Here is a 56,152-nt window from a genome sequence, read left to right as displayed (position 1 = left end):
CGGCGACAGCACCTGGGCGGACAGCGCTTCCCAGCAGCCCATGTCGGGAGCGGGGACCGGGTCATGCAGCACGACCCAGTCGAGAGCCTGGTGGCCCAGGGCGTGAACGAGCTGGCCGGCCAGCCGACAGCTGCGTTCGTCCGCGGTGGTGGCCACGAGGGCGGCACGGCCGTGGTGACGGGCCAGCAGCCAGTCCTGGCCGAAGCGATGAACCAGCAGCACCTGATCGCTCCACAGCAGCCCCGCATGCACCAGGACCACGGCCGCAAGCATCGCCAGCGCCCCGGGTCGCCAGCGCCGGAAGCCCTCCAGAAGCCAGGGGATCAGAGCCATCACGAGCAACCCGACCAGCAGCGATGCAGGACGGCCCGTGTGCAGCTGTGCGGCCGGCAGCGCGGCCAGCCCCGACACCAGGTGGCGCAGCAGAGCGGCTCCCCAGAGCACAGGCGTGGCCAGTGGCCCCAGCAGGGGGGGAACGACCAGCGCCACCAGCGCCAGACCGGCGGCCGCAATCGTGAGCGGGGCCAGGAGGGGTGTGACCAGAAGATTGGCCGGAATGGCATAGAGCGGGGTGGTGCCGAAATGCCAGAGCTGCAGGGGCAGCGTCCAGAGGGAGGCGGCCACCGGCACAGCCACCGCCGGTGCGAGCCAGCGCCGCCAGGCGGAGGGCTGATCTCCTGCCAGAACGCGCTGCAGTGGGCCCGCACTGCAGATCAGGCCCGCTGTGGCCGCTGCACTGAGCTGAAAACCGGCCGTGCGCAGCCAGGGCGGGTGAACCAGGGCCATCAGGAGCAGCGTCAGCATCAGCACGCCGATGGGCCGGGTCCGCCGGGAGGCCTCCATCGCCAGCAGCGCCGCCCCGCCCATCAGCACGGCCCGCACCACCGAGGGCTGGGGACCGGCCAGCATCAGGAAGAGCAGCAGTGTTCCGGCTGCGGTCAGCCGTCGTGGGAGCACCGGCAGGTGGCGGCCAAGGGCCATGGCGGCGCCGAGGAGCACCGAAAGGTGGAAGCCGCTGGCAGCCAGCGCATGCGAGAGCCCGGCCGCCCGGAACGCGGTGGTGAGGCCCTCGGGCAGGGGCACCACGGCCCCGCCCAGCACCAGCGCCGCCAGCAGGCCACCCGAGGCCTCTCCACCACGGCCGATCAGTGCCGAGGCGATGCGCAGCCGCAGAGCGGCCAGGGGAGCCGGCCGCTGCCCGAGTCCTTCGATCCGCTGCGGGGTCATGCGGGTCCAGATCCCCTGGCCGGACAGTCGATCCGCCGGATCATCCAGCAGGGGATGGGCCGCCGGCAGCGGCCGGCGCAGCTCACCGGTCACGCGGAGGCGGGAGCCGGCGCGAAGGTCGGGCGGGCAGGGCTTGAGGCTGAGGGCCGTGCGCCCGCCACGGACCGCCAGAACGGCGCTGCACCCCTCTCCGCTCCGCCAGGGGCGGGGAGTCTCCGCAACGGAACCCACCAGGCTGAGCGCTGCACTGCGCTCCTGCCCAGCGGGAATGCGATGGACGGGGTCCAGCAGCGACGGGCGGGGCTGCAGCCAGAGCGACCAGGCCATGAGCGCGGGCATCACCAGGGCGGCCAGAAAGCGGCGCGGACGGCCTACCCCGCCTTCGATGCACCGCCAGCCCGCCATCGCGAGCAGCCCGGCGGCAGCCAGACGGAGCCAGACGGGGATCGACACCGCACCCAGGCTCAGAGCGGCAAGGGCGATCCCGACGAAGGCAAGCAGCACCGGAATCCCCTGGAGGTTGCTCCAGGGGATTCCCCGAACCGGCTCAGGGCGCGACCGGGACAGGCTTCAGCAGTGGAAAACCGAGCGCTTCGCGTTCGCTCAGCCAGGCTTCGGCCACCTGCCTGGCCAGGGTGCGAATGCGGGCGATCGTGGCGGTGCGTTCGGTGACCGAGATCACCCCCCGGGCCTCGAGCAGGTTGAAGGTGTGGCTGCACTTGAGCACAAAATCCAGCGCCGGCACCGGCAGCTCACGGCCGATCAGATCGGTGGCCTCCTCCTCGTAGAGCGCGAACAGACGCTTCAGGCGCTCCGGATTGGAGGCCTCGAAGTTGTAGCGGCACTGGCCCTTCTCGAACGGCAGCCAGATATCGCCGTAGCGGCAGCTGCCGTTCCAGCTGAGATCCCAGATGCTCTCCACGTTCTGGAGGTACATGGCCAGGCGTTCCAGGCCATAGGTGATCTCGATCGACACGGGCCGGCAATCCATGCCGCCGCACTGCTGGAAGTAGGTGAACTGCGTGACCTCCATGCCGTCGAGCCACACCTCCCAGCCCACACCCCAGGCTCCGAGAGTGGGTGACTCCCAGTTGTCCTCCACGAAGCGGATGTCGTGCTCGGCCGCATGAATGCCGAGCGCTTCCAGGGAGGCGAGATAGGTCTCCTGGATGCCCTCAGGCGACGGCTTGATCAGCACCTGGTACTGGAAGTAGTGCTGGGCCCGGTTGGGGTTGTCCCCGTAGCGCCCATCGGTGGGTCGGCGGCAGGGCTCGGGATAGGCCACGGCCCAGGGCTCGGGGCCCAGGGCCCGCAGGACGGTGTGGGGACTCATCGTTCCCGCCCCCTTCTCCGTGTCGTACGGCTGCAGGAGCAGGCATCCCCGCTCCGCCCAGAAGCTGTTGAGGGTGGCGATCAGGTTCTGGAAATGCATGGCGGGGCTGAGCCGGAGAGAGCGGCCAGCCCCGATGATCCCAGAAGACAGTGGTGAGCCGCGGGCCGCTCAGACGCTGATGGCCATGGGGTCGGGCCGGAAGGTGATGGCCTGATCCTGAAGCGCCATCGACTCGAACTGCTCCGGCGGCAAGGCCTTGCTCCACAGCCAGCCCTGGCCCTGATTAATCCCGAGGCGGCGGAGGAAGGCGAGTTCCGATTCAGTCTCCACCCCCTCAGCACAGACATCGGCACCAATGGAATGGCAGCCGGCCACGAGCCAGCGGAGGAAACGCTGCCGGTAGGAATCGGCATCGATGCCGCTGATCACGGAACGATCCACTTTCACTTTGCCGAAATCGAGCTTCAGCATGTGAGACAGCGGACCGTCGCCGATGCCGAAGTCATCCACCGCCAGCGTGTGCAGCTGGGCCAGTTCATTGATGAAGGCCGACTCCTCGTGGCCGGCAATCCCCTTTTCGGTGATTTCGATCAGCAGGCGCCGGCCCACGCGTCGGCGCATGGTGTCGAGATCCGGCACCATGCGGGAGATGGGACGGAAGAACCCCATTCCCGACCCCACATAGCGGCAGGAGAGATTCACGGCCAGCCAGACACCACCCTGGGGACGCTCGAGCTGGCGGAGAGCGAAGACGAACGCTTGCTGGGTGATGGTTGTGTTGAGGACCGGGTCCTCCTCCAGTGCGGCCTGCTGCTCGGGAGAGGGAGGTGCGCCATCGGGCCTCCAGAGGACCTCACCACCGCAGACGCGATTCGAGGCAAGATCGATCACCGGCTGGATGTGGAAGTTCTCCAAGGCAGGAGCACGCGGTCGCAACGCCAACGTATGCAAGACCCGTACCGACTGACTTGCTCCCTGTGCCAGGTCGCTTCCGGGCCTTGTGGGGCCTCAGTGTTCACAGCGAACGTGAGCGCTTCAGATCCACTCCGGGCAAGGCTGTCTAAAACTGTGCAAACACGATCTGAGAATGGTTCTTTGATGTGTGAGTTGCGTGAGATTCCTCACGTCCAGGTGCGGCCGATCCAGCGGGGTTCAGACACGCAGCTCCAGCAGGCCCATCAGCCCCCCGCAAGCGGGCGATGACGCACATGGCGGAAGCCGGAATCCACAGCGAGCCGCTCCAGATCGTGCGGCGAGGGGAAGCGGGCAATGCTCGGCTCCAGGTAGGCGTAGTGATCGGAGAGTCCGGCCCAGCCACTGAGTGGCACCACCACCCGGCGCAGCATCTGGCGCTGCAGACCGGCAGTGGCGGCGGCCTGCCAGCGCGGAAGCCCCGGTGGGAGCTGGTCGGGCCGGAGATGACTGAAATCGAGAACCGCCGCCCGGCCGCCCGGCCGCAGCAGCCGGTGCATCTCCCGCAACCCCAGGCCCGCATCGCTGAGGTTGCGCAGGCCGTAGGCCATCACGGCGGCATCGGCAGCCGCTGTGGGCAACCCCGTCGCCAGAGCATCCCCGCACTGCCAGCGCACGGGCAGCCAGGGCATCGCGGCGGAGCGTCGTGCCGCCAGAGCGAGGGGACCCTCCGCAGCATCGATGCCGATCACCTCCCCGCCGGGCCGCAGCTTCGCCGCGATCACCAGGGCCAGATCGCCGGTTCCGCAGCACAGGTCGATGACGCGCTGCCCCGGCGCGGGAGCCAGCCAGGCCACGGCACGTCGTTTCCAAAGCCGATGCAACCCCAGGCTGAAGGCGTCGTTGAGACGGTTGTAGGAAGGACTGAGGCTGTTGAAGAGCGAAGAGACCGACGCCGGATCGGCAGCACCGGCACTCACAGGTCCGCGGTCCACTCGGGCAGGGAGATGGCGTCCAGGCTGACGCCTGCGACGTCCTGGGCATCCACGACGGAACGACCCAGGCCAAGCTGCTGCTGCAGCGGTGTGTTGTGGGAGAAGGTGATCAGCATCACGGTGGCCAGGCCCACCGCCGCCGAACACACCATGCAGCCGGCCAGCATCAGGGAGAACTCGCGCCGGTCGATGGCCGACTGCATCAGCTGCAGGGCCCAGCCCACGAGAGTGATCACCGCCACCACCATCAGCAGGGCAGCGGCGGTGATCAGCGGGTGATCCATCGAAAGGACCAGGCCAGGCATGGACAACGAGTCAGGCGGTGCGAGATGAGACCAATGTAACGAGTTCTTTACAGGACTTCATGGTTCCGGCGGGACGAATTCAAGAGCCGGATCCTCGATCGGGCGCACAGGCAGCCCGCGTCCGATCAGCTCCCGCTTGATCTCGGCCACGCTGAGCACGCCGTCATGCAGCAGCGAGGCGAGCAGCGCTGCTGAGGCGCCTCCCTGCTCCAGCGCGTCCGCGATGTGAGCGATGCATCCGGCCCCTCCGGAGGCGATCACGGGAACGTTCACCGCAGCGGCCACGGCGGCAGTGAGGTCCAGGTCGTAGCCCGCCTGGGTTCCATCGGCATCCATCGAGGTGAGCAGCAGCTCGCCTGCCCCGAGCTCAACCACCCGCCGGGCCCAGGCCACCGCATCCAGACCGGTGTTCTCCCGCCCGCCCTTCACGAACACATCCCAGCCCGGCTCGCCACGGCGGCGGCGGGCATCGATGGCCACAACGATGCACTGACAACCGAAGCGCTCGGCCCCCCGGCTCACCAGCTCCGGATCGCGCACCGCCGCCGAATTCAGGCTCACCTTGTCGGCACCGGCCCGCAGCAGCGTGGTGACGCCGGCAATCGTGGCGATGCCGCCCCCCACCGTGAAGGGGATCCGCACCGACTCCGCCGTGCGCTCCACCATCTCCACCAGCGTGTCCCGGCCCTGGTGGCTGGCCGCGATGTCGAGAAACACCAGCTCGTCGGCGCCGCCGTCGCTGTAGCGGCAGGCGAGCTCCACCGGGTCGCCGGCATCCCGCAAACCGACGAAATTGACCCCCTTCACCACCCGTCCATCGGCGACGTCGAGACAGGGAATGATGCGCCTGGCCACCATCGGGCTGCCTCCGGAGACGACTGTTAGGGTTGCTTCATCTTTCATGATCGTTGCTTCCATGGCCCAGGCGAGCAACGGGATCTCGATCGGCTCCCGCGTTCGCGTCACACGGGTCCGGGACCGCATCCCGGCCGCGCTCGTGACCGCCCTCCAGGGGGATCCCACCGGAACCGTCACCGACTTCAAGATGACTGACGGGACCGGTGTGGGGGTGGTGGTGACCCTGGCCGATGGCAGAAGCTGCTGGTTCTTCGAGGATGAGATCACTGAGGCCTGACGCCGATCAGCCGGGTTCTGGCGACCCCTTGGCGTCAGCAGACAGCCCCGACCGTTCCTCGGCCGCACGTCAGCTCCTGGGGATGAAGGGTGCCTCCGGCACCACATCGCTCTGGAAGCTGCGGCTGCAGCTGATGAAGCCGGTGACCTGGATCCCCCTGATCTGGGGTGTGCTCTGTGGTGCCGCCGCCTCCGGCTCCTTCACCTGGACTCCGGCGAATGTGGCCGCGGCCATGGCCTGCATGGTGATGAGCGGTCCGCTGCTGGCCGGCTACACCCAGACGATCAACGACTACTACGACCGGGAGATCGACGCGATCAACGAGCCCTACCGGCCGATCCCCTCCGGGGCGATCTCGCTCAATCAGGCCCGGGCGCAGATCCTGCTGCTGCTCCTGGCAGGTCTGGCCGTGGCCTACGGACTCGATCTCTGGGCCGGCCACGACCGTCCGGTGCTGCTGCTTCTCGCTCTTGGGGGCTCCCTGGTGAGCTACGTCTATTCCGCGCCTCCGCTGAAACTCAAGCAGAACGGCTGGCTGGGCAACTACGCCCTCGGAGCCAGCTACATCGCCCTGCCCTGGTGGGCCGGCCAGGCCCTGTTCGGCCAGCTCACCTGGACCACGGCCCTGCTCACCCTCGCCTACAGCCTGGCCGGACTCGGCATCGCCGTTGTCAACGACTTCAAGAGCGTGGAGGGCGACAGGGCTCTCGGCCTGCAATCGCTTCCCGTGGTGTTCGGTGTCGAGCGGGCCAGCTGGATCAGCGCCGGCATGATCGATCTGTTCCAGCTGGCAATGGTGGGGGTGCTGATCGCCATCGGCCAGCACCTGGCTGCCGTGCTGCTGATCCTCCTGGTGGTGCCCCAGATCACCTTCCAGGACATCTGGCTGCTGCGGGACCCCGTGGCCTTCGACGTGAAGTATCAGGCCAGCGCCCAGCCCTTCCTGGTGCTCGGGATGCTGGTCACCGCCCTGGCCATCGGCCACAGCTCACTGGTGACCCTCTCGTGAGACCGGGGACCAAGCGGCTGGCCCTGGCGGTGGCCGCTCTCGCTGTGGGCGGCAGCATCGCCATGGCCCAGGACGCCCTCACGCGTCAGTTCGACGCCCTGCTGCCCGAGGCCGGCCAGGTCAGCAACTTCAACCGGCCCGGCACCCTCACCATCCTCGCCTCGGATGGCACGGTGCTGCAGAAGCTGGGCCCGGCCACCCGTGAAAAGCTGAGTCCCGAGACCATGCCCCTGCTGGTGAAGCAGGCGTTCGTGGCGGCGGAGGACCGGCGCTTCTACGAGCACAACGGCGTGGACGCCCGCGGCATCATGCGCGCCCTGGCCCGCAATGTGCGCAGCGGCGAAGTGCGGGAAGGGGCCAGCACCATCACGCAGCAGCTGGCCCGCACGGTCTTTCTCAGTCAGGACCGCACGGTGGCCCGCAAGCTGCGCGAAGCCGCCCTCGCGTACAAGATCGAGCGGCAGCTGAGCAAGGAGGAGATCCTCACTCAGTACCTGAATTACGTGTATCTGGGCGCGAGTGCCTATGGCGTCGCCGATGCAGCCTGGGTGTACTACAGCAAGAGCGTCGATCAGCTGACCCTGCCGGAGGCGGCCCTGATCGCCGGACTGCCCCCCGCTCCCTCCGTCTATTCACCGCTGGTGAATGCCGATCTGGCGAGAGAGCGCCGCAACCTGGTGCTCGAGCGCATGGAGCAGGCCGGATTCATCAGCGAGGACCAGCGCGCGGCAGCGAGCGCGGCCCCGCTGGATCTCAATCCCGCCACCCCCAAATACTTCAACAGCCGCGCGCCCTACTTCACAAGCTGGGTGGCGCAGGAACTGCCCGGGGTGCTGAGCCTGGAGCAGCTGGAAACCGGCGGCATCACCATCCGCACCAGCCTGAACCTGGACTGGCAGAAGCGGGGTCTTGAGGTGATCCGCAAGAACGCCGGCGGCAGCATGCAGGGCGCTCTCGTCTCCATGGAACCTGGCACGGGCCTGGTGCGGGCCATGGTCGGTGGCAAGGATTTCAACGCCAGCCAGTTCAACCGGGCCAGCCAGGCCCTGCGCTCGCCTGGGTCCACCTTCAAGCTCTTCGCCTACACGGCCGCCATCGGCGCCGGACTCAAGCCGGAGGACACCTTCAGCAACGCCCAGCGCTGTTACCCGGCCGAGAAGTTCTGCATCAAGGGCAAGGGCGGCAAAACGACCATGGTGAATGGCTTCGCCCGCTCCCTCAACGCCTTCGCGGTGGATGTGGCCGAGAAGGTGGGCTACGACGACGTGATCGAGACGGCCCGCGACCTCGGGTTGACCGAGGATGTGGGGGCCTATCCCGCCATGGTGCTCGGCGCCAATGAACAGACGGTGGTGGACATGACCGCCGCCTACGCCGGCGTCGTCAACCGGGGCCTGTTCGTGCCCCCCACCCCGTTCGAGGAGATCCGCGGCCCCGAGGACGAGATCCTCTGGAGCCGCCGGGTCGACGGTGAGGCCGGCCGCCGCGCGGTGGAAACGCCCCATGCCGACGCCATGGTGTGGATGATGCAGCAGGTGGTGACCAGCGGCACGGGGCGTGGCGCCGCCCTTCCCGATCGGCAGGTGGCCGGCAAGACCGGCACATCGGAGGGGGCCCGCGACCTCTGGTTCATCGGCTCGGTTCCCCAGCTCACCACCTCGGTCTGGCTCGGGTACGACAACAACCGCAAGACCGGCAGCAGCAGCGGTGCCGCCGCCTGGGCCTGGCAGCAGTACATGAAGCAGATCACCGAGGACATGCCGGTGCAGACCTTCCCCCCCAAGCCGGCGCTCACCGGCAGCTTCAAGCCACGCCAGAAACGTCAGGGCGAGTCCCGCGACAGCAGCGGCGGCAGCTCCTTCGGCTGGGACACCCTGCCGGAGGATGGCGAGACGCCCGCCCCTTCCGCCTCCGACCCGGCTCCCGGGGTCCAGACACCCTGGACACCCTCGCCGGGGGCCGGCAACGCCGGTGGCCCGCCGGTGAACGAGAACTTCGAGCCACCGCCGCTGCGCCCGCTCTGAGCCCGGGCCTCCTCAGCCTGGAGCCAGCAGGGCGGCGTAGAAGCCATCGCCCCCGCTGGGCTCGGGCCAGACCTGCTGGTCCTGCAGGCAGCGCCAGGCCGGCTGGGCACTGAGAAAGGCCGCCGCCGTCTCCCGGTTTTCCGCCGGGTGAATGGTGCAGGTGGCGTACAGCAAGCGGCCTCCCGGGGCGAGCAGCGGCACCATCGCCTCCAGGAGCCGCCGCTGCAGGCTCACCAGGGGCGGGATGGCCTCTGGGGTGAGCCTCCAGCGGGCATCGGCATGGCGGGCCAGGGTGCCCAGGCCCGAACAGGGGGCATCGAGGAGAATCCGATCGAACCTCCCGATCCAGTCCGGCCGCTCGCTGGCCAGGGTCAGGGCATCGGCAGCCAGAGGTTGGATCGACTGCAGACCGAGACGCTCGGCATTCGCCCTCAGGCGCCGCAGGCGGCGGTCCGAGCGATCCACCGCCCAGATGGTGCCGTGGTCCTGCATCAGCTCCGCCAGATGGGTGGCCTTGCCCCCCGGGGCGGCGCAGGCATCGAGAACCCACTGGCCCGGCTGCGGCTCCAGCAGGGGGGTGAGGGCCTGGGCATGGCGGTCCTGCACCGACCACCAGCCCTCGCCATAGCCCGGCAGCCGGCGCAGGTCACCGCCATGGGCCGGCAGGGTGAGGGCCGCGGAGAGCCCCGCGATCGGCTCCGCCGGCACTCCGGCCTGCTGCAGGGCGTCATGAAGCAGCCCGGGCCGGCAGCGAAGCGGGTTCACGCGCAGATCGATCGGTGGCACCGCGTTGCAGGCGGCGGCCACCGATCGGGCCTGTTCAGGCGGGAGCCAGCGCAGCAGATCCGCCGCCAGCCAGTCCGGCAGGGAGTGCTCCTGCCCCAGACGGGCGACGGGCTCCTCAGGCAGCGGCGGTTGATCGGCCGCATCGCGGGCCCGCAGCGCCGAGCGCAGGATGCCGTTCACCACCGGCGCGAGGCGGCCGAGGCCATGGCGCTTGGCCAGCTCCACGCTGGTGTTCACCACGGCCGACGGCGGCAGGCGTGACATGGCCAGCAACTGCTGCAGACCGATGTGCAGCAGCCAGCGCAGGGGTGGGGGCTGCCGCTGCGCCGGCACCCGGCCGAGCCAGTCGATACAGCTGTCCAGGCGGCGGCGCTGGCGAATGGCGCCGTAGGCCAGTTCGGTGGCCAGGGCCCGGTCGCGGGGCGGCAGGTCGGAACGGCTGAGCTGCCGCTCCAGAGCACGATCGGCGTAGGCACCGGCGGCCACGGCCTGCAGCACCTGCCAGGCGATCCACCGCGGCAAGAGTCCGGTGGTTGCAGCGGAACCGGGGTCGCTCACGCCGGGGAGGGCTCAGTGGGTCCGGGAGCGCCGGCCTCCAGCAGCCGGACAACCTCGCTCGGATCCGGCGTCCAGAGATGGCGGCGCAGGTTCAGCCGTCCCTCCCCGTCGACGGCGATGCCTTCATCGATCAACAGCTGACGCTGCAGCCAGTCGCTGCCTTCCCGGCTCTCCGAGAGGCTGATGCAGCCGCGGGCATTCACCACCCGGTGCCAGGGGATGACGGTGTCGAGATCGGGCAGACGCCGCAGGGCCCAGCCCACCTGCCGGGCCGCCCCGAAGTGGCCGGCCAGTTCAGCCACGCGTCCATAGGTGAGCAGGCGTCCGAAGGGGATCAGCCGCGTCACCGCGTAGAACCTCTGGGTCGCCGTGCCTGCCGGGAGACCATGCCCCTGCTTCCCCGCCGTTTCCACCGTCTGCGGGCCGTGCTCGACCGACGCATGGCCGACCTCACCGTGGTACTGGAGCATGTGGAGAAGCCCCACAACCTCTCGGCCATCCTGCGCAGCTGCGATGCGGTGGGAGTGCTGGAGGCCCATGTGGTGAGTCTGAAGGGACGCCCGCCCACCTTCAACAGCACGGCCCAGGGCAGTCAGAAATGGGTGCGTCTGAGGGATCACCCCGAGCCGGGGGCGGCGCTCCGCAACCTGCGGGAGCAGGGATTCCAGCTCTACGGCACCCACCTGGGGCGGGATGCCGTGGACTACCGCCAGTGCGACTTCACCGGCCCCACAGCGTTTCTGCTGGGGGCCGAGAAGTGGGGGCTGAGCGAGGAAGCGGCCGGACTGGTGGACCGGCAGCTGTTCATCCCGATGCGGGGGATGGTGCAGTCGCTGAATGTGTCGGTGGCCGCCGCCACGCTGCTGTTCGAGGCCCTGCGGCAGCGGGAACTGGCGGGTGTTGCGCCCTCTCGCGGCGAGGGTCTGGCGGCGGAACGGCACCGGCAGGTGCTGTTCGAGTGGGCCTATCCCGAGGTGGCGGCCTGGTGTCGCGAGCAGGGCAGGGGCTATCCCGACCTGAGCGCAGAGGGCGAGATCCTGGAGGACCTGCCGCGTCAGCTCAGGCTGCGCTGCTGAACGGGACGGGACCCCGGATTCAGAAGGGAATCAGCACGTCTCTGCGGCCCTGCATCGGCCGGGTCACCGGCACCGAGGCTGCCGTGCGGGCCCGCGGCAGTCGCAGGGCGATCACGAGCGCCGTGAGCTCCAGCGGCAGCTGGTGGCCGAAGAAGATCACCACGAGCAGCAGCGCGATGGCGATCATCTGCTCCAGCAGACCGATCACGTCGTCGCGATTGGCGGAGCCGAGGCTCCAGAGCACCGCGGCTGAGGACAACAGCGTGAAGGTGACCCACCAGGGCATGGCTGATGCGGCGCGGCAGGGGGCAGGGGGCATGAGCCCTGGCTTCAGTGTGCCCCAGACGACATGGCGCTGCAGGGGCTGCGGCCTTGGTCGTTCTGCGGGGGAGGGTGTGGGGGCTGACCTCAGCGGGCGGCCCGGCTGGCCTGGGCGCTGCCGCTCAGCCAGGCCTCCAGGCCTTCCCCGAGAAAGGAGAGACCGAGCACCAGCACGAACATGGCAACGCCGGGATAGAGGGCGGTCCACCAGATGCCGGTGGGCAGCGCCGTGAGGGCCTGATGGAGATCACTACCCCATTCCGGCACCGATTCCGGCAGGCCGAGGCCGAGAAATCCCAGGCCACCAAGAACAAGCACGGCGTCCGCGGCGTTGAGGGTGAGCAGCACCGGAACGGAGGTGATCACGTTGCGCAGCAGGTAGCGGCGCAGAATCCACACGGGCCCGGCCCCAAGGGAGCGGGCGGCCTCCACATAGAGCTCCGCCTTCACCTGGGCGGTCTGATTGCGAACAACGCGGAAGTACTGGGGGATGTACACTACGCACAGGGCGGCGGCGGCATTGGGGAGTCCGCGACCCAGCAGGAACGCCAGCACCACGGACAGCAACAGCACCGGCAACGTGTACAGCGTGTCCATCAGCAGCACCAGCAAGCGGTCGGCCGCGCCACCGAGATAGCCGCTCACCATGCCCAGGGGCACCCCCACGACGAGAGCGGAGACGAGGGCAAGCAGCACCACCTGAAGGGCCACGCCAGCGCCGGCGATGGTGCGCTGACACACATCACGACCAAGCCGATCCGTACCGCACCAGTGATCCAGGGAAGGGGGGGCGTAAACGGGCTGATCGAGCGGGCTGGCCAGCTGGGGGAGCAGGCCCAACCGATCGGTCAGATCAAACGCAACGGAAGCCAGGGTGTAGAGAAGCACGATGGCCAGGCCCCAACGGGCCATCCGGGCCGACAGGTTGTGGGCTCGGCGACGATCTAGGCCGGTCAAGACTGGGCTGGACTGAGCACGCGATAAGTATGGCTGACCGATGTCAGTGAACCTGACATCGAATCGCTGGAGAGCGACCGCTCAACGATGAATTCTGAAGCGGCATGCTCTCAATTCGAGAGCTTGTCAGGGTTATCGAGGCCAGCGCCCAAACCCTTATGGGCGACTTGGCGTGTGACTCTATGGACTCTATGCCAGCATAATTGATCAATCGGCATTACACTCGACGCCATCCAATAGCAAGCAAACGGGCACAGACCGAAGAATGCCGACGAGGCATCTACACACCCGGCTCATGAGAGCCTGGCAGGCCATCCCCTTAGATGCATGTAGGTTCATCGGGAGCAACGACCTACCACGGCGCTCCTTACCAACACTTCATCACTTTAGCTGCTGAGCGCGAAAGAGCCGAAGCGGGATACCAAGGAGGACTGGAAGATCCCTTGATGCATCACTGAACAACCAGCATCGAACCGAGAGCATCACGCCAATGGATCATTCCCAGCACAGCCCCCAACTCAACAAAGGCCGAGGGGAACGAGAAGCCCATGATGATGAATTACTGCAATCAATAGAAAAGGGCGGCCAGCAAGCCGCCCCACAGTATTAGAGGACCAACAAGAAGCAAAGATTAGTTCGCACAAGTAATGGCACCATCGGCACTAACCGAAATCGTCGCCGATGTTCCGGTGATATCTGCATCCATGCAGGTCACATTGTCAGCCGCATCAAGCGTTGCAGACCATGTTGGCGTGAAGGTTGCAGCTGTTCCATTGGGGCCGCCACAATCGGTCCCACTGACTGATGTCACAGGCTCACGGCCGACGTTGAGCGCGGCACACTCCTTCGCCAAGCCCATGGACTCGCCAATGTTGGCCTTGGCCTCCGCGCGGTCACGGACACCGAGGAACTGAGGAATCGCGACAGCGGAGAGAACGCCAATAATGGCAACAACGATGATGAGCTCAACCAGGGTGAACGCCGAGTTGGCACTTGAGCGACTGGCTGCTCGCTGAAGCAGCACGCGCCGAAGGGTCGTGACTGAAGACATGACTGAAATAGACGGTGACGAAATCAAGCTAGCCGCGCTTAACGGTAGTGGCAATTGGCTCGGCTCATATGACGGACCACAGATGAGAGCCCATGTCCATTGCTGCAGACCGCAGAGTCGCACCTTGCGACGCAGGCACTTTTAAGTTATTCAGGGTTCCAGCGTAACTTTTGTCTACATTCTTCATGGCACCGCTTCGTCTTTGCAACGGGCAGGACGATCGACACATGGAGCACCACAGGGCTGCCGAGACCATTGGCACCACGACCGGGGAAGCTCCGCATCTTGCCCGTGGTGAGGTCCCCGGCGGATGAGACGATCATGGCTGTGATCAGCACAAGCCGAACCCCGTCGACTCAACCAGGGGGAGGTTGGTCGTCCCAACAACCACTGCCCGCACCCCTCCGATAACCCTGGCAGCTTCTGGGACCAGCTGCTCAGAGTCCGCCACCCCTGCCTGCTGAGCGAAAGCAGATCAGTGGTCAAGGGCAATGCGGCGGTGTCCAGCTCAGCGGCGCGTCTCTGGCCGGCGGTAGAGCGGCCACAGGAGCCGAGCACACCCACAGCCTCACGGCCTTGATGCCCCACGCGCTGAGCTTGGCCGCAAGTCCGGCGCATGCGAAATGACGTGAGCGGAGGGGGGGGGCCACGCAGTACCGGTCCTTTCGACGGTCGCCTTGGCGTGGAGGAGAGCTTTCTTCCCCAGCAATCTGCCGAGAGCGAGGCCCGTAGATCAATTCCGCTCAGCCATCCTCAGCAATCACTGATTGAGCTTCAACACCGCCATGAACGCCTCCTGCGGCACCTCCACGCGCCCCATCGCCTTCATCCGCTTCTTGCCCTTGGCCTGCTTCTTCAGCAGTTTCTTCTTGCGGGAGATATCACCGCCGTAGCACTTAGCCAGCACATCCTTGCGCATGGCGCTGATGCTCTCACTGGCGATCACGCGGCTGCCGATGGCAGCCTGCAGGGGGATCTTGAACTGTTGGCGCGGAATCAGCTCCTTCAGCTTCTCCACGAGGCTCTTGCCCACGCCGTAGGCCTTGTCGCGGTGAACGATGGTGGTGAGCGGGTCGGCCTTCTCGCCGTTGATCAGCACATCCATTCGCACCAGATCATTGCGGCGATAGCCGATCAGATGATACTCCATTGAGGCATAGCCCTTGGTGCGACTCTTCATCTGGTCGAAGAAGTCGGTCACCACCTCAGCCAGGGGCAGCTCATAGATCAGAGTCACCCGCTCAGTGGTGATGTACTTCATGTCCACAAAGTCGCCGCGCCGTTCCTGGCACAGCTCCATCAACGTGCCGTTGTAGCTGTTGGGTGCATAGATCTCCATGCGCACGTAGGGCTCTTCGATCGACTCCCGTTTCTGCGGGTCCGGCAGCGTCGCCGGGTTGTCGACCATCACCATCTCACCGCCAAGCAGATTCACCTGGTAGATCACCGACGGCGCGGTGACGATCAGATCCAGGTCATATTCCCGTTCCAGCCGCTCCTGCACGATCTCCATGTGCAGGAGCCCCAGGAAGCCGCAGCGGAAGCCCAGTCCCATGGCACTGCTGGTTTCGGGTTCGAACTGAAGGGCCGCATCGGAGAGCTGGAGCTTGTCGAGGGCCTCGCGAAGGTCGCCGTACTGATCGGCGTCGGTGGGGAAGAGGCCGCAGAACACCATCGGCTTGGCCTCCGTGTAGCCGGGCAAAGGAGCCTCCGCCGGCGCATTCATCAGCGTGATTGTGTCGCCCACCCGGGCATCGGCCACCGCCTTGATCGAGGCCGCCAGATAACCGACTTCACCGGCATGGAGTGAGTCGACCTGGCGCTGGTCCGGGGCCATCACTCCGATCTCATCAAGTTCATAGCTCTTGCCGCTGGCCATCAGCAGCACCTTGTCCCTGGCGCGGATGCTGCCGCTCATCACGCGGAAGTAGACGATCACACCCCGGTAGGGGTCGTAATACGAGTCGAAGATCAGCGCCTGGGTCGGCTGCTCCACCGTGTCCTCCGGTGGCGGGATGCGATCGACAACCGCCTGGAGGATGTCGGGCACGCCGAGGCCGGTCTTGGCGGAGCACTCAATCGCCGTGGAGGTGTCCAGACCGATGATGGCCTCAATCTCCGCCTTGATCCGCTCCGGATCGGCTCCGGGCAGATCAATCTTGTTGAGCACCGGAATGATCTCCAGATCGTTCTCGAGCGCCAGATAGACATTGGCCAGAGTCTGGGCTTCCACCCCCTGACTGGCATCCACCACCAGCAGGGCCCCTTCACAGGCCTGCAGGGAGCGGCTCACCTCATAGGAAAAATCCACATGGCCGGGGGTGTCGATCAGGTTGAGCACATAGTGCTCGCCATCCGCGGCCCGGTAATCCATGCGGGCTGCCTGAAGCTTGATCGTGATGCCCCGTTCCCGCTCCAGCTCCATGTTGTCGAGGAACTGCTCCTGCATGTCCCGATCGGCCACGGTGCCGGTGTCCTGCAGCAATCGATCGGCCAGGGTGGATTTGCCATGGTCGATGTGGGCAATGATGCAGAAGTTGCGCAGGCGTGAGACGGGAACGTCGGTCATGCGGAGGCTGTCGTCCCTTCTCGGGTCTGAAGGCGTGTCGGGACGATCCTAGGAAGCGGCACCGGGCGGCACCGGCTCCCGGCTCAGGCCGAGCGTGGCATCGCTGTGGCGGCGCACCCGATCCAACAGGACGGCATCCGTGTTGAGGTCTTGCCCGTGGGAGGGAACAAGGCCCAGCAACACCTCCCGCCAGCGGGAGGACACCATTCGATCGGCCCAGCAGCGTTTCAGCACCTCAAGCATGATCGACACCGCGGTGGAGGCACCGGGCGAGGCTCCAAGGAGAGCGGCCAGAGAGCCATCGGCCGTGGCCACCACCTCGGTGCCGAGGCGCAGCACGCCGCGCCCGCCCTCCTGACGGATGATCTGCACCCTCTGGCCGCCCACGGCATGGCGCCAGTCGTCCGCGCGCGCACCGGGCATGAACCGGCGCAGGGCCTCCAGACGCTGCTCCTGGCTCTGGCTCAGCTGGCCGATCAGGTAGCGCACCAGGGAGAGATTGCCGAGCCCGGCCTGAACCGTGGGCAACAGGTTGGTGAGACGGAGGGAGCGGGGCCAGTCGAGCAACGACCCCTGCCGCAGGAAGCGGGTGCTGAAGCCGGCGAAGGGCCCGAACAGCAGAGAGCGGCGCCCATCGATCCAACGGGTGTCGAGATGAGGCATGGACATCGGCGGCGCACCCACCTCGGCCCGCCCGTACACCTTGGCGCGGTGTCGTTCCACCAGATCGGTGTTGTGACAGACCAGCCACTCGCCACTCACCGGGAAGCCTCCATAAACCCGGGCTTCTGCCACGCCAGCTCGCTGCAGCAACGGCAGCGTGCCGCCGCCGGCACCGAGGAACACAAAGGGCGTTTCCACCACACCCTGCTCAGGGCCTGGCTCCTCCGCCCGGGATCGCCAGGCCACCTGCCAGAGGCCGCCCCGGCGCTGAAGGCCGGTGACCTCCACGCCGCAGGCGAGCTCCAGGGGCCCGTGCGGGGCCGTGAGTCCGGCCAGCAGCTGGCGGGTGAGGCGGCCGAAATCCACATCCGTGCCTCGCTCCACTCGGGTGGCGGCCAGACAGTCCTGCTCCCGGCGTCCCTCCATCACCAGAGGCATCCACCCGGCAAGCTCACCCGCATCCTCGCTGTAGTCCATGGCAGCGAAGGCGGGATGCTCCACCATCAGTTGGTGGCGGCGACGCAGAAAGGTCCGTCCCTCCTCGCCGAACACCAGACTGAGGTGAGGGACAGGACGAATGAAAGTGCTGTCTGTGAGGCGTCCCCGCTCCCGCAGGGCACTCCAGAACTGGAGGCTCTGCTCGAAGGCCGCGTTGATCCTGAGGGCCTTGCTGATGTCGAGCCCACCGCCGGGCCTCTCAGGGGTGTAGTTGAGCTCGCAATTGGCGGCATGGCCGGTGCCCGCGTTGTTCACCGCCGCTGAACTCTCGAGGGCGGGTTCTCCAAGCCGCTCCAGCATCAGCAGACGGCCATCGGGTTCCAGCTCCCGCAACAGAGCCGCCAGGGTGGCTCCCATGATCCCGGCCCCCACGAGCAGAGCATCCACACGGGTGGGGATGGCTGGAGCGCTGATCGGGCGGCCGGGGCGCTGACCGGAATCGCAGCTGGTCACGTGCAGGTGGGCTTGGCGTTTCTTCTTGACCGCACAAGCAGTCGTCACGCTACGCAGTGCCCCTGCCGGATCGGTCCGTCCGACGCAGACCAGCGGGGGGAGGCGTCAGCTGCTCAGCAGCTTTTCGTAGGCTCGCTGGACGTTGAATCGGAGTCATGAGCACCGGCACCCTGGCCCTCACCACTGAGAATGTGGAAACCGTGCTCGATGAGCTGCGGCCATTCCTGATGGCCGATGGCGGCAACGTCGAGGTGGTGGAGCTCGACGGGCCAGTGGTGAAGGTGCGCCTGCAGGGCGCCTGCGGCAGCTGCCCGAGCAGCACCATGACCCTCAAGATGGGTATCGAGCGCAAGCTGCGCGAAACCATCCCCGAGATCAGCGAGGTGGTGCAGGTGCTCTGATCGGACGGATCCCAGGTCTTGTCCGAGAGTTAAGCCGAACTCGACGCCTTCCTAGACTTTCCCCAGGAAAGGTGTTGGTTCACACCGGTGCGAGACAAGCTGCTGCTGCATCTGCTGCGATCGGGTGCCACCCGTCGCTCGCCGGCCGAGGAGGGGATGGCCGGTCTGGCCTTCGGTGTGATCACCGCCATCGTGCTGGCCCTCAGCGGCGCAGCGCTCGTCACCCTGACGAGCGACAACACCGTTGGTGTCTTCGCCTCCTCGTCCAGCAAACAGGCCCGTGGTGCTGCCGAAGCAGGGATCGACGAAATCATCAGCACCTGGAATCAGCCCCGCAACCGCAAGATGCTGGTGTCAGGGCTGCCGATGAATCAGTGGGCCAGCGCCACCGGAAACAGGCTGCGCAGCCCCTGCGTCGATCTCGACGACAATGGCAACGAGGTGCGACCCGGCGGAAATGGCCAACCCAGCACGCTGGCCCGCAGCTTCGGAGACGGGCAGTTCCGTGATGTGGCCACCGGAGCCGTGGGCACCGGAGAACGCCGCTTTCGGCTCACGTCCGTCACCTTCTCCGCTCCTGACGACAGCGGAGCTCCCAATCCCCGCGAGCTGACCCGCACCACCAGCCTCGGCGCTGGGGTCAGCGGCGATTCCGCTCCATCGGGCAAGACCTGGGATCAGCTGCTGAACCTGCAGGACCCCGATGGCCCCGGAACGCTCGTGTCCGGAGCCAACAGGGGCTTCATCACCCTCACCGTGGAGGGGCAGGTGGTGCGCGGCGGCGAGGTGATCGCCACCTCCACCGTGACCCAGGAATTCGAGGTGCTGCCGAAATGCTGTGGTGCCTCCCTCGGCTCACAGGGGTCCGGCGGGACCAACCTGGAAGGCAGCGGTCAGTCGTCCCTCGGCTCCGACAGCCGCTACTGCGGCCTGCAGATGGGGATCGTGTCCGGTCTGAGCCGGGGCTGGCACTGGTCGTATTACGCCAACGACCGCTTCACGATGCGGAACCCGGATGGGTCCATCTCGTCGCTGCCCAACATTCTCGGCGCCGTGCCCAACAGCGGCGACGCCTTCGATCGCGACGAATGCCGCACGATCCCCTCGCCCAACGGCAGCTGCAACGGCATCCAGGACTCCGCCGACCGCTCCTACGCCCGGAACATCGCCAGGGCTCGGCCCACAGCCAACTGCATCCAGCCTGCCGGCAGCAGCCGCTACTTCCCCGGCCCGGAGACCGACATCCTCGGCGAAAGCGCCTCCTGCATCCCGATCATCCCGGTGGGAGTGAGCAGCATTCCGGCGGTCAGCACCTATCTGCATTCCTGGGCGGGGAGCAGCACGCCCTCCGATGAGAGTGACGACTTCCCACCCCAGGCGATCATCAAGGACGTGCGTGATGGCGCCGATGCCTGGAGCACCTATCCCAGGCTGGAGACCAACAATTCGAACGATCTGATCCGCATCCGTACGAATTCGGACACCACCCCCCCAAGTGTGCAGATCTGCGACAAGAAAACAACCATCTCCGCAGACAACTGCACCGGCAGCGACTGGGAAACCATCTCGGTGGACACCAGCGCTCCGCCATCGCCGTCGACCGGTCCAGGTTTCTACGGCGATTTCGCCAGCAGCTCTGGCTCAGAAGCCTGGGATGGGGCCTGGGTGAAGATCGGGACCATACAGAATCTCAGCAGCCCAACGGGGTTTCGGATGCGAGGTGGCAGTACACGACCTCAACTCATCCGCGGCGCCGATCTCTCGGCCTTCACCAACCCTGTCCTCACCCTCAGGGTACGCGGCAGCAGGGTCGGAGCCAGCAACGAAGAGCTGCTGATTCGAGTGTCTCGCAATGGCGGCTCCAGCTACCAGCAGATCGGGAAACTCCGAGGCGGCACGTCAAGCGGCCGTGTACCGACCTCATACAGAGAATTCACCTTCCCTATCGACCAATCCTATGCAGTGAGCGATTTCAGGATTCGACTTCAAACAGAAAGCGGGGTCAACAGTACAAACGAACGCTACGACATCAGTGATATCAAGATTGAGTCGGGCGCCACAGCGGCCAGCGATGCCTGGTGCGAATACACCGCCTTCTCCCCGATCACTGTTGAGCCCGGCTTCCACTGCCTTGGCCCAACGATCGACATGAACGGTGGGCGCATCATCATCGATACAACCGGGGGGCCGCTGAGCTTCTACTACTCCGACCCCAGCGACGATCGCACCACCACCAACCTCAACAGCCCCTACTCCAATCCCGACGATGTTCTGATCTTTCTCCAGAACCAGGCGGACATCTCCCATGTCCGTTGCAGCAGCGTGGAGGATGACTGCACCACACCGGTTCCTGATTCGCTCTTCTCCCCCATCGGTGAACCGACGCAGCTGAATTTCTTCGGTCGCGACTGGACCGGCAGCGGCCGGCCGACGGAACTGCAGGCCATGAAGATCGCCACTCGCTACGGCTCCACCTCCAAGATCGGCGGCGTGTGGTTCTACTTCCCCATGGGGCAGCTGGAGCTGAGGGTGGAAAGCGGCAGTGCCGCGATCCAGCCACCCGATTTCTACTCCAACGACGACAACTGGAGCTTCAGCGGCCGGGTCTGGACGCATCGCTTCAAGCCGTTCGGCCCCTTCCACATGCGGGTTCCGCCCTCCCTGACGGGCAACAAGATCAATATCCAGGTCGACACTTCCGGCACCCTCGGCTTCGTGACCTGGACCGGTGAAGACTGGGTGGCCCGAGCCACATCACGCTCAGGGCTGTTCCGATGACCAGGCCCGCTGCCCCAGCTGCTCTCCACCGGCGTCAGCGCCTGCATTGGGACAGGGGGTTCAGCGTTGTGGAGCCGCTTCTGGTGGTTGTGCTCATCAGCATCGCCGCCATCGGCGCCAGCGAAATGTGGAGGGTGTCCAACCGCCAGCGGCAGCGCAGCAACGAGCGGATCGCCCTCAACGTGGCGATCGACAGCGATCTTGCACGGATCCAGGAGCTGGCGGCTGAACTCACCTGCTGCAGCGGCGCCTGCACCATGGGCATTCCCTCCGGTATCACCCCATACCTGATCAACGGAGCGGCCACCGGTGACGTCGAGTCACCCTGCGCCACGGACAACCCCCTGGACGACCGCTACTTCTTTCCGCGCAACGACAACCCCGCAACAACAACAGTGAACGAACCGGATCTGGTGAGCAATCAGGATCCGAACAACCCAGGGCTGTGCGAGCGCAACGAGGTTGTGGATCCACTGATCAGTGCCATCGAGGAACAGATCGATGTACCGGCCGGCGCCACCCGCACGATCACCAAGCTGGCCAACAACCGCCTGCTGGTGACCTACGGCGACGCCAGCCGCGACGTCGAGGATCCGGCCCTTCGAATCGAACGCATCACCCCACCGATGGCACTGTTCTGCTCATGATCCGGCGTCGATCCACACCGCTGAGAAGCGAGGGATTCTCCCTTGCTGAACTGGTCGTGGTGATCGCGATCGTCGGCATCATGTCAGGCATTGGGATCGTGACCTTCAGCGCTGTGCTGCGGCGGGAGAGAGCCAATGCCATCGCCTCCGCGCTGGCGGGGTGGCTGGATCAGACCTCCCGCTCGGCGCCCAATGTCGGACAGACCTGCACCGTGACCATCAGCACCGGCCAGCTGAGTGCCGGTGATGTGCTGGCCAGCGTCACGCCGGCTGGGTGCGCCCAGCCGGCCACGCTCACCGTGCCGGATTTTTCTGGCGGTGGCACCGCCCGTGTGGCCGCCACACCGGACACCTTCTTCTTCACCCCTCGGGCCACGATCGCCACGGCCGGCAACGCCAACCCCGACGTGCTCCTGAGAATGAGCGTGGCGGACCAGCCCCCGCTGCGCTGCATCCGTCTCACCGGAGCTCTGGGCATTCTCGAGATCGGACGCAACACCTCCGCCAGCTCCACCCGCGCCACCTGCGACCAGTGGAACGACATCTGATCCGCCCCATGCCTTACCAGCGGATGCCACCCCTGCGATCTGTTCCCATGCAGCGAGCCCGCCAGGGGGCCTTCACCCTGGCCGAGCTTCTGGTGAGCCTGGGTCTCACCGGCCTGGTGGCCATCGCCGCCTTCAGCCTGCTGCGGGGCGAGCTGCGGCTCTCGGAGGCCACCATCTGGGATGTGCACTTCCAGCGGGATCTCAACCGCCTGAACAGCCTGATGGAGCTGGAAGCCTCCGAGGCCTGCATGTTCGGCACCACGAGCAACCCCGCCAGCTGTGCACCCACCGGCGCCGCCACCTGTGCAACCACGGTCGCCAACCAGTTGCGCATGCTGGTGCCGATGCTCGACACCAGCAACGATCCCCCCACCGACGAGCTCCAGACGATCCGCTTTCATCTGGACACCAACAACGACCGCCTCCTTCGCGATGGCCCCGCGATCCTGCCCAGCGGTGCGCTGGACATCGACACACGCAACAACCTCAACAACCTGCTGGTGATGAGCAACGTGACTGGCTTCGCGGTGACCAACGACGCCGATTGCCGCACGGTGAACGTGGATGTGACGATGAGTCCGATCGGCTCCACCGCCACCCGCACGCAGTCCATGGTGCTGCGGACGGGTGTGAGTCAGTTCGTCGACTGATTCAGACGGCCCTCAGTGGCCACACGTAGGCTGCCGCCGCCTGCTTCAACCCGCGCGTGCTCGATCAGCGTCTGGTTCGGGAGGACCCCGAGCGCATCAGCCGTGAGCTGGCCCGGCGCGGCATGAGTGTGGATCTCACCGGCCTGCAGCTGATCGCCAGCCAGCAGCGGGGGCTGGAGGAGCAGCGCAGCACCCTGCAGGCCGAGGGCAACCGCATCGGCCGCGATGTGGGCCAGCGCATCCGGGGCGGCGCGGACCCGAAGGGCGCGGAGGTGGCGGAGCTGCGGGCCCGCGGCAACGCCGTGAAGCAGAAGGTGGCGGTTCTCGAAGACGAGGAGAAACAGCTGCAGGGCCGCATGCGCGAGCAGCTGCTGGCCCTGCCCAACCTGCCGGCTCCCGAGTGCCCCGCCGGCGCCGATGAAACGGCCAACGTGGAGGTCCGCCGCTGGGGCACACCGCGAACCGGCAAGGGCCTGGCGGAGCACTGGCAGATCGGCGAGCGGCTCGGCCTCTGGGACAGCGAACGCTCGGTGCGGGTGGCCCAGAGCCGCTTCGTGACCCTGATCGGTGCCGGGGCGCGGCTGGAGCGGGCCCTGATCAATTTCATGCTCGATCTGCACACCGGCAAGGGCTACCGGGAGGTGATGCCGCCGGTGCTGGTGAACAGCGCCAGCCTCACCGGCTCGGGCCAGCTGCCCAAATTCGCCGAGGAGAGCTTCCGCTGCTCCGGCGATGACCTCTGGCTCACGCCCACCGCCGAGGTGCCTGTCACCGCCTTTCACCGCGACTCGATCCTGCCGGCGGCCGAGCTGCCACTGCGCTACGCCGCCTACAGCCCCTGCTTCCGGCGCGAGGCGGGCAGCTACGGCCGCGACACCCGCGGCCTGATCCGCCTGCACCAGTTCGACAAAGTGGAGCTCTACTGGTTCTCCCATCCCGATCACTCCGAGGCGGCCCATCAGCAGATCACCGCCGATGCCGAGGCGGTGCTGCAGGCCCTGGAGCTTCCCTACCGGGTGATCGATCTCTGCTGCGGCGATCTCGGTTTCTCTGCGCGCCGCACCTTCGATCTGGAGGTGTGGCTGCCGGGAGCCGGAGCCTTCCGCGAGATCTCCAGCTGCAGCACCTGCGGCGACTTCCAGGCGCGCCGCTCGGCCATCCGCGTCAAGGACGGCAAGAGCACGCGCCCGCTTCACACCCTCAACGGCAGCGGCCTGGCGGTGGGGCGCACCATGGCCGCCCTGCTGGAGACCGGCCAGCAGGCGGATGGCAGCGTGCGGCTGCCCGAGGCACTGGCGCCCTACTTCGGATCGGATCGCATCGCCGCCGCCTGAGGCTGCCTGAGGGCTTCGGCCGCTGAGACGACCAAACACCGTCACAATGGTGCGATTGCTGCGTGAGGGAATGCGGACGCCATGGGAGTGATCACCACGCTGGCGATCCTGGCCGGACTGATCGTGATTCACGAGGCCGGCCACTTCTTCGCGGCCACGGCGCAGGGCATCCGCGTCAGCGGCTTCTCGATCGGCTTCGGGCCGGCGCTGCTGAGCCTGCGCCGCGGCGAGGTGACCTACGCCCTGCGGGCGATTCCGCTGGGCGGCTTCGTCTCCTTCCCCGACGACGATGAGGGCATCGACCGCAGCGACCCGGATCTGCTGCGCAACCGGCCCCTGCCCCAGCGGGCCCTGGTGATCGCCGCCGGTGTGCTCGCCAATCTGCTGCTGGCGTGGACCGTGCTGCTGGCCCAGGGCGCCCTGGCCGGCCTACCGGCCGAGCCCGCCCCGGGGGTGAGCGTGCTGATGGTGCAGCCCGGCGAAGCCGCCGCCGCCGCGGGCCTCAAGCCCGGCGACACGATCCTCTCGGTGGAGGGGCAGTCCCTCGGCGGCGGACAGGGCGCCGTGAGCAGCCTGGTGCGCCGGATCAAGACCGCCCCCGGAGAACCGCTGACGCTGTCCGTGCGGCGCGGCGATGCCATCGCCCCGGTGACGCTGCAGCCGAGCGATTCGGCCGGCATCGGCCGGGTGGGGGCCCAGCTCCAGGCCAACGGCAGCCTGGCGCTGCGGCCGGCGCGCGGGCCGATCGAGGTGCTCGATCACGCCAACCGCACCACCGTGCAGCTGCTGAAGCGCACGGCCCAGGGCTACGGCTCCCTGCTGACCCGCTTCCAGGAAACCGCGTCCCAGGTGTCGGGACCGGTGCGCATTGTGGAGATGGGCGCCTCCCTGGCCAGCCAGGGCGGCGGCGGCCTGGTGCTGTTCGCAGCGCTGATCTCGGTGAACCTGGCGGTGCTCAACGCTCTGCCGCTGCCACTGCTGGACGGCGGCCAGATGGCGCTGCTGCTGCTGGAGGGTCTGCGGGGCCGTCCCCTGCCGGAGCGGGTTCAGATCGCGTTCATGCAGTCCGGCGTGCTGCTGCTGCTCGGGCTGAGCGCCGTGCTGGTGGTGCGTGACACGAGCCAGCTCTCCGTGGTGCAGCAACTGATGGGCCGCTGAGCCGCGGCTGAACCGCAGCGCTGCGCCCGGCAACAGCGGTCAGGAGCGAGTGCGCTGACGGGAAGCGGAGGCCGCAGAGTAGATTCGCGTGCTGTCTGCAGGTTCAGCTTCAGGGCGCATGGCCAAGAAATCGATGATCGCGCGGGATGTGAAGCGCACACGGATGGTGGATCGCTTCGCTGCCCGCCGGAAGGCGCTGCTGGAGGCCTTCCGCGCCAGCGGCGATCCGATGGAGCGTCTGGAGATCCACCGCAAGATTCAGCGGCTGCCCCGCAACAGCGCCCCCTCCCGTCAGCGCAACCGCTGCTGGGCCACCGGCAAGCCCCGCGGTGTGTACCGCGATTTCGGACTGTGCCGCAACCAGCTGCGCGAGCGGGCCCACCGCGGCGAGCTGCCCGGTCTGGTCAAGTCCAGCTGGTGAGCTCACGGGCCGGTCGGCGGCGGCCTGTGTCCCCCGCGCCGACCGGCCGGACTGAGTGTCAGGATACGTGTGGACAAACACAGACATAACCACACGTGCAAGGTCAGACGCAGTCGATCTCCTTCGATGGACGGGAGATCAGGCTGACCACCGGACGGTTCGCCCCTCAGGCCGGAGGGTCCGTCCTCATCGAATGCGGCGATACCGCAGTTCTCGTCACCGCCACCCGATCCGGCGGCCGCGAAGGCATTGATTTTCTCCCCCTGATCTGCGACTACGAGGAGCGCCTCTACGCCGCTGGTCGCATCCCCGGCAGCTACATCCGCCGCGAGAGCCGCCCGCCCGAACGCGCCACCCTGGCGGCCCGGCTGATGGACCGGCCGATGCGGCCGCTCTTCCCCAACTGGATGCGCGACGACATTCAGCTGGTAGCCACCTGCCTGTCGATGGACGACCGGGTGCCGCCGGACGTGCTGGCGGTGACCGGAGCCTCCATGGCCACCCTGCTGGCGGGCATTCCCTTCAACGGCCCCATGGCGGCCGTGCGCGTCGGTCTCCTCGGCGACGACTTCGTGCTCAACCCCAGCTACCGCGAGATCGAGCGCAGTGAACTCGACCTGGTGGTGGCCGGCACGCCCCAGGGCGTGGTGATGGTGGAGGCGGGAGCCAATCAGCTGCCCGAACAGGATGTGATCGAGGCGATCGACTTCGGCTACGAAGCGGTGTGCGAACTGATCAAGGCCCAGCAGGACCTGATCAAGAGCCTCGGCAAGGAGCAGGTGCTGCCCGAGCCCCGCGAGGAGGACCCCAGCCTGCCCGCCTTCCTCGACAAGGCCTGCAGCAAGGCGATCGGCAAGGTGCTGCAGGAGTTCGACCTCAGCAAGGAGCAGCGCGACGAGCGCCTCGATGCGATCAAGGCCGAAGCGATCGAGGCGGCCAACGCCCTCAAGGAGGACGATCCGGTGCGCGTGCTGGTGAGCTCCCAGCCCAAGCAGGTGGCGAACGCCTTCAAGGCCCTGACCAAGCGCCTGATGCGGGCTCAGATCGTCAAGGACGGCAAGCGGGTCGATGGGCGTGCCCTCGACGAGGTGCGTCCGATCTCGGCCGCGGCCGGTGTGCTGCCCAAGCGCGTGCACGGCTCGGGCCTGTTCCAGCGGGGTCTGACCCAGGTGCTCTCCTGCGCCACCCTCGGCACCCCCAGCGACGCCCAGGAGATGGATGACCTCCATCCCGGCACAGAGAAGACCTACCTGCATCACTACAACTTCCCGCCCTACTCCACCGGCGAGACCAAGCCGATGCGCTCACCCGGCCGGAGGGAGATCGGTCACGGTGCGCTGGCGGAGCGGGCCATCGTTCCCGTGCTTCCTCCCAAGGACAACTTCCCCTACGTGGTGCGGGTCGTGTCCGAATGCCTGAGCTCCAACGGCTCCACATCGATGGGGTCGGTCTGCGGCAGCACCCTGGCCCTGATGGATGCGGGCGTGCCCCTGAAGGCCCCGGTGAGCGGCGCGGCCATGGGCCTGATCAAGGAAGGCGATGAAGTGCGCATCCTCACGGACATCCAGGGCATCGAGGACTTCCTCGGCGACATGGACTTCAAGGTCGCCGGCACCGACAAGGGCATCACCGCCCTGCAGATGGACATGAAGATCACCGGCCTGGCCGTGGGCACGGTGGCCGAGGCCATTCAGCAGGCGCGTCCGGCGCGGCTGCACATTCTCGAGAAGATGCTCAGTGCCATCGAGAAGCCGCGCGATGTGCTCTCGCCCCATGCACCGCGCCTTGTGAGCTTCCGCATCGATCCGGAACTGATCGGCACGGTGATCGGCCCCGGCGGCCGCACGATCAAGGGCATCACCGAGCGCACCAACACCAAGATCGACATCGAGGACGGCGGCCTGGTGACCATCGCCAGTCACGACGGTGCCGCAGCTGAGGAAGCCCAGCGCATGATCGAGGGACTCACCCGCCGCGTCACCGAAGGCGAGGTGTTCCACGGCGGCGTGACCCGCATCATTCCGATCGGGGCCTTCGTGGAGATCCTTCCCGGCAAGGAGGGCATGATCCACATCTCCCAGCTCTCCGAAGCGCGGGTGGAGAAAGTGGACGACGTGGTGAAGGTGGGGGATCAGGTGACCGTGCGGGTGCGGGAGATCGACAACCGCGGCCGCATCAACCTCACCTTGCGCGGCGTGCCCCAGCAGGACGGCAGCTCCGTGGCCGAGGTGGCCCCCACTCCCGTGGCGCCCCTGGTCTGAGTCCGGGCCGGATCACCAGACGGTGATCCGGGGGAATCCCATGGGGGTCGCACCACTCGACCCCCATGGACCTCAGACACCGCCTCCGGAGCCGGCGCTCCGCAGGCCCGCCCGCCACTGAGGCGGGCTTCCTTCTGCCGCTCGCCCTCAGCGGCTGCATGGTCATGCTTCTGGGAAGCATGGCCCTTCAGGCCTCCGCGCTCCAGGGCAGGATTCAGGAGGTGGCGCGCTGGCGCAGCCGCCAGCAGGAGGATGCGCTCCGCAGCGCGGCGATGGACTGGCTGGGCCGACTCAACCGCAGCCATGGCTGCCTGATCGATCAGGCCTCCAGCGACTGGTCAGCCGGCGCCTCCCGCCCCTGCGCCGACGCCATCCAGTTGGCGGCCCTGCAGCGGGTGGAGGGGCTGGACCACAACGGCCAGCTGCTGGAGTGGACGCCCGTGCCGGCCGCCGCCGGGGCACGCCTGCGGCTGCAGCTCAGTGGCCTGCCGGGGCCGGGCAGCGCTGGCGTGCAACGGCAGGCCCGCTTCTGGGTGCAGCTGGGTCCGGCTCCATTGAGAGCAACGGGCCTGCAGCTGGAGGCTGTGGGGGGGGTGGGCGCGTGAACCTCGCCGAATGCGTGGTGGCCGCCAGCCTGCTGACCCTCAGCAGCAGCGCCTCGATGCAGCTGATGGGCCTGGCCGCGGCCGGTGAGCACCGCCGCGAGGCACGCGCCCTGGCGCTGAACGCCATCGACAGCCAGTTCCGGGCCGCCGAAGCGGCTATGGCCGCGCTGCCCTCCATGCCCGACAGCGCCTGCGACTGGGTGACCATCGCCCTGCAGCGGCGCATCGCGGCCCAGGCCGTTCCCGAGGGCCTGCAGCGGACCCTCACACGCGTGGACGGGGACCGGAGGCTGCTGATGCAGCTGGAGGCCACCGACACGGGGCGCAGCCGCCGGCGCCTGCTCGATCCGGCCGCCCAGGGGCGCTGCGGCCGTCAACCCGATCCCGTGAACCAGCCGGAGGAGAGCGATGCTCCATCGTCCCCCCGGGCCTGAGGCGGTGGCCCCTGGTCGGCCCAACGGCACCCGTTTCAGCGGCCCGTCTGAAGGCTTCAGCCTGTGTGAACTGCTGGTGGTGCTGGCGGTGGCCGGCCTGCTGAGCGGTCTGCTGTTTCGCCAGGGCAGCCGGGCCATGGCCCGGCAACGGCTCGATCACGGCCTTCAGACGGTTCTGGCCGGGCTCAGCCTCGCTCGCAGCGAGGCCCGTGAGCGGGCCCGGCCCTGCGGCCTGCAGCTGGAGGCCAGCGGCTGGACACAGCCCCGGCGCCCCGGCCTGGATCCGTGTGAGCAGGCACTGGCCTCCCTGCGCCGCCGGCCGCTGGCGAGCGAGATCCGGCTCAGCCACAGCTTTCCCGGCAGCCTGCGCTTCACGGGCCAGGGGCTGGTGCTCGATGGTGGCACCGCCGTGCTGGAGCACAGGAGTGACGATCTGCGGCCGCTCTGCGCCGTGATGAGCCTGCCGCTCGGGATCGTGCGGACCGGTCGCTATCACGGCGACGCCGCGGCCCCGCCCCTGGCCCGCCACTGCCTGCCCCGTGAGTCGTGAGAACCATGCAGCGGTTGTGGGGATCAGCGTTGGCCGGGCACAGGCGGTGCCTCACCGGCACATCGGACGGCTTCACCCTGGCGGAACTGCTCATCGCCTCGGCTCTGGGCATGGCACTGGCCGCGGCCTTCCTGCAGCTGCTGTTGGTGGAGAGCGGAGCCAGCCGGAGGCTGCTCTCGGCCATGCACGAGCGCCAGTGGCTGGAGCGGACCCGGGATCTGATCCACCACGACCGGGCCCAGGCCCAGAGCGAAGCGCGCGACCCACAGGTCGCCGTGCCGGCCTGCCGGCTGAGCGGTCGCCGGCCCGTGCTGCACCTGCACACCCGCCAGGGCCCGATCACCTACAGCCTCGGCAACCGCCCCAGCCGGATCTGGCAGCAGCCTGTGCTGATGCGCTGCGGCCCCTCCTATGGCCTGGATGGATCCCTGCAACCGGGTCAGGCGTTGAACCGGGTCATCGCCGACGGGAGCACGGCTGAGCGGCTCGGCAGGGAGGGTCTGTAGGGAACAGGAACAGACCCCGCGCGCTCAGACCGCAAAACCCGGATCGATGCGGGCCATGGCGGCCTCAGCGCTGCGGCAGAGGTCGTGGTGGGCGCGGCCCTGGCTGGCGATCAGGCAACCCGCCTGACGGACGTCGCCACGGTTGTAGAGGAGGGGCTGGCCGTCGGCATGGGTGAAGGCCCCACCGGCCGCCAGCAGCACGGCCTCGGGAGCGGCCATGTCCCAGTCCTTCGGGGCGCTGCGGCCCGACAGCGACACATAGAGGTCGGTTTCACCGCGCAGGATCGTGGCGACCTTGCATCCCACACTGCCCACCGCCCGGGTGCCGCCCAGAGACAGCTCAGCCAGCAGCTGCTCCAGCCGCTGGTCGCGGTGGTTGCGGCTGGCCACCAGCACCATCTCGCCGGGGCTGGAGCGGGCGCTGAGGGCCGGAGCCGTGCGCTCGCCGGCCCGGTTCTCGCACCAGCAGCCCTCACCTCCCGGGATGCCGAACCACAGCTCCTCGGCCTCCGGCAGCAGCACCACACCGAGCACGGGCCGCTGCTGCCGCACCAGGGCCAGATGCACCGCGTACTCACCGGTGCCCTGGAGGAAATCCTTGGTGCCATCGAGCGGATCGAGGATCCAGAGCCACTCGCCCGCCAGCGGCTGGCCGTCGCGGATCTGCTCGGCGGCGGTCTCCTCGCTGAGCAGCAACCAGTTCGCGGTCGGGAAGGCGGCCTTCAGGCCATCGAGCAGCCACTGGTTCACCGCCAGATCCGCAGCCGACACCGGCCCTTCGCCACCGTCGTCCACCGAGAGGGCCGGCGGAAATCCATGGGGTGGTGTCTCGCCGCGGGCGTAGGCCCGCAGGATGTCGGCCGCGCCCCAGGCCAGACGTCGAAGCTCGGCCAACAGGGCGTCAAGCCCCACGTCCTGGGGAAGGGAGCGGGCCGGCATCATGGACTGGCAAAGAGGCATTGTGCGTGAGCGCCGAATCGCCGGCGGTACCGGGTCCGCAGGACGCCGCTCCACGCGTGCATCGGGCGGGATCCCCTGAGCCTGTTTCAGGGGTGCTGTACCTGGTAGGCACGCCGATCGGGCATCTCGGCGATCTCTCGCCCCGGGCCCGCGCCCTGCTGGAGCAGGTGGACACGATCGCCTGCGAGGACACCCGCCGTACCGCTCAGCTGCTGCAGGCCGTCGGCATCGGCCGGCGACCGGCGCGGCGACTGCTGAGCTTTCACCACCACAATCGCCAGGAGCGGCTGCCCCAGCTTCTGGCGGTGCTGGCGGCTGACGACCCACTGGTGCTGGTCAGCGATGCGGGCCTGCCGGGGATCAGCGATCCGGGCGAGGAGCTGGCGGCAGCCGCCCGGCGGGCCGGTCATTCCGTGGTGTGCGTGCCGGGCCCCTGCGCCCTCACCACAGCCCTGGTGAGCAGCGGCCTGCCGGCAGGCCGCTTCTGCTTCGAGGGGTTCCTGCCGCCCCGGCGCAGCGAGCGGCTCCGCCATCTCGCAAGCCTGCGGGAGGAGCAGCGCACGCTGATCGTGTATGCCGCACCACACCGGCTACCGGAGGTGCTGGAGGATCTGATCCAGGAGCTGGGAGACCGGCCCGCCCAGGTGAGCCGGGAGCTGACCAAGCGCCACGAGGAACAGGTGGGGCCCACCCTTTCGGCGGCGCTGCAGCATTTCCGCAACCACCCGCCCCTCGGGGAGTTCACCCTTGTGGTGGGCGGGGCGATGCCGGCGGCCGAGAGCTGGAGCGACGACCGGTTGCTGCAGGCCCTGAACGCAGCCATGGCAGGCGGGGCCTCCCCCAGCCAGGCAGCACGGGAGGTGGCCCGCAGCAGCGGTCAACCGCGCCGGCACCTCTACAGCCTGCTGCACCCCAGCGATCCGCCAGAGTGAGGCCAATGGCTCATTGATGGTGCTGCGCACGATCCGCCTTGCTCTGAGCGCCTGCGGCGCGTCCGCGCTCGTGCTGCTGGCCCTCTGCCTCGGCGCTCAGAACCTCGACGAGCGGGTGAGCCTGAACCTGGGGCTGGGGCGGAGCACGGAGCTGCCCACCGGTTTTGTGGTGGGGATCGCGCTGGTGGCGGGCCTGTTCAGCGGCGGTATGGGAGCGGCCCTGGTGCTCTCCGGCGGCTCAGATCGCGGCGTCTAGCGATCGAGGGCGTAGGGGCGCCCATCGAGAACGACCCGGCTGATGCCCTGGGCCAGCAGATAGGTGGAGGTGCGCAGCACCACCTGGGGATCGGGCAGGGGAATCACCTTCTGGCTGCGGCCGCACTCCCGCTTGGCCGTGCGCGGGCTGCCGTAGAGGGCCAGAGCGGCCCGTTCGGCCTCGCCGTCCGGCAGAGCCCCCAGCTCCGTGAAGGTGCTCAGCGGCCTGGGTTCGAGCTCAACGGCCTTGTCCACCAGCATGTAGAGGCGGCTCGGCAGGGCGGCATCAGCCAGCGATTCCACCCGGGCCGGAGGCCTGGGCTGCACGGCGTCCGCGGGCGCCAGCAGCACGAAGGTGGAGGGATCCTCCTCGGCAGCCCTCAGGTCGTCGTCGCTGAGGTCGCCGTCGTCGCTGTCGTCACCGGAGAAGTCATCGGCATCTTCGATCGCCAGGCTGCCGGGTACCGCCAGCTCACCGTCATCGTCGGCCTCTTCCGGATCCCTGGAGCTGCTGGAGGCGGCTCCGCTGGGGGCATCTCCGTTCGGCGCATGTCGACTGGCTGCCTCTCCGCGGGGGGCAACGGACGCTTCCGGTTGTGCCATCTGCTGCGCCTGGCCTCCCTTCTGCTGGGGACGACCCTGTTTCAGGGCGGCGTACTCCTCCGGGCTCACCTGGGCCCGGATGGCCCGGCCCACCGTGGTGGGGCTGCAGCCGAATTCCAGGGCCAGTGACTGAGCGGTGGCCCCGTCACGGAAGCGGCGGAGCAGCTCCTGCTTCTGGCTGTCGCTGAGCCGGGTCGCGGCCATGGATCGAGGCGTGGGCAGCACTCCACCCTAAGGGCCACAGCCAGCCCCGCTGCTTCGGCCATGTGCTGAAAGAATGCCGGGGCGGCACGCCGCCTCTGCTCCCTTAGCTCAGCTGGATAGAGCAACCGCCTTCTAAGCGGTCGGTCGTTGGTTCGAGTCCAACAGGGAGCGCTGCCCCTCCCCGGAGGCCACGGCACGCCGCGATGGCGGACACTCCTGAGCGACCGCCGCCGCGCTGTTCGCCCCGATGCGTCACCGCACACCACAGCCCCGCTTCGCCGCCGAGCCGCTGCTCACACTCCTGGCCGGCGTGGTCTGCGCGGCCTTCGCCGCCAGGACCTTCCTGCTGATCGACAGCAGCAGCCTCTGGGGGGATGAGCTGCGGAGCGTGATCAAGTCGTTTCAGCCCTCACCGGGATTCATCCTCAGCTACCTGCGCACCGACTCGCATCCGCCCCTCTACTACCTGAGCCTCTGGGGCTGGGGACAGGCGATCGGGCAGACCGCCTGGAGCCTGAGGGCCTTCTCCTGGCTGGCCTATCTGCTCGGGGGCGGCCTGATGGCTCTTCAGGCTGCTCTGCTGGCCCGCCACCGGCGCCGCGCCGCCGTGATTGCAGCCCTGCTCGCCTTCTGCACCCCCTTTCCGGTGCGCTTCGCGATCGAGGGCAAGAGCTACGCCCTGCTGGTAGCCCTGATCGCCGGCGCTCTGATCCTGCGCGCCCAGGCCCTGGAGCGGCCGAGGCGCCAGGGGCCGGGCATCGGCTACGCCCTGCTGGTGGCCCTCAGTGGCTTCACCCACTTCTACGGACTGGCCCTGCTGGGTGCCACCGGCCTCTGGGACGCCTGCCGGCGGCGCTGGCGGCTCGCCCTGGCCTGCGGCGCCGGAATGGTGCCCGGGGCCGCCTGGATCGTGCATGCCTCCGGCTATCTGCTGGACCCCTCCACCAACGACTGGATCGCGCCACCGGAGTTCTCGCTGCTCACGGCCGTGCTCCGCCGGGCTCTGGGTGCGGATCCCTTCCGGATGCTGGCAGCGATCGCCATGGCCGTATTGGTCCTGCAGCTCTGGGGACGCCCCGCCAAGGCGCAGCCGATCGAGTGGCGGCGGCTGGCGGACCGCACCGGGCTCTGGGGCGGCCTCCTGATGGTGCTGCTGGTGGTGGCCGTGTCGTTCCTCAGGCCAATCGCCTTCGCGCGCTACTTCATCGTGCTGGTGCCGGTGTTGATCCCGGCTGTGGCCATCGGCCTGGCCGATTGGTCGCTGCGGCCACGGGCCGCCTGGCTGGCGCTGCTGCTGGCCGCGGTGGCCGTTGTGCACGTCTGGACGGAGTCGTTCCGGGAGCTGCAGCCATCGGCGGGACGCTTCGATCGGGAGCGGGATGACTTCCGCTCGGTGTCCCTGCGGCTGGCCGGCGCCAGCCACCGCTACGCGCGGCGGCCGGAGCTGTTCGCGGCCAGCGACCGGGTGCTGCTGGCGGCCGGCCGCCTGGACGGGCCGGGGAGGGCCTGGGGGGAGGAGGACGATCTGCGGCAGGCCCTGAAGGCCTCACCGCCACCGGCTGAGCTGCACCTGGCGGCGGCCGGGCGCAACTCGGACGAACGCAGGCGGCTTGAGGACCTGAAGGCGATCAGCCGGGACGCCGGCTACCGCTGCGAGCCCCTCGAGGAGCTACCCCGGGGGGCCTTCGCCTGGCGCTGCACGCTCCCTCAGCGGAGCCCGTAGAACACGTCGGCGTGGAGCATCGTCATCACCTCGATCACCTTCTCGGTGAGGGAGGCGGGCAGTTCGAACGCATCGGCCAGGCTGGCCAGGATGTTGCGCTCATCGTCTTCCAGGGGTCCATCGGAGCGCATGATCTCGGCCGCCATCGCGTAAGCCGTGCGCCGCTGAGCCATGCTCAGGGTCTGGGCAGCATCCAGCATCAGGTGCTGGGCACCACGGGTCCTGAGGATCTGCAGCAGCTCATCGATCATCGCCACCATCTCCTTGTCGCTCATCGAGCGATAGGGCTCGCGGTAGTCGAGCGAGTGGCGCAGAGCCCGGGATCCGGCCTTGCTCAGAACCCCATCCCAGGACACGGCCGAGAGAGCCACCGCGGCCAGGGCCTTGATCGGATCCAGCCGGCTCGACCCGGCGGCGGCAGGGGTGGCCTCGGCCATGGTCGGTGAGGGAAGCGTGGAGGTCATGGCGTGAACGGGTCGGAGGAGCAGCGGTCCGGCAGGTCCCGGATGAAGGGAGCGGCGCTGTAAGAACTTCATTCCCGCCGGCCCCGCCCCGTCGGTAGCCAGAGGCACCGGCCCGGGAGAATGAGCAGAAATCCCCAGCTGCCGCCATCGGTGTGGGGTTGGCAACAACGAGGATGTCGGTCCATCCAGGAGCCCCGTGCTGTTCTCCGCAGCCTGTGAACGCAACAAGGAGGTCATCCTCCGGGTGCTCGAGGGCTGGCTGCCCAGGGGTGCCCAGCTGCTGGAGATCGGCTCCGGCAGCGGCCAGCACGCCGTTCACTGCTGCAGCCGGATGCCCGCTCTGCACTGGCAGTGCTCCGAACCGGGCCCGCTCCTGGCGGAGCTGGAGGACCGGCTGGACCAGGAGGGCCGCCCCCGGCTGGCGCCGGGGGCCGCACTGCCGCCGGCGATCCGCCTCGACGTGAGCGACGCCGCCTCCTGGCCGCAGGACCCGGTGGATGCGGTGTTCACCGCCAACACCGTTCACATCATGCCGAGCGATCACTGGCCGATGCTCTGTGCCTTGGCCGCCGCGCTGCTCAGGGAGGGCGGAGCGCTGGTGGTGTACGGGCCGTTCCTGGAGGAGGAAACCGACACCGCCCCGAGCAACCTGGCCTTCGATGCCAGCCTGCGGCAGCGGGACCCGGCCATGGGACTGCGGCAGCTGAGCTGGGTGACGCGGGAGGCGGCTCGCTGCGGGCTGGTGCTCAGCGCCAGGATGCCTGTGCCGTCGAACAACCTGATGCTGCAGTTCCGCCTGCAGCGCTGATCGGATGCCCCATCACCGCGACCGCCCCACCAAGACCTGCTGCCACTGCGGCCGCCCGTTCCAGTGGCGCCGCAAATGGAAGGACGTCTGGGAGGAGGTGCGGTACTGCTCGAAACGCTGCCGGCGGGAGCACCGCAGCGGAGGGTCGTCGTCCGGTCAGGAGGCCGGCGGCAGCACCGCCTCCGGTGGAATCAGCATCGCGTCGCCGTAGGAGTAGAAGCGATAGCCCTCGGCGATGGCCTGCTGATAGAGCGCCAGCAGCCGGGGCCGCCCGATCAGGGCGCTCACCAGCAGCAGCAGCGAGCTGCGAGGCAGGTGGAAATTGGTGAGCAGGCCCTGCACCACCTGGAAGCGGAAGCCAGGCTGGATCACCAGGTCCACCGGACCCTGGTACGGGCGCAGCGCCCCCCCGGCCGCCGCCGCGGCCCCCTCCAGCGCGCGCACGCTGGTGGTACCGATCGCAAACACCCGCCCCCCTCTGGCGCGGCAGGCCTCCACAGAGGCCACGGCGGCCTCCGGCACCTCCACCCACTCGCTGTGGAGGCGCAGATCCCGCAGATCCTCCTGCTCGATCGGCCGGAAGGTGCCGAGACCCACGTGCAGGGTCACGCTGGCGATCGCCACACCCCGCTGCCCCAGCTCCGCCAGCAGGGCATCGCTGAAATGCAGACCCGCCGTCGGGGCGGCCACGGCTCCGGGCCGGCGCGCGTAGCGGGTCTGGTAGCGGCTCGTGTCGGCGGGGTCGTGGCGGTGGATGTAGGGCGGCAGGGGCGCCTCGCCGTAGCTGCGCAGCAGGTCCTCGATCGTTGCGGCGGTGTCGTACCCGGAGGGGAAGGCCACCACACGGCCGCCGCTGGCGGGGTCCTCCCCGACCACCGTGAGGCTGATCTCCTCCTGCGCCGGGGCGTGAAGCATGAGGCGATCACCGATGCGCATCCGCCGGGCCGGGCGGGCCAGGCAGAGCCAGCGCCCCTCGCCACGGGGTTCCAGCAGCAGCAGCTCCGCCTCCCCGCCGCTGGAGCGGCGCACCCGCAGGCGGGCCTGCAGCACCCGGGTGTCATTGACGACCATCAGATCGCCGGGGTTCAGCAGGCTGATGAGATCCCACACCTGAAGGTGGGCCGCCGCCTCGGCCGGCCCACTCCAGGGGGGGCCAGCAGCATCCGGGCACTATGGCGGGGCTCCACCGGGGCCTGGGCGATCGCCGACTCCGGCAGCTCGTAGCTGTAGTCCGACAGACGCTGGTCGGGGGTCTCCGCCGGGGGCACCGCCTCAGAAGGCCAGCTGCTCGGGGCGGTTCTCGATCAGGTCAGCCAGATCCCTGAGGAAAGCGGCCCCGTGGGTGCCGTAGATCGCCCGGTGATCCGCGGTGAGGTTCACCTGCATCTGTCGGCGCACGGCAATGGACCCGTCGCTGCCGGCGACCACGACCTGGCGTGAGGCGGCCACCGCGAGGATCGCGCCGGTGCCGGGGGGAAGGATCGCATCGAAGCGATCCACCCCGTACATGCCCAGATTGGAGAGGGTGAAGGTGCCGGTGCTGTATTCCTCGGGCTTGAGCTGCTTGCGCCGGGCACGGGCCACCAGATCCGCCCACTGCCGGGAGAGGCTGTAGAGGTCGGTGCTATCAGCCGACTGCAGAACGGGCGTCACCAACCCCCCGTCCTCCATCGCCACAGCCAGGGCGATGTTGATCTGGGCGGGGTAGTGAATGGCGTTGCCATTGGTGGTGGCATTCACCTGGGGATGGCGGGCCAGAGCCAGGGCGCAGGCCTTGGCCAGCAGGGCCGTCATCGTGACGCCCTTGGGCTTGACCGTCCTGTAGAAGGCGTCGAGGGCGTCGGTGTGGATGCTGTAACCGACCCGGAAGCAGGGAACCTCCAGGCTGGCCAGCATGTTGCGGTTCACCGCCTGCTGCAGGGTGTTGAAGGGCACGCTCTCGCCCGGTGCCCCGAAGCTCTGCCCCGCCGGCTGGGACGGTGCCGGCGTCGCCGCGGCGGCGGCCGATGACGCAGCGGCAGGCCCCTCGCTGGCGGGCGCCGTGCCCTCGGCCACGCGCTGAGGGGTGACGGGGCGACCGGCTGCCTGCTCCACGTCCTCCGCCTGGATGCGGCCATGGGGACCGCTGCCCCGCAGGCCCTGCAGATCCACACCGAGCTGGGCGGCCAGCTTGCGGGCCCGGGGTGTGGCCACCACCCGGCCGTCACCGCTGCCGGCCGGGGCGGGGCTGGCGGCAGCCACAGGCTGCGGTGCAGGAGCCGGAGGGGGGGCGACGCAGGGGCCGGAGCCGGCGCAGCGGCAGCTGGCGCCGCAGCAGGAGCCGGGGCCTCAGATGCCGCAGGAGCTGGCGCTGCGGCGGCACTGGGAGCGGCCGCCGCGGCCGCTGCGATCTCCTCCTGGCTCTCCACGATCAGCCCGATCGTCTCACCCACGGGGGCGGTGCTGCCCGCGGGCAGGAGAACCGAGGCGAGGAAGCCCTCCTGGAAGGCCTCCACATCCATGTCGGCTTTGTCGGACTCCACCACCAGCACCGACTCGCCGCGGGCGACCGGATCGCCCGGTTTCTTCAGCCACTCGACGATCTTGCCCTCCGTCATCGTGGAGCTCAGGGCGGGCATGAAGATGTCGTGGGTGGCCAAGGCCGTCTGAGGAACGGGGTTGGCGCACTGTAGAAGCCGCCCCTGATCCGTTCCCCGCGCCGCTGCCGCCGCGGTCAGGCCGACTCGATCGCCTCGACCACCCCGTCGCGCACCAGGATCGCCATCTGCATCTTCTGCACGAGGTTGTCGCCGACGCGGATGTCGCAGAAGCTCTCGAGCTGACCCTGCTCCACGATCGCCTCCATCTCCAGGCCGCGCACCTGCTGCTGCTGCTCGAGCACGCTGCGCTTCTGCTGCTCCAGCTCCGCCCGCTTGGCCGCCACCTGCTGCTGCACGCTGCCCACCTGCTCCTGCACGCGGGGATCGAGCGGATTGGCGCTCTGACGCCGGATCTCATCCACCAGACGCTGCCCTTCCTGCTCCAGCTGGCTCAGCTGCTGATCGGAGTTGGAGAGCGCATTGCTGAGCTCCCGCTCGGCATCCTCCTTCCAGCGGGGCGTGACCACCGCCCGGACGGTGATCGAGCGTTTGATGTTCAGGACGGGGCTCTCTGCCATGGATGGCTCGAATCGAGTCACACGTTCTCAGGCCGCCGAATCCCGGTCAACCGACATCGGCCTTCAGGTGCCGGAGCGGGGATAGAGGGCGGCGATCACGGCCGCATCGCGATCCGCGATGCGATCGCGGCGCTGCTTGAGCGTCTGGGTGAGGAGACCGTTCTCGATGCTGAAGGGCGCCACCAGAGCCACACCGCCGAGGCGCTCATCCGGGCGGGAACCGGGCCGGCCGGCCAGCATCCGGTTCAGCTCGCCCCGCAGCCGGCGGCACAGCTCCGGGTCCCCAGGGCTTCCTCCCAGATCGCCATCCACCTCCAGGCCCGACGCCGCGGCCCAGCCCTGAAGATCCTCGGCCCGCGGCACCACCAGAGCCGCCAGCTGGCGCTCGTCCTGACCGACCAGCATCACCTGCTCCACCAGCGGCGAGGCGACGAGAGCCTCCTCGAGCGGGCCGGGTTCGATGTTCTCGCCGCTGCTGAGCACGATGGTGTCCTTGGCCCGTCCGGTGAGCACCAGAGATCCGTCCGGCAGCAGCAGGCCGAGGTCGCCGGTGTCGAACCAGCCGTCGTCTGTGAGCACCTGGGCCGTGGCCTCCGGCCGGCCCAGGTAGCCCCGCATCACCTGCGGACCGCGCACCAGCACCCGACCGCGGCAGCGGAAGGGCAGCGGTGCGCCGCTCTCGGGATCGACGATGCGGAATTCGGTGTCCGGCATGGGCAGTCCGGAGCTGCCCCGGATGTTGCGCCAGGGCCGGCGGCAGCTCACCACAGGGCTGGTCTCCGTGAGTCCGTAGCCCACCAGCAGTTCGATGCCCACCGCCTCGAAGAAGGCGTCCACATAGGGCGCGATGGCGCCGCCGCCGTTGATCGGATAGAGCAGGCGGCCGCCGCTGAGCTGCAACCGCACCTTCGGCCAGAGCAGGCGCGAGGCCAGGGCATGGAGCGGCCAGCGGGCTGCAGCCCTGAGACCCTCCGTGAGCCGCCGAGCCGGCGGCACCGGCTCCAGCAGCAGGTCGGCGGCGGCGCGGCGATGGGCCGTGTGGCGCAGGCTGTTGGCCAGCGCGCCCTGGATCAGCCCCCGGCGCAGCGCCGGCATGGCCGACACCGCATCGTCGAAGCCGGCGCGCACCGCCTCCCACAGCCGCGGCACGGTCACCATGATCACGGGCCGCACCCGGGGCAGGTCGCGCTTGAGCTGCTTGATCGTGGTGTAGGTCTGCGTGCAGCCGCAGGAGAAGAAGTAGTACTCGGCGCTGCGTTCGTAGGCATGCCAGATCGGCAGCACGCTCAGCACCGGATCTCCGGGCTGGGGCCTGGCCACCACCGCCAGGGCCCGCATCTGATGCAGCAGGTTGGCGTGGCTCAGGGGCACTCCCTTGGGCCGGCCCGTGGTGCCTGAGGTGTAGAGGATCGTCGCCGTGGTGCCGGCAGCCTCGCTCCTGTGCCGGCCGGCGCCGGGATCCACCGCCGGCGCCTCGCTGCCGAGCGCCAGCAGGCGATCCCAGCCGATCAGTCCATCCGCCGGTTCGCCCTCGAGCTGCACCACGAGCCGCAGGCGCGAGCGCTCCTCCTGAGGGAGCTCCAGACGCCGCCAGACCTCGGCGTTCTGCACCACCAGGGCGACCGCGCCGCTGTCGGACAGGATGTAGCGGAGCTCCTCGGCCGGGGCGGAGGCGCCGCGCACCGCGTCGGCGGCCCCGGCACGCATCACCCCCTGATCGGCCATCAGCCAGCGGGGGCTGTTCTCGGCGAAGAGGCCCACCACGTCGCCCTCGCGAACGCCGAGGGAGCGCAGGGCCGCCGCGACGCGGCCGATGGCCTGCTCCAGCTGCCCGTAGCTGAGGGTTTCCGGATGGGCGGCATGGGGCGCCTCCAGGGCGGTGAGGTCCGGATGGCGGCCGGCGAGCACCGGCCAGAGCTGATCCACCCGGGCCAGATCCAGCACATGCGTCTGCTGGTCCAGAAGGCGGAGCTCGCGGGGGTCGGGATGCCAGCTCGCCCTGGCCTGCTCACTGATCTCCGGCGCGGCGGCAGGTGTCATGGCGGGCTCGATCCCCGATGCGGCCCCGATCATGAAGCGCGTGCCCCTCAGCTGACCAGATCGGCGCCCAGCCCCGGCGCGGCATCGGGCCTCGCAGACGGGGAGCGGTGGCGCACCAGCGCAGGCCGAAGCGGGAGGCCAGGGCCCGGGCCATCGGCCCGCGCACCACCTCGACACTGAGGTCGCCGCACCAGTCGCTCAGCCGACCGACCGACCGATCCGCGAGGCCACAGGGTCGGATCGCCCCGAACCCGGCCAGGCTTCCGTTCACGTTCAGCGCGAGGCCGTGCTGAGTGATCCAGCGCCGGCAGCCCACGCCGATCGCGGCCACCTTCACCTCCCCGATCCAGACCCCGGTCAGGCCGGAGTGGCGCCGTCCCTCGAGGCCGAAGCCGGCCAGCACGTCGATCACCGCCTGCTCCAGCTGGCGCAGGTACCAGTGCAGGTCGGTGCGGCGACGGCGCAGATCGAGCACCGGATAGGCCACCAGCTGCCCGGGCATGTGATGGGTCACCTCGCCGCCACGGTCGATGCGGTGCAGCGGTGCCGGAGGCGCGAGGGGATCGAAGCGGAGATGCGCCAGGTCCGCCCCCCGGCCCAGCGTGTAGCAGGGGCGGTGCTCCAGCAGGGCCACCGCCTCCGTCGCGGCGGCATCGGCGAGGAGCGCATCCCGCCAGGACCGCTGCCAGGCCCAGCCCTGCTCAAAGGGCAGTGGCTGAGGCGGTTCGAAAAGGAATGCGTCGCTTTGCATCGGCGTCACCCCGGCTTCGTAGTTTGAGAGCAGACAACTGAAGGCAGGCCGCCCCGCATGAAGCTTCTGATCCACGGTCGCAACCTCGACGTGACCCCTGCGATCCGCGACTACACCGAAGCGAAGCTGAACCGGGCGATCAACCACTTCGACGACATGGTGGTAGAGGCGGATGTGCATCTGTCGGTGGCGCGCAACCCCCGCGTGCCCCAGCAGACCGCGGAAGTCACGGTGTTCGCCAACGGCACGATCATCCGGGCCCAGGAACGCAGCGAGAACCTCTACGCCAGCATCGATCTGGTGGCGAGCAAGCTCACCCGCCAGCTGCGTCGCTACAAGGATCGCCTCAAGGATCACCACCCCCACCACAACGCCGGCTCCCGCAGCGAGGCCCCGGCCGAAGGGGTGGAGCTCAACGGCACGACGCCCGAGGGCTCGCTCACCGATGGACGGACCGCCGAGCTCCCCGCCCCCGGTGTGCGGCGCAAGTACTTCTCCATGCCGCCCATGAGCCTGGATGAGGCCCTGCACCAGCTGGAGCTGATCGACCACGATTTCTACCTGTTCCGCGACCGGGAGACCTCGGAGCTGCAGGTGGTGTACCGGCGCAACCACGGCGGCTTCGGGGTGATCCAGGCCCGCGACGCGGGATGACCACCCTCAGCAGTGCCGAGGAGGTCGATCTGGCCTCCGTTCTGGAACTGGCCCTGCTCGATCCCCTGGCAGGACGCGCCGAGGTGAGCGAGGCCTGCGACCAGGCCCGCAGCCTCAGCCTGGCGGCGGTGTGCGTGGCCTCCCGCAACCTGCCCCACGCCCGGGAGCGGCTCGGGGCCAGCGGGCCTGTCCGGCTGGTGGGCGTCATCGCCTTCCCCTTCGGTGCCGTGCCCGCCGAAGTGCGCTGGGCCGAGGCCGAATGGGCCGCCTCCGCCGGCGCCGATGAACTCGATGTGATGCCGGATCTGGCCGCTCTCGCCGAAGGTCGCAGCTCCGCCTTCGCCGAGGACCTGGCGGCCATCTGCGAGCTGGGCCCGCCGGTGAAGGCCATCCTCGAAGTGGGGCGGCTGGACCGGGCTCTGCTCAGCGTGGCGGTGGAGGCCGCGATTGATGCCGGGGTCACCATCCTCAAGACCGGCAGCGGTTTCGGCCCGCCGGCGCGGGCGGAGGATGTGGGCCTGCTGCGCCAGCTGGCCCGCGGCCGGGCCGGCATCAAGGCCTCGGGCGGCATCACCGAGCTCGATCAGGCCCGTTCCCTGGTGCTGGCGGGTGCGAACCGGCTCGGCACCAGCCGGGCGCCGGCCCTGATCGAGGCTCAGCGGCAGGAGGCACGGGGAGGTCTTGGCCGCTGAGTCCAGGCTGGGAGGCCTGGTGCTCAAGGTCGGTCCGCTGGGCGAGCGGGACCGGCTCATCACGCTCCTGACCGACGCCGATGCCATCACCCGGCTGGCGGCTCCGGGCGCCCGCCGGCCCGGCAGCAGCCTGGCGGCGGCCGCACCCTTCGCCGTGCTGGAGCTGCAGGTGGTGGGGCGCCGGGGGCTGCGGCGGATCCGGCAGCTGCGGGTGCTCCAGTCGTTCGGGCGGCTCGGGCAGCGCCTCGATCTGCTGGCCGCCGCCCAGACCCTGATGGAACTGGCCCTGGCCCTGGTGCCGGACGGAGCGAGCTGCCCGGGACTGCTGGAGGCCCTGCGCCTGCATCTGGGCCAGCTGGAGGAGGGGCTGCGTCCGGGCGAGGCGCCCCATCACGCCCTGGCCGTGGCGGTGAAGGGCTGCGTTCAGCTGCTGGCGCTGGGAGGCTTCGCCCTGCCGCTGCAGCGGTGCTGCTGCAGCGGCGCAGTGCTCGAGCCGCCTCTGGGAGATTGGCAGTGGCGCTGCAGCCTGCTGCCCGGAGAGGGGGTGGCGATCGGCAGCCGGCCGGGAGCCGCACTGGAGCTCAATGCCTCGGAACTGGCCCTGCTGCAGCGGCTGCTGAGGCCCAGGCTGCCAAGGCGGCGGTCCGGGGAGCTGATGGGGCCGGCCCCCGCCTGGCTGCAGCTCCTGGCCTGCGTGCACAGCTGGACCAGCGACTGCCTCGACCGGCCGCTCCGCTCGCTGGAGCTGCTGCGGGGTGCTGCGGGGCCGGGCGCGGAGGGAAGTGGCGTGAGCGAGCATGGTCCGCGGATCGAACGCCCGTGAGAGGTGCCGGCAGCCAAGGCTGAAAGCAGACCGCCCGCCGGGCGAGAGCCGCGGCCGGAGCCGGTCGAGCGGGGCGTTCGGTCGGTGCTGCAGCTGGGCGGCTTCCGCCGGCTCTGGATCGGCCAGATCTTCTCCCAGTTGGCCGACAAGTTCTACATCGTGCTGATGGTGGCCCTGATCGCGGGGCACTGGGTCAGCGGGGCGAGCGAAGCGGTGGGCAGCGGCGGGGCGCTGGCCGATGCCGCCGCGGTGATGCGGCTTGATCTGGAGACGCGGGCCCAGGTGATCACCCTGCTGGCCACCGGCATCTACGCCGCCAACACGCTGCCGGCGATGCTTCTGGGGAGCGTGGCGGGGGTGTGGGCCGATCGCTGGCCCAAGCGCAGCGTGATGGTGGCCTCGAACGGGCTGAGGGCGCTGCTGGCCCTGCCGATTCCGCTGGCCCTGACGCCGGGGCCTGTCTGGCTCGGCATCGGCTGGGGGTACTGGGCACTGGTGCTGATGACGCTGGTGGAATCGACGCTGACCCAGTTCTTCGCTCCAGCCGAGCAGGCTGCGATCCCGCTGCTGGTGCCCCGGCGCCAGCTGCTGGCGGCCAACTCCGTCTATCAGGCCACGAGCATGGCCGCCACGATCGCCGGATTCGCCCTGGGGGAACCGATCCTGCGGCTGCTGCGCGTGCTGCTGGCCGGCTGGGGCCTGCCCGGCGGCCAGTTCCTGCTGCTGCCCTTCTGCTACGGCTGCGCCGCGCTCTGCATCAGCTCGATCCGGATGCAGGAGGAGCCGGCCGGGCCCTCGGAGCGGAGCGTGTGGCGGGAGATCCGCGACGGCGTTCAGCTCATCCGGCGCCTGCCCCGGGTGCGCGGCGCCCTGCTCCATCTGGTGCTGCTCTACAGCCTGCTGGCCGCGCTGTACGTTCTGGCCATCAGCCTGGCCTCGGCCGTACCGGGCCTGGGGCCGACCCGCTTCGGCACCCTGCTGGCCATGAGCGGGGTGGGTATGGCGGTGGGGGCCCTGGTCGTGGCGCAGACCGGTCACCTGATGCGCCGGCCGGTGCTGGCCAGCACCGGTCTCGGCGTGATCGGCTGGTGCCTGATGCTGCTGGCCCAGCTGCGCGGCAACCTGGCGGCCACCCTGGCCCTGTGCGGGCTTCTGGGCGTGGGGGCCTCGCTGCTGGCCATCCCGGCCCAGACCACCATCCAGGAGGACACGCCCGAAGCGATGCGGGGCAAGGTGTTCGGCCTGCAGAACAACCTGATCAACGTGGCCCTGAGCCTGCCGCTGGTGCTGGCCGGCGGCATCGTGAGCCGCTACGGGCTGGTCCCCGTGCTCTGGATCCTGGCCGCGATCGCCTTGATCGCCGCCGTGCTGGAGCGGCCCTGGCAGCGCTGCTAGCGTTTGCCACCACCACAGAGCGGGCCAGCAACGCGGGTGCCTCACATCGCCTGGATCGGCAAGAAGTCACCCTTCTGCGGCAACGTCACCTACGGCCTCACGATCACCGAGGCCCTGCGGCAGCGGGGACACAGGGTCAGCTTCATCCACTTCGACAGCGGCGACTCCTGGCCGGATGTGGCGCTGCCTTACCTGGTCAAGTCCCAGGTGTACACGATTCCATCCCCGGGAGCCCAGCGTGAGCTGCGCGACGCTCTGGCCCGCCTCCAGCCGGACCTGGTGCACGCCAGCCTCACCCTCTCGCCGCTTGATTTCCGCCTGCCGGATCTCTGCCAGCAGCTCGGGCTGCCGCTGGTGGCCACCTTCCACCCCCCCTTCGACGCCGGGCTGCGCCACGTGGCAGCCGGCACCCAGCAGCTCACGTATCAGCTCTACGCCCCGGCCCTGGCCCGCTTCGATCGGGTGATCGTGTTCTCCCAGCTCCAGGCCGGCATCCTCGAGCGACTCGGCGTGCCGGCGGAACGGCTGGCGGTGATCGCCAACGGCGTGGATGTGAACCGCTGGTGTCCCGCACGGAATGCCCCTGCCGCTGGCGCCGCGGGCCGCGGGCCGGAGAGCCGCGACCAGCAGCTGGATCAGCGCCTGGGTCGGGAGCGGCTGTTCGTGTACATGGGGCGGATCGCCACCGAGAAGAACCTGGAGGCGCTGCTGCGGGCCTGGCGCCTGGTGCGCCCCAGGGGCTGCCGGCTCGTGATCGTGGGCGATGGGCCGCTGCGCAGCGCCCTGGAGCCGGCCAGCCCCGAACCCGACGTGCTCTGGTGGGGCCACGAGCCCGATGAGGCCACCCGGATCGCGTTGCTGCAGCGGGCGGAGGTGTTCATCCTGCCCTCCCTCGTTGAGGGTCTGTCGCTGGCACTCCTGGAAGCGATGGCCTGCGGTGCCGCCTGCGTGGCCACCGATGCCGGCGCTGATGGCGAGGTGCTGGAGGGAGGAGCGGGCATCGTGCTGCGCACCCAGGGGGTCACCACCCAGCTGCGCACGCTCCTGCCACTGCTGCGCGATCAGCCGGTGCTCACCGCGGAGCTGGGTCGGCGCGCCAGGCAACGGGTGCTGGAGCGCTATGCCCTCACCGGCAGCCTCAGCCAGCTGGAGGGGCTCTACTCCGCCCTGCTCAGCCGCCGGCCGGTTCCTGAGCGCAGCGCGCCAGGGCCGCTGTGGGGTCTGCCGCTCGCGTGATCGGCCGGCCGATCACGAGCAGGCTGGCGCCGGCAGCGATCGCCTGCCCCGGTCCCATCACCCTGGCCTGATCGTCGGCGCCGCTGCCGGCGGGCCGGATGCCGGGCGTGATCAGCTGAAAGGGTTCCGGATGGCGCGTGCGCAGGCGCGCTGCCTCCAGGGGCGAGCAGACACAGCCCTGCAGCCCGGCAGAGCGGCTGAGATCGGCCAGCTGGTCCACGTGGGCGTCAAGCGGAACGGCCAGCTGCCGCTCGCGCAGGAACACCTGCGGCGCCCAGCTGGTGAGCACGGTGACGCCGAGCAGGGCCGGGGGATCGAAGCCGGCGGCCGCCGCGCCCTCCTCCGCCGCCGCACCGGCCGCCGCCAGGGCCGCGGAACCGGCACTGGCGTGAAGCGTGAGCCAGCTGACGCCGAGCGCCGCGGCCCTGCGGCAGCTGCCGGCCATGGTGGCGGGGATGTCATGCAGCTTGAGGTCGAGAAAGACCCGCAGACCGCGCTCCCGCAGCCGGGTCACAACCGGGGGGCCGGCCTCGATGAACAGCTCCAGACCCACCTTCACGTTCCTGAGGTCGGGCACGCCCTCCACCCAGGCCAGGGCCTCGGGGGCGCTCATCCCGTCGAGGGCGACGATGATGCGCTCGGCACCGACGATGGCCGTCACGGCCTGTTGCCTCCCGACCCCGCCGCAGCGGAACCGTGCACCAGACGGCGGAAGGTCTTGCGGCCGATCTGCAGCACCCGGTCGTGCAGCTGATCGGGGGTCTCGAACAACCGGTTCGGATCCTCCAGACGCTCCCCGTCCAGCCGCACCGCTCCACCCTGAATGCTCCGGCGTGCGGCGCTGCTGCTGGCAGCAAGGTCCAGGGCACGGAGCAGGTAGAAGGCGGTGGCGGGGAAGCTCACCCCCTCCAGCGACAGCTCCGGCACCGCCTCGGACCCGCCGGCCTGACCGGCTCCACCCACCAGGGTCGCGGCCGCAGCCATGGCCTGCGCGGCCGCGGCGGAACCGTGGCGCTCGGCTGTCACCGCCAGGGCCATGGCCTTCTGGCGCTCGCGCGGCGCGTCCGGAAGAGCGCTCGGGTCGAGATCGGTGAGCAGGGTCACGTAGGTCTCCACCACGGCATCGGCCAGCTTCTCCAGCCGCGAATACATGGTGAGCGGGTCGTCCTCAAGGCCCACGACGTTGCCGAGACTCTTGCTCATCTTCTGCACGCCATCGGTGCCCGGAAGAATCGGCATCAGCAGCCCGAACTGGGGCCGACGGCCGAAGTGGCGCTGGAGGTCCCGGCCCATCGCCACGTTGAACTTCTGATCAGTGCCGCCCAGCTCCACGTCGGCCGCCACGGCCACCGAGTCGTAGCCCTGCAGAAGGGGGTACAGGAATTCATGCAGGCTGATCGGCGTGCCGTCGCCGTAGCGGCGAGAGAAGTCCTCCTTGGCGAGCATCTGACCGACGGTGCCCGTGGCCATCAGCTCGATGATCCGGGTCAGATCCAGAGGCTCGAGCCATTCGCTGTTGCGCCGCACCTCGAGCCGGCCGGGCGTCTCGAAATCGAGCAGGGCCTCCGAGGCGGGCCGTCCCTCCCCCAGCTGACGCAGATAAGTGCGGGCGTTGGCTTCGACCGCCTCGGGGGAGAGCTGAACGCGGGTGCTGCTCTTGCCGGTGGGATCGCCGATGCGGGCGGTGAAGTCGCCGATGATCAGCACCGCCGTGTGACCGGCGTCCTGAAAGGCGCGCAGCTTGCGGAACAGGATGCTGTGGCCCAGATGGATCTCCGATCCGGTCGGATCGATGCCGAGCTTGACCCTCAGGGGGCCGGCAGCACCTGCCGACTCGCCCAGACGGGCGGCCAGGCACAGATCGGGGTCGGTGCCCGGCTGATCGGGGAACAGATCGGCCACCCCGCGGGCCAGGGCAGGAGGCAGCGCGGCGGTCTGGGGCCGATCGGCCTGGGAAGCGGTCATGCCTGCCGGGGACGCGCGGGAGCAGCGCTGGATGGTAGGGAAGCGCCCAGGCTTAGGCCTGGGGCTCCAGCTCGCGCTTCATCCGCTCCAGCGTGCTGGTCATCTGCTGGAACATCTGGTCGGGCGTCATGCCGAACTGGGAGAGCTGGGTGCGGAGCTGCTCCACGGTCACCCGGGCCTGGAAGTCGTCGGAGAGCTCGAAACGCTTCATGAAGACCCGGTAGCGGTCCATCAGGGCCTCCATCCGCTCGATGAACAGCTTCTTGCCTTCGCGGTCGAACTTGCCGTAGTCGCCGCCGAGCCGCATCAGGTTCTGGTAGTCGCCGAACAGGCTGCGGGCCTCGTCCTGAACGATCTCCGATTCGAAGAATCCCATCGAGGGCCGGCTCAGCTTGCACGATTCTGCTCAGTTCCAACGGCTTGTCTCCCCCCCGGGCCGGTGCGGATCCACGTAATCGGGCGCGCCGCGAGCTGCCGCAGCCGTCACCCTTCGTGACGAATGGCCGCGGGCGCGGCTGGGCGCCGGACGAGCCGCGCACGATGAGGAGGTGGACCTCTCCCCCCTCATCCCCGGCATCCGGCAGCGTCAGAAGGAGGAAGCGCAGCTGCTGCGCAACCTCACCGCCCTGCTCGCCTTCGGCCAGCGGGCCCTGCTCAGCCTGCTGGCCACGAGCTATCCCCACCCGGGCCGGCTCACGGGTCTGGTGACCACCGAGGAGGAGGGTCTGGAGCACGTGCGCCGGCAGCCGCCGGATCTGCTCATCTGCAGCGACGAGCTGGAGGCGGGGGATGGGGTGGCCCTGATCCGGCGGGCGAAGGCCCTGCACCCGCCACTGCGGGCGGTGCTGATCATGCAGCGCCCCACCTGCCGCACCCTGCTGGCGGCGGTGAAGGCGGGCACGGAGGGGGTGTGCACCGACCGGCTGCTCGCCACCGGCGCCTTCCACGGAGCCCTGCAGGCCGTGCTCAACGACGGCTCTTATCTGGATCGTGATGCGGCCGCCGTGCTGCAGCGATGCCGGCTGGAGGCCGGACCGCCGCTGGCCGAACCGCTCAGCCCACGCGAACTGGAGGTGCTGACGCTCCTCTCAAGAGGCTGCAGCAACCCTGTCATCGCCGATGCACTGATCGTGTCGGTCGACACCGTGAAGAGCCACGTGAGCAGCGTGCTGGCCAAGCTCAACGCCCGCGACCGAACCCATGCCGCCGTGCTGGCCCTGCAGCACGGCGTGGTGAAGGCTCCTCCGAATCCGCCGGCCTGGGTATAAGGAAGGCACGTTCTGAAGACCTGCTCGCGGCACGGGAGATGACGGCGCCGGAACCGCAGCACCCGGATGAGGATGTGGAGCGTGATCTGCTGGCCCTGCGCCTACGTCTCAATCCCGCCCACCGGCTCGCCGACGCGGCGGAAGTGCGCCACGCGGCCGAGCAGGGCTGGCGGCTGCTGGTGCAACGGGCCGGCCCGGCGGACTGGCTGCGCCTGCCCGGCTGCAGCCCCGACCGGGTGGACCAGCTGATGCGGCTGCGGGACGCCGGCACTGCGCTGAACGCTCCCGAAGTCCTGCAGCGTCATCTCGATCTCAGCGATGCGGAGCTGGCGGCCTGGCGGCCGGTGCTCGACTTCACCGCACCCGCAGGTGCCGCCGCGGCTGACCACCTGGCCAGCGGCACCGCCCGCCTGGATCTGAACCGGGCCTCGGCGGAGCTGCTGCGGGCCCGGCTGCAGCTGGCGGAGGCCGATCTGCGGCAGCTGCTGGAGGAGCGCCGCCGCGGCCCATTCAGAGACCTCCAGGATCTGCAGCAGCGGCTGAACCTGAGCCAGGGTGAGGTGGAGGGCCTGATCGGCCGGCTGCTGTTCTCACCTCCGCCACGGAGTCCGAGCCTCCCTCCCACTCGCGCCGACCACCGGAATGGCGGTGCTGCCAGGCCGCACCGGCAGCAGCGATGACCCGCCAGATCTCCCTGTTCCCGGCCGGTGACGGTGAGCCGCCAGCGGCGCCGGCGGCAGAGGCCACGGAGCTGCGGATCAGCCGCGCCCAGCTCAGCGCCTGGCTGCAGCGGATCGCCGATCACCAGCAGCCGCTGCTGCAGAAGCAGCCTGCCCCCGGGCGGCAGATGGACCTGCTCGGCAGCGCCAGCGGCGCGACCTCAATCGAACAGCACGCCGAGGAGCTGGCCCCCCTGGCCCTGGCCCCCCGGCATCTGCAGTTCTGGCGCTGGCCCAGCCCCGACCTGAGCGGCGCGGCGATCTACCTGGTGATGGACCAGCCGGCCGGATTGGCCTCACCTCTGCTCCTCTACGTGGGGGAGACGGGCCGGGCGGATCAGCGCTGGAAGGGCGATCACGACTGCAAGGCCTACCTCTCTGCCTACCGCGAGGCCCTGGTGCGGGCCGGCCTTGAGTCGCAGCCCACGATTCGCTTCTGGAGTGATGTTCCCTCCGGCAGCGCCGCGCGCCGGCGGCTGGAGCAGGCCCTGATTCAGCGCTGGCAGCCGCCCTTCAACAAGGAGACCCGATCCCGCTGGGCCACACCGTTTCACGCGGGCCCGGCCTGAGCCGCTGTCTACGATCGCGCCAGCAACGCAGCGGTCATGAAGTGCCTCAGCAGTCCGGCCGGTCCTGGTGACTGGCAGGGCGAACTCCTCGTGGTGGGGCTCTTCTCCCAGGATGGTGATGCGACCCGCCGGGCACTGGAGACGCGCTTCGGCAGTGCCCTGCTCGAGCGCCTGGAGGCCGGCGGCTTCAAGGCCAAGCCCGGCAGCACGGCGAGCTTCGATCTGCTCGATGGCCCGCTGCAGCGGCTGGTTCTGATCGGCCTGGGGGCACCGGAATCGTTCGATCTGATGGCCCTGCGGCGCGCTGCTGCCGCCGCCGCCCAGGCCGGCAAGGGCATGACGGGATCGCTGGGGCTGTGCCTGCCGCTGGAGGGTTTCGAGCCATCGGCCGCGGCCCAGGCGATCGGCGAATCGGTGCGACTGGCCGGCTACAGCGACCAGCGCTTCCGCAGCGAACCGCACCAGGATCCCCGCCCGGAGCGCTGCGAGATCCTGCAGCTGCCGGCTGCTGGCGATGCCGCCCTGGAGCGGGTGGCCCCGATCTGCAGCGGCGTGGAACTGGCCCGCGAACTGGTGGCGGCGCCCGCCAATGCCCTCACCCCGGAGGTGATGGCCGACACGGCCAGCGCGATCGCTCGCGATCACGGCCTTGAGGTGACCATCCTCGATGCCGAAGCCTGCCGCGAGCGGGGCATGGGCTCCTATCTGGCCGTGGCGCAGGGGTCGGATCTGCCGCCGCGCTTCATCCATCTGATCTACCGGCCGGAGGGCACTCCCTTACGCCGGCTGGCCCTGGTGGGCAAGGGGCTCACCTTCGATTCCGGCGGCTACAACCTCAAGGTGGGTGCGGCCCAGATCCACATGATGAAGTACGACATGGGCGGCAGCGCCGCCGTGCTCGGTGCCGCGCGGGCGATCGCGGAACTGAAACCAGCGGGAGTGGAGGTTCACTTCATCGTGGCCGCCTGCGAAAACATGATCAACGGCTCGGCGATTCACCCCGGCGACATCATCACCGCCTCCAACGGCAAAACGATCGAGATCAACAACACCGATGCCGAAGGCCGCCTCACCCTGGCCGATGCGCTGGTGTATGCGAGTGAACTCAAGCCCGATGCGATCGTGGATCTGGCCACCCTCACCGGCGCCTGCGTGATCGCCCTGGGAGAGGAGATCGCCGGCCTCTGGAGCAGCAGCGACAGCCTCAGCCGTGCCCTCAGCGATGCCGCCCGCAGCGGCGGCGAGCAGCTCTGGGCCATGCCCATGCCGGCCTCCTACGCCGACGGCCTCAAATCCGATCTGGCCGACATGAAGAACACCGGCCCCCGGCCGGGTGGCTCGATCACCGCGGCCCTGTTCCTGAAGGAGTTCGTGGCGGGGAGCATTCCCTGGGCCCACCTCGACATCGCCGGCACGGTGTGGAGCGACAAACCGCGCCAGGGTCAGCCCTCCGGCGCCAGCGGTTTCGGGGTGCGGACTCTTGTGGAGTGGGTGTCAGCGGGAGGGTTGGCCTGAGTCAGAGGCCTCCCTGGAGGCGTCGCCGCACCACTTCCATGGCGTTGAGCAGAGTCTGCTGCAGCTGAGCCGGTCCTGGAACCGTTCGCGGCCCGTCCAGGTTGCTTCCTGAGGAAGAGCTTCTGAGATTCAGCAGCTTTTCCATCAGATCCCTGGATCGTTGTTCCGATTCACTCATGCTCGCTGTGGCCTGGCTGGGGCTCAGCGCCTGCACAGCGGCAGGACCGGCGAAGGGGTTGTCCGGGTCCTGGGGACCGGCCGCGCCCGCCTCTTGATCATCCCCCGAGTTGTCGTCCTGGGCCGAGTCGTCGCCGCGATCGCCGGAGCTTTCCGACGGTCCCTCACTGGCTTGAGGCGAACCCGATGCATCGGCCGAACCGTCAGCTCCATCCTGTGGAGAGGTACCGGTATCAGCCGGTGCAGAGCCTGCTGGCCCCTGATTGCCCGTCGAAGACTCAGAGTCGGCCGCACCGCCTGAGAAGTCGCTCGCGCCAAGGCCAAGCGCTACGGGTGATTCCGACCCAGCCTCCGATGGACCAGACCCGATCGGGACTGGGGCAGCAGATGGGGCAGCAGGATCTTCACCCGGGGTGCCGAGGGTTTGCTGTTCCGTCTGGGTCTCGGAGACAGCCTGGAGAGTGCCCTGCGCCTGTGGATCACCCAGCAACTCCCCAACAGGACCAGGAAGTCGAGGCTCGGAGGGCTCAGCCGGATCGACCGGGCCAGGGGAACCCGTCAGGGGTTGCGTCGTGCTCTCGGGCTGGGGCGCGTCGACAACTGGGGGTGCCTGCGGCGATCCACCACCATTCGGCGGGGCCGGGGGCTCAGGCCCGGGCTGTTCGGATGCCTCGGGCACAGGGGGTAGTGAAGGTTCCGGGATGTCTGGAATTGGAACTGGTGGTGGTGTCGGATCTTCCGGCACAGGATCAACAAGAGCCAAGCTGGTTGGTGCCGCCAAAGGCGATTGCTGGATGACCAATCCAGCAGGCACATCATCTTGACTATCAAAGTCGCCACGCACACCGGTGCTGTCGAGAACGACGATGCGATCTCCATCAGCTGGATTGAAGCCGTTAATCAGATTGGTTTCGATAGCTCCGGCAAGATCGACCTGGCCGCGGACAGTCAATCGGTCCGCTTGGCCTGAGCCGGTGCCGCCGAGCTCCAAGGCGAGCGTGCCGCCAGCGGCCTGCTGCAGATTGCCGTCGATGGTGAGGGTGCCGGCTGAGTCGGTGCCACCAGGTGCCAGCGTGCCGGCATTGGTGAGGGTGGTGAGGGTGCCGCTGCCGCTCAGATCGATGGTGCCGTTGCCGGAGATGGTGCCATCGTTGGTGAAGCCATCGGCCACCGCGAGCGTGGCGGCATTGGTCAGTTCGAGGCTGCCGTTCTGGCTGAAGCTGGCGCCGCTGCTGCTGGTGAGGGTGCGTCCATCAAGGACCGTGCTGTCGGTGATGGCGAGCGGACCTGAGACCGTCAAGCCGCCGGTGCCAGCGATGGTGCCGCCGCTCCAAGTGGTGGACCCAGCAAGGGTCAGATCCCCCGCACCACCCAGACTGCCGCCGCTGAGAGTCAGCCCTCCATTCAGCGTCGACGCAAGCGTTGTGGAGTCGAGCGAGAGGCTGCCGCCGCTGATGGTGAGGCTGTTATCGGCTGTGGAGAACAGGCTGGCGATCGAGACGTTATTGGCAGCACCGGAGCCGTCAAAGAGAATGGCGTCTCCACCGATCAGTTCCAGGGCCACCTGATCGATGCTTGTGGGGAGGAGATCGGTATTCCAGTTCTCAGCTGTGCTCCAGAGGTTGTCGGTGCCGCCGCCGTCCCAGCAGATGGTGCCGTTGGCACAGCTGAAAAAGACCAGATCAAAGCTCTGCGGCGTGCTGGTGGTGTCGGTCTGAGAGGTGAAGCCTGGGGGGAGGGGTTCGCTGCTGAAGCTGCCGCTGATGGCACCGGTGCTCTCGATCAGAGCGATCTCGATCTGATCGCCGTTGGCTGGCGCGTAGCTGTTGATCAAGGAGGCATTGAGGGAGCCGCCCAGGGAGGTGGTGCCGCTGACGACGATCTGATCGGACTGGTTTGAGCCGGTGCCGCCGAGCTCCAAGGCGAGCGTGCCGCCAGCGGCCTGCTGCAGATTGCCGTCGATGGTGAGGGTGCCGGCTGAGTCGGTGCCACCAGGTGCCAGCGTGCCGGCATTGGTGAGGGTGGTGAGGGTGCCGCTGCCGCTCAGATCGATGGTGCCGTTGCCGGAGATGGTGCCATCGTTGGTGAAGCCATCGGCCACCGCGAGCGTGGCGGCATTGGTCAGTTCGAGGCTGCCGTTCTGGCTGAAGCTGGCGCCGCTGCTGCTGGTGAGGGTGCGTCCATCAAGGACCGTGCTGTCGGTGATGGCGAGCGGACCTGAGACCGTCAAGCCGCCGGTGCCAGCGATGGTGCCGCCGCTCCAAGTGGTGGACCCAGCAAGGGTCAGATCCCCCGCACCACCCAGACTGCCGCCGCTGAGAGTCAGCCCTCCATTCAGCGTCGACGCAAGCGTTGTGGAGTCGAGCGAGAGGCTGCCGCCGCTGATGGTGAGGCTGTTATCGGCTGTGGAGAACAGGCTGGCGATCGAGACGTTATTGGCAGCACCGGAGCCGTCAAAGAGAATGGCGTCTCCACCGATCAGTTCCAGGGCCACCTGATCGATGCTTGTGGGGAGGAGATCGGTATTCCAGTTCTCAGCTGTGCTCCAGAGGTTGTCGGTGCCGCCGCCGTCCCAGCAGATGGTGCCGTTGGCACAGCTGAAAAAGACCAGATCAAAGCTCTGCGGCGTGCTGGTGGTGTCGGTCTGAGAGGTGAAGCCTGGGGGGAGGGGTTCGCTGCTGAAGCTGCCGCTGATGGCACCGGTGCTCTCGATCAGAGCGATCTCGATCTGATCGCCGTTGGCTGGCGCGTAGCTGTTGATCAAGGAGGCATTGAGGGAGCCGCCCAGGGAGGTGGTGCCGCTGACGACGATCTGATCGGACTGGTTTGAGCCGGTGCCGCCGAGCTCCAAGGCGAGCGTGCCGCCAGCGGCCTGCTGCAGATTGCCGTCGATGGTGAGGGTGCCGGCTGAGTCGGTGCCACCAGGTGCCAGCGTGCCGGCATTGGTGAGGGTGGTGAGGGTGCCGCTGCCGCTCAGATCGATGGTGCCGTTGCCGGAGATGGTGCCATCGTTGGTGAAGCCATCGGCCACCGCGAGCGTGGCGGCATTGGTCAGTTCGAGGCTGCCGTTCTGGCTG

54 protein-coding genes, 1 tRNA gene and 3 pseudogenes (2 of these 58 cut by a window edge) are annotated in these 56,152 nt (G+C 68.8%); 33 read left to right on the top strand and 25 right to left on the bottom strand.

Annotated elements, in window-relative coordinates:
• The 6 genes from EVJ50_RS14285 to hisF form a co-directional block, all read right to left on the bottom strand.
• Positions 1-1,731, bottom strand: the 5' portion of a protein-coding gene (locus tag EVJ50_RS14285; protein WP_150884721.1) for a ComEC/Rec2 family competence protein. 372 nt of this gene lie to the left of the window's left edge; 1,731 of the gene's 2,103 nt are visible here — the first part of the coding sequence; it begins with the start codon at positions 1,729-1,731; the stop codon falls past the left edge of the window.
• Positions 1,732-1,774: 43 nt separating this feature from the next.
• A complete protein-coding gene (gene glyQ / locus EVJ50_RS14280) occupies positions 1,775-2,659 on the bottom strand; it encodes a glycine--tRNA ligase subunit alpha (protein ID WP_150884720.1) in 885 nt (294 codons plus the stop codon).
• 69 nt (positions 2,660-2,728) lie between these two features.
• Positions 2,729-3,475: an EAL domain-containing protein gene (locus EVJ50_RS14275; RefSeq protein ID WP_191964800.1), complete on the bottom strand. Its 747-nt coding sequence runs from the start codon at positions 3,473-3,475 to the stop codon at positions 2,729-2,731.
• A gap of 263 nt (positions 3,476-3,738) precedes the next feature.
• The gene (locus EVJ50_RS14270; RefSeq protein ID WP_225322976.1) at positions 3,739-4,467 is read right to left on the bottom strand and encodes a ubiquinone/menaquinone biosynthesis methyltransferase; all 729 of its coding nucleotides are present in this window, start codon (positions 4,465-4,467) and stop codon (positions 3,739-3,741) included.
• Positions 4,449-4,751, bottom strand: a complete 303-nt coding sequence (locus tag EVJ50_RS14265; RefSeq protein ID WP_150884718.1) for a hypothetical protein — start codon at positions 4,749-4,751, stop codon at positions 4,449-4,451. The genes EVJ50_RS14270 and EVJ50_RS14265 overlap by 19 nt, the downstream gene beginning before the upstream one ends.
• A gap of 78 nt (positions 4,752-4,829) precedes the next feature.
• On the bottom strand, positions 4,830-5,630 hold the full coding sequence (hisF, locus tag EVJ50_RS14260) for an imidazole glycerol phosphate synthase subunit HisF (protein ID WP_150884717.1): 801 nt from the start codon (positions 5,628-5,630) through the stop codon (positions 4,830-4,832).
• Between the two features lie 43 nt (positions 5,631-5,673).
• Between hisF and EVJ50_RS14255 the strand changes: the two genes are divergently transcribed.
• From EVJ50_RS14255 to EVJ50_RS14245, 3 genes are all read left to right on the top strand, one after another.
• The gene (locus tag EVJ50_RS14255) at positions 5,674-5,907 is read left to right on the top strand and encodes a DUF2862 domain-containing protein (RefSeq protein WP_370455533.1); all 234 of its coding nucleotides are present in this window, start codon (positions 5,674-5,676) and stop codon (positions 5,905-5,907) included.
• An 82-nt stretch (positions 5,908-5,989) separates the two neighbouring features.
• The gene (chlG, locus tag EVJ50_RS14250) at positions 5,990-6,916 is read left to right on the top strand and encodes a chlorophyll synthase ChlG (protein ID WP_370455532.1); all 927 of its coding nucleotides are present in this window, start codon (positions 5,990-5,992) and stop codon (positions 6,914-6,916) included.
• Positions 6,913-8,940, top strand: coding sequence for a transglycosylase domain-containing protein (locus EVJ50_RS14245; RefSeq protein ID WP_225322975.1), 2,028 nt, complete (start codon positions 6,913-6,915; stop codon positions 8,938-8,940). The genes chlG and EVJ50_RS14245 overlap by 4 nt, the downstream gene beginning before the upstream one ends.
• Positions 8,941-8,952: 12 nt before the next feature.
• Here EVJ50_RS14245 and EVJ50_RS14240 read toward each other — a convergent pair whose 3' ends face one another.
• Positions 8,953-10,248 carry a 16S rRNA (cytosine(967)-C(5))-methyltransferase gene (locus EVJ50_RS14240; protein WP_255452569.1) on the bottom strand — a complete coding sequence of 432 codons (1,296 nt, stop codon included), beginning with the start codon at positions 10,246-10,248 and terminating at the stop codon, positions 8,953-8,955.
• 32 nt (positions 10,249-10,280) lie between these two features.
• On the bottom strand, positions 10,281-10,697 hold the full coding sequence (locus EVJ50_RS14235) for an MGMT family protein (RefSeq protein ID WP_225322974.1): 417 nt from the start codon (positions 10,695-10,697) through the stop codon (positions 10,281-10,283).
• On the opposite strand from EVJ50_RS14235, the gene trmH reads away from it, so the two are divergent.
• The gene (gene trmH / locus EVJ50_RS14230; protein WP_150884713.1) at positions 10,671-11,360 is read left to right on the top strand and encodes a tRNA (guanosine(18)-2'-O)-methyltransferase TrmH; all 690 of its coding nucleotides are present in this window, start codon (positions 10,671-10,673) and stop codon (positions 11,358-11,360) included. The genes EVJ50_RS14235 and trmH overlap by 27 nt on opposite strands.
• A 19-nt stretch (positions 11,361-11,379) precedes the next feature.
• Here trmH and EVJ50_RS14225 read toward each other — a convergent pair whose 3' ends face one another.
• The 5 genes from EVJ50_RS14225 to mqo form a co-directional block, all read right to left on the bottom strand.
• Complete coding sequence (locus EVJ50_RS14225) at positions 11,380-11,679, bottom strand: hypothetical protein (protein WP_225322973.1); 300 nt, start codon at positions 11,677-11,679, stop codon at positions 11,380-11,382.
• A gap of 89 nt (positions 11,680-11,768) precedes the next feature.
• Positions 11,769-12,593, bottom strand: a complete 825-nt coding sequence (locus EVJ50_RS14220; RefSeq protein ID WP_150884712.1) for an ABC transporter permease — start codon at positions 12,591-12,593, stop codon at positions 11,769-11,771.
• A gap of 676 nt (positions 12,594-13,269) precedes the next feature.
• A complete protein-coding gene (locus tag EVJ50_RS14215; RefSeq protein ID WP_225322972.1) occupies positions 13,270-13,662 on the bottom strand; it encodes a type IV pilin protein in 393 nt (130 codons plus the stop codon).
• A 787-nt stretch (positions 13,663-14,449) separates the two neighbouring features.
• Entirely contained in the window at positions 14,450-16,258 is a 1,809-nt protein-coding gene (lepA, locus tag EVJ50_RS14210) for a translation elongation factor 4 (RefSeq protein ID WP_150884710.1), read from the bottom strand.
• A 48-nt stretch (positions 16,259-16,306) separates the two neighbouring features.
• Entirely contained in the window at positions 16,307-17,776 is a 1,470-nt protein-coding gene (gene mqo, locus EVJ50_RS14205; RefSeq protein ID WP_370455647.1) for a malate dehydrogenase (quinone), read from the bottom strand.
• A gap of 251 nt (positions 17,777-18,027) precedes the next feature.
• On the opposite strand from mqo, the gene EVJ50_RS14200 reads away from it, so the two are divergent.
• The 14 genes and pseudogenes from EVJ50_RS14200 to EVJ50_RS14140 all read left to right on the top strand — a co-directional run bounded on the left by EVJ50_RS14200 (position 18,028) and on the right by EVJ50_RS14140 (position 30,165).
• A complete protein-coding gene (locus EVJ50_RS14200) occupies positions 18,028-18,273 on the top strand; it encodes a NifU family protein (RefSeq protein WP_150884709.1) in 246 nt (81 codons plus the stop codon).
• An 87-nt stretch (positions 18,274-18,360) separates the two neighbouring features.
• The gene (locus EVJ50_RS14195; protein WP_150884708.1) at positions 18,361-21,051 is read left to right on the top strand and encodes a hypothetical protein; all 2,691 of its coding nucleotides are present in this window, start codon (positions 18,361-18,363) and stop codon (positions 21,049-21,051) included.
• Positions 21,048-21,698, top strand: a complete 651-nt coding sequence (locus EVJ50_RS14190; protein WP_150884707.1) for a hypothetical protein — start codon at positions 21,048-21,050, stop codon at positions 21,696-21,698. The genes EVJ50_RS14195 and EVJ50_RS14190 overlap by 4 nt, the downstream gene beginning before the upstream one ends.
• Positions 21,695-21,766: pseudogene (locus tag EVJ50_RS15420) on the top strand (hypothetical protein); the annotation flags it as partial. The gene EVJ50_RS14190 and the pseudogene EVJ50_RS15420, both read left to right, overlap by 4 nt.
• 30 nt (positions 21,767-21,796) lie before the next feature.
• Entirely contained in the window at positions 21,797-22,246 is a 450-nt protein-coding gene (locus EVJ50_RS14185; protein WP_225323212.1) for a hypothetical protein, read from the top strand.
• 47 nt (positions 22,247-22,293) lie between these two features.
• A complete protein-coding gene (locus tag EVJ50_RS14180; protein WP_191964798.1) occupies positions 22,294-22,896 on the top strand; it encodes a type II secretion system protein J in 603 nt (200 codons plus the stop codon).
• Between the two features lie 56 nt (positions 22,897-22,952).
• Positions 22,953-24,230 (top strand): serine--tRNA ligase, encoded by a 1,278-nt coding sequence (serS, locus tag EVJ50_RS14175; RefSeq protein ID WP_150884704.1) that lies wholly within the window; start codon positions 22,953-22,955, stop codon positions 24,228-24,230.
• Between the two features lie 81 nt (positions 24,231-24,311).
• Entirely contained in the window at positions 24,312-25,388 is a 1,077-nt protein-coding gene (gene rseP, locus EVJ50_RS14170) for an RIP metalloprotease RseP (protein ID WP_150884703.1), read from the top strand.
• Between the two features lie 118 nt (positions 25,389-25,506).
• Entirely contained in the window at positions 25,507-25,809 is a 303-nt protein-coding gene (gene rpsN / locus EVJ50_RS14165; protein ID WP_150884702.1) for a 30S ribosomal protein S14, read from the top strand.
• A 95-nt stretch (positions 25,810-25,904) separates the two neighbouring features.
• The gene (locus EVJ50_RS14160) at positions 25,905-28,070 is read left to right on the top strand and encodes a polyribonucleotide nucleotidyltransferase (RefSeq protein WP_150884701.1); all 2,166 of its coding nucleotides are present in this window, start codon (positions 25,905-25,907) and stop codon (positions 28,068-28,070) included.
• 158 nt (positions 28,071-28,228) lie between these two features.
• Complete coding sequence (locus tag EVJ50_RS14155) at positions 28,229-28,675, top strand: hypothetical protein (protein ID WP_150884700.1); 447 nt, start codon at positions 28,229-28,231, stop codon at positions 28,673-28,675.
• Complete coding sequence (locus EVJ50_RS14150) at positions 28,672-29,109, top strand: hypothetical protein (RefSeq protein ID WP_150884699.1); 438 nt, start codon at positions 28,672-28,674, stop codon at positions 29,107-29,109. Before EVJ50_RS14155 ends, EVJ50_RS14150 begins: the two co-directional genes overlap by 4 nt.
• 4 nt (positions 29,110-29,113) lie before the next feature.
• The gene (locus EVJ50_RS14145) at positions 29,114-29,659 is read left to right on the top strand and encodes a GspH/FimT family pseudopilin (protein ID WP_191964797.1); all 546 of its coding nucleotides are present in this window, start codon (positions 29,114-29,116) and stop codon (positions 29,657-29,659) included.
• Positions 29,660-29,688: 29 nt separating this feature from the next.
• Entirely contained in the window at positions 29,689-30,165 is a 477-nt protein-coding gene (locus tag EVJ50_RS14140; RefSeq protein WP_150884697.1) for a hypothetical protein, read from the top strand.
• A 24-nt stretch (positions 30,166-30,189) separates the two neighbouring features.
• On the opposite strand, the gene EVJ50_RS14135 is transcribed toward EVJ50_RS14140, so the two are convergent.
• Positions 30,190-31,107 carry a 3'(2'),5'-bisphosphate nucleotidase CysQ gene (locus EVJ50_RS14135; protein WP_150884696.1) on the bottom strand — a complete coding sequence of 306 codons (918 nt, stop codon included), beginning with the start codon at positions 31,105-31,107 and terminating at the stop codon, positions 30,190-30,192.
• Positions 31,108-31,217: 110 nt separating this feature from the next.
• Here EVJ50_RS14135 and rsmI point away from each other — a divergent pair, with 110 nt between their 5' ends.
• Positions 31,218-32,057, top strand: a complete 840-nt coding sequence (rsmI, locus tag EVJ50_RS14130; RefSeq protein WP_225322971.1) for a 16S rRNA (cytidine(1402)-2'-O)-methyltransferase — start codon at positions 31,218-31,220, stop codon at positions 32,055-32,057.
• A gap of 16 nt (positions 32,058-32,073) precedes the next feature.
• Positions 32,074-32,313: a hypothetical protein gene (locus EVJ50_RS14125; protein ID WP_150884695.1), complete on the top strand. Its 240-nt coding sequence runs from the start codon at positions 32,074-32,076 to the stop codon at positions 32,311-32,313.
• Here EVJ50_RS14125 and EVJ50_RS14120 read toward each other — a convergent pair.
• The gene (locus EVJ50_RS14120; protein WP_150884694.1) at positions 32,310-33,119 is read right to left on the bottom strand and encodes a hypothetical protein; all 810 of its coding nucleotides are present in this window, start codon (positions 33,117-33,119) and stop codon (positions 32,310-32,312) included. The genes EVJ50_RS14125 and EVJ50_RS14120 overlap by 4 nt on opposite strands.
• Before the next feature lie 97 nt (positions 33,120-33,216).
• On the opposite strand from EVJ50_RS14120, the gene EVJ50_RS14115 reads away from it, so the two are divergent.
• Positions 33,217-33,290 (top strand) — tRNA-Arg (locus EVJ50_RS14115).
• A gap of 76 nt (positions 33,291-33,366) precedes the next feature.
• The gene (locus EVJ50_RS14110) at positions 33,367-34,842 is read left to right on the top strand and encodes a glycosyltransferase family 39 protein (RefSeq protein ID WP_150884693.1); all 1,476 of its coding nucleotides are present in this window, start codon (positions 33,367-33,369) and stop codon (positions 34,840-34,842) included.
• On the opposite strand, the gene EVJ50_RS14105 is transcribed toward EVJ50_RS14110, so the two are convergent.
• Positions 34,827-35,306, bottom strand: coding sequence for a tellurite resistance TerB family protein (locus tag EVJ50_RS14105; RefSeq protein WP_150884692.1), 480 nt, complete (start codon positions 35,304-35,306; stop codon positions 34,827-34,829). The genes EVJ50_RS14110 and EVJ50_RS14105 overlap by 16 nt on opposite strands.
• A gap of 196 nt (positions 35,307-35,502) precedes the next feature.
• Between EVJ50_RS14105 and EVJ50_RS14100 the strand changes: the two genes are divergently transcribed.
• Positions 35,503-36,114 carry a DUF938 domain-containing protein gene (locus EVJ50_RS14100; protein WP_150884691.1) on the top strand — a complete coding sequence of 204 codons (612 nt, stop codon included), beginning with the start codon at positions 35,503-35,505 and terminating at the stop codon, positions 36,112-36,114.
• A 4-nt stretch (positions 36,115-36,118) separates the two neighbouring features.
• Positions 36,119-36,325 carry a DUF2256 domain-containing protein gene (locus EVJ50_RS14095; protein ID WP_150884690.1) on the top strand — a complete coding sequence of 69 codons (207 nt, stop codon included), beginning with the start codon at positions 36,119-36,121 and terminating at the stop codon, positions 36,323-36,325.
• Here EVJ50_RS14095 and queA read toward each other — a convergent pair.
• The 5 genes and pseudogenes from queA to lipB form a co-directional block, all read right to left on the bottom strand.
• A pseudogene (gene queA / locus EVJ50_RS14090) lies at positions 36,271-37,382 on the bottom strand (tRNA preQ1(34) S-adenosylmethionine ribosyltransferase-isomerase QueA). The gene EVJ50_RS14095 and the pseudogene queA sit on opposite strands and share 55 nt — an antisense overlap.
• Positions 37,383-37,386: 4 nt before the next feature.
• Positions 37,387-38,753: pseudogene (locus EVJ50_RS14080) on the bottom strand (dihydrolipoamide acetyltransferase family protein).
• 74 nt (positions 38,754-38,827) lie between these two features.
• Positions 38,828-39,271: a YlqD family protein gene (locus EVJ50_RS14075; RefSeq protein ID WP_150884684.1), complete on the bottom strand. Its 444-nt coding sequence runs from the start codon at positions 39,269-39,271 to the stop codon at positions 38,828-38,830.
• A 63-nt stretch (positions 39,272-39,334) separates the two neighbouring features.
• Entirely contained in the window at positions 39,335-41,311 is a 1,977-nt protein-coding gene (locus EVJ50_RS14070) for an AMP-binding protein (protein ID WP_191964796.1), read from the bottom strand.
• On the bottom strand, positions 41,280-42,062 hold the full coding sequence (lipB, locus tag EVJ50_RS14065) for a lipoyl(octanoyl) transferase LipB (protein ID WP_150884682.1): 783 nt from the start codon (positions 42,060-42,062) through the stop codon (positions 41,280-41,282). The genes EVJ50_RS14070 and lipB overlap by 32 nt, the downstream gene beginning before the upstream one ends.
• A 57-nt stretch (positions 42,063-42,119) precedes the next feature.
• Here lipB and hpf point away from each other — a divergent pair, with 57 nt between their 5' ends.
• Genes hpf through EVJ50_RS14040 form a run of 5 tightly spaced genes read left to right on the top strand, consistent with a single transcriptional unit; the run spans position 42,120 to position 46,862 of the window.
• Entirely contained in the window at positions 42,120-42,716 is a 597-nt protein-coding gene (gene hpf / locus EVJ50_RS14060) for a ribosome hibernation-promoting factor, HPF/YfiA family (protein ID WP_150884680.1), read from the top strand.
• Positions 42,713-43,408: a deoxyribose-phosphate aldolase gene (deoC, locus tag EVJ50_RS14055; RefSeq protein WP_150884678.1), complete on the top strand. Its 696-nt coding sequence runs from the start codon at positions 42,713-42,715 to the stop codon at positions 43,406-43,408. Before hpf ends, deoC begins: the two co-directional genes overlap by 4 nt.
• Positions 43,398-44,231 carry a DNA repair protein RecO gene (gene recO / locus EVJ50_RS14050; RefSeq protein WP_150884676.1) on the top strand — a complete coding sequence of 278 codons (834 nt, stop codon included), beginning with the start codon at positions 43,398-43,400 and terminating at the stop codon, positions 44,229-44,231. The genes deoC and recO overlap by 11 nt, the downstream gene beginning before the upstream one ends.
• A gap of 3 nt (positions 44,232-44,234) precedes the next feature.
• Positions 44,235-45,626, top strand: a complete 1,392-nt coding sequence (locus EVJ50_RS14045) for an MFS transporter (protein WP_370455529.1) — start codon at positions 44,235-44,237, stop codon at positions 45,624-45,626.
• Between the two features lie 36 nt (positions 45,627-45,662).
• Positions 45,663-46,862: a glycosyltransferase family 4 protein gene (locus tag EVJ50_RS14040; RefSeq protein ID WP_150884674.1), complete on the top strand. Its 1,200-nt coding sequence runs from the start codon at positions 45,663-45,665 to the stop codon at positions 46,860-46,862.
• Here the strand turns inward: EVJ50_RS14040 and pyrF are convergent.
• The 3 genes from pyrF to EVJ50_RS14025 are packed head-to-tail and all read right to left on the bottom strand — an operon-like array spanning position 46,798 to position 49,203.
• Complete coding sequence (gene pyrF, locus EVJ50_RS14035; RefSeq protein ID WP_150885078.1) at positions 46,798-47,475, bottom strand: orotidine-5'-phosphate decarboxylase; 678 nt, start codon at positions 47,473-47,475, stop codon at positions 46,798-46,800. The genes EVJ50_RS14040 and pyrF overlap by 65 nt on opposite strands.
• 44 nt (positions 47,476-47,519) lie before the next feature.
• Positions 47,520-48,827, bottom strand: coding sequence for a tyrosine--tRNA ligase (tyrS, locus tag EVJ50_RS14030; RefSeq protein WP_150884672.1), 1,308 nt, complete (start codon positions 48,825-48,827; stop codon positions 47,520-47,522).
• 52 nt (positions 48,828-48,879) lie between these two features.
• Entirely contained in the window at positions 48,880-49,203 is a 324-nt protein-coding gene (locus EVJ50_RS14025; RefSeq protein ID WP_150884670.1) for a DUF1825 family protein, read from the bottom strand.
• Positions 49,204-49,375: 172 nt separating this feature from the next.
• Between EVJ50_RS14025 and EVJ50_RS14020 the strand changes: the two genes are divergently transcribed.
• From EVJ50_RS14020 to EVJ50_RS14005, 4 genes are read left to right on the top strand one after another with little or no spacing between them, the layout of a single operon-like run.
• Positions 49,376-50,095 (top strand): response regulator transcription factor, encoded by a 720-nt coding sequence (locus EVJ50_RS14020; protein ID WP_150884668.1) that lies wholly within the window; start codon positions 49,376-49,378, stop codon positions 50,093-50,095.
• 38 nt (positions 50,096-50,133) lie between these two features.
• Positions 50,134-50,775, top strand: a complete 642-nt coding sequence (locus EVJ50_RS14015) for a type II secretion system protein GspK (protein WP_150884667.1) — start codon at positions 50,134-50,136, stop codon at positions 50,773-50,775.
• Positions 50,772-51,383: a GIY-YIG nuclease family protein gene (locus tag EVJ50_RS14010; RefSeq protein WP_225322969.1), complete on the top strand. Its 612-nt coding sequence runs from the start codon at positions 50,772-50,774 to the stop codon at positions 51,381-51,383. The genes EVJ50_RS14015 and EVJ50_RS14010 overlap by 4 nt, the downstream gene beginning before the upstream one ends.
• Positions 51,384-51,419: 36 nt before the next feature.
• On the top strand, positions 51,420-52,898 hold the full coding sequence (locus EVJ50_RS14005) for a leucyl aminopeptidase (protein WP_150884666.1): 1,479 nt from the start codon (positions 51,420-51,422) through the stop codon (positions 52,896-52,898).
• Position 52,899: 1 nt separating this feature from the next.
• Here EVJ50_RS14005 and EVJ50_RS14000 read toward each other — a convergent pair whose 3' ends face one another.
• On the bottom strand, positions 52,900-56,152 hold the final stretch of the coding sequence (locus EVJ50_RS14000; protein WP_150884665.1) for a hypothetical protein. The gene runs 4,196 nt beyond the window's last position; the window shows 3,253 of its 7,449 coding nt (coding positions 4,197-7,449); its start codon lies off the right edge, out of view; it ends in the stop codon at positions 52,900-52,902.

This window comes from Synechococcus sp. RSCCF101, from assembly GCF_008807075.1.
In the GTDB taxonomy this organism is placed as follows: Bacteria; Cyanobacteriota; Cyanobacteriia; order PCC-6307; family Cyanobiaceae; genus RSCCF101.
The sequence above is the reverse complement of the archived record's forward strand: the minus strand, read 5'-3'. Positions and strand labels throughout refer to the sequence as shown.

Bases quoted from the DNA above. Each gene is read 5' to 3' on its own strand.
- chlG (WP_370455532.1), top strand. From the start codon at position 5,990: ATGAAGGGTGCCTCCGGCACCACATCGCTCTGGAAGCTGCGGCTGCAG.
- lepA (WP_150884710.1), bottom strand. From the start codon at position 16,258: ATGACCGACGTTCCCGTCTCACGCCTGCGCAACTTCTGCATCATTGCC.
- EVJ50_RS14135 (WP_150884696.1), bottom strand. From the start codon at position 31,107: ATGATGCCGGCCCGCTCCCTTCCCCAGGACGTGGGGCTTGACGCCCTG.
- EVJ50_RS14110 (WP_150884693.1), top strand. From the start codon at position 33,367: ATGCGTCACCGCACACCACAGCCCCGCTTCGCCGCCGAGCCGCTGCTC.
- EVJ50_RS14225 (WP_225322973.1), bottom strand. From the start codon at position 11,679: ATGCCCCCTGCCCCCTGCCGCGCCGCATCAGCCATGCCCTGGTGGGTC.
- lipB (WP_150884682.1), bottom strand. From the start codon at position 42,062: ATGCAAAGCGACGCATTCCTTTTCGAACCGCCTCAGCCACTGCCCTTT.
- EVJ50_RS14005 (WP_150884666.1), top strand. From the start codon at position 51,420: ATGAAGTGCCTCAGCAGTCCGGCCGGTCCTGGTGACTGGCAGGGCGAA.
- EVJ50_RS14095 (WP_150884690.1), top strand. From the start codon at position 36,119: ATGCCCCATCACCGCGACCGCCCCACCAAGACCTGCTGCCACTGCGGC.
- EVJ50_RS14105 (WP_150884692.1), bottom strand. From the start codon at position 35,306: ATGACCTCCACGCTTCCCTCACCGACCATGGCCGAGGCCACCCCTGCC.
- hpf (WP_150884680.1), top strand. From the start codon at position 42,120: ATGAAGCTTCTGATCCACGGTCGCAACCTCGACGTGACCCCTGCGATC.
- EVJ50_RS14075 (WP_150884684.1), bottom strand. From the start codon at position 39,271: ATGGCAGAGAGCCCCGTCCTGAACATCAAACGCTCGATCACCGTCCGG.
- EVJ50_RS14070 (WP_191964796.1), bottom strand. From the start codon at position 41,311: ATGACACCTGCCGCCGCGCCGGAGATCAGTGAGCAGGCCAGGGCGAGC.
- EVJ50_RS14025 (WP_150884670.1), bottom strand. From the start codon at position 49,203: ATGGGATTCTTCGAATCGGAGATCGTTCAGGACGAGGCCCGCAGCCTG.
- EVJ50_RS14015 (WP_150884667.1), top strand. From the start codon at position 50,134: ATGACGGCGCCGGAACCGCAGCACCCGGATGAGGATGTGGAGCGTGAT.
- rseP (WP_150884703.1), top strand. From the start codon at position 24,312: ATGGGAGTGATCACCACGCTGGCGATCCTGGCCGGACTGATCGTGATT.
- EVJ50_RS14010 (WP_225322969.1), top strand. From the start codon at position 50,772: ATGACCCGCCAGATCTCCCTGTTCCCGGCCGGTGACGGTGAGCCGCCA.
- EVJ50_RS14220 (WP_150884712.1), bottom strand. From the start codon at position 12,593: ATGGCCCGTTGGGGCCTGGCCATCGTGCTTCTCTACACCCTGGCTTCC.
- EVJ50_RS14265 (WP_150884718.1), bottom strand. From the start codon at position 4,751: ATGGATCACCCGCTGATCACCGCCGCTGCCCTGCTGATGGTGGTGGCG.
- deoC (WP_150884678.1), top strand. From the start codon at position 42,713: ATGACCACCCTCAGCAGTGCCGAGGAGGTCGATCTGGCCTCCGTTCTG.
- EVJ50_RS14155 (WP_150884700.1), top strand. From the start codon at position 28,229: ATGGTCATGCTTCTGGGAAGCATGGCCCTTCAGGCCTCCGCGCTCCAG.
- trmH (WP_150884713.1), top strand. From the start codon at position 10,671: ATGCCCCTGCTTCCCCGCCGTTTCCACCGTCTGCGGGCCGTGCTCGAC.
- glyQ (WP_150884720.1), bottom strand. From the start codon at position 2,659: ATGCATTTCCAGAACCTGATCGCCACCCTCAACAGCTTCTGGGCGGAG.
- EVJ50_RS14180 (WP_191964798.1), top strand. From the start codon at position 22,294: ATGCAGCGAGCCCGCCAGGGGGCCTTCACCCTGGCCGAGCTTCTGGTG.
- EVJ50_RS14190 (WP_150884707.1), top strand. From the start codon at position 21,048: ATGACCAGGCCCGCTGCCCCAGCTGCTCTCCACCGGCGTCAGCGCCTG.
- rpsN (WP_150884702.1), top strand. From the start codon at position 25,507: ATGGCCAAGAAATCGATGATCGCGCGGGATGTGAAGCGCACACGGATG.
- tyrS (WP_150884672.1), bottom strand. From the start codon at position 48,827: ATGACCGCTTCCCAGGCCGATCGGCCCCAGACCGCCGCGCTGCCTCCT.
- hisF (WP_150884717.1), bottom strand. From the start codon at position 5,630: ATGGTGGCCAGGCGCATCATTCCCTGTCTCGACGTCGCCGATGGACGG.
- pyrF (WP_150885078.1), bottom strand. From the start codon at position 47,475: ATGAGCGCCCCCGAGGCCCTGGCCTGGGTGGAGGGCGTGCCCGACCTC.
- EVJ50_RS14120 (WP_150884694.1), bottom strand. From the start codon at position 33,119: ATGGCCGCGACCCGGCTCAGCGACAGCCAGAAGCAGGAGCTGCTCCGC.
- EVJ50_RS14200 (WP_150884709.1), top strand. From the start codon at position 18,028: ATGAGCACCGGCACCCTGGCCCTCACCACTGAGAATGTGGAAACCGTG.
- mqo (WP_370455647.1), bottom strand. From the start codon at position 17,776: ATGGGAGCCACCCTGGCGGCTCTGTTGCGGGAGCTGGAACCCGATGGC.
- EVJ50_RS14125 (WP_150884695.1), top strand. From the start codon at position 32,074: ATGGTGCTGCGCACGATCCGCCTTGCTCTGAGCGCCTGCGGCGCGTCC.
- EVJ50_RS14255 (WP_370455533.1), top strand. From the start codon at position 5,674: ATGATCGTTGCTTCCATGGCCCAGGCGAGCAACGGGATCTCGATCGGC.